The sequence below is a fragment of the Cytobacillus sp. IB215316 genome (assembly GCF_033963865.1).
GTDB lineage: Bacteria > Bacillota > Bacilli > Bacillales > SM2101 > Nanhaiella > Nanhaiella sioensis.
Genome location: NZ_JAXBMC010000011.1, coordinates 57,672 through 115,342, shown reverse-complemented (window position 1 = coordinate 115,342; position 57,671 = coordinate 57,672). Strand labels below are relative to the sequence as shown.

Sequence of the window (57,671 nt, the reverse complement as noted above, 5' to 3'; positions counted from 1 at the left end):
TATAGAAAAAGACAACTTTATCCCAGATTATAATGAGTTATTTTTAATAATTGATACGTTTGTTAGAATTACCTTTGTAATCTTTGCGGCAGTTCTTATTGCTAAATTAATTATTGATGAATACAAAAATAAAACAATTTCTGTCCTATTTACTTATCCTATTAACAGAAAAAAGTTGATATTTTCGAAGCTGATCATGATTAGCGGATTTACTTTTTTTACAATTTTGTTATCTAATATAATTATATCTACTATTTTTATTATACTTGAGTCATACAATCATTATATCTCAGATGTTATGACGACGGATTTAGTTGTAAATCATTTTAGTAGAATAGCGCTTCAAGCTCTTGCAGCTTCAGGCATTTGCTTAATTCCGCTTTATTTTGGTATGAAGAAAAAATCAGTCCCAGCAACGATTGTTTCCTCAATAATAATTATTTCAGTACTTAATTCAAATAATGGTGGCTTTTCCTTAAGTTCCATTATCATCATACCATTGGCTCTATGCGCTATAGGAGTAGGGGTTGCTTACGTATCGATAAGAAATATAGAAAATGAAGATGTTTTGTAATGGCTGTTTTCACATTGATTGTTGCTTTTATTATTAAAAAATAAATACGTATAATCCAAGCAATCGTGGTATCTTTGCTCATGTAACATGAGTTCAATGCATAAATTTATTTTAATGGTGGTTTTCCCTTAATTTCCATTTTTGTCATATCATTGGCTCTATATGCTATAGGAGTTGTGGTTGCTTATGTATCTATGAGAAATATAGAAAATGAGGATGTTTTGTAATGGCTGTTTTCGTATTGATTGTTGCTATTCGAACTAAGAAATAAATACATATAAACAAAGCATTCGTGGCATATCTTTGCTCATGTAACATGAGTTCAATGCATGGATTTAGTTGTTGCTGTCCTAAATTAGTCTCAATAGCACAAATAGACAAGGGTTCCCTGATATTAAGTGCTTAAGTTTACTTGAACGTTCAATATTAGTCTGTATTGGGTATTACCTTAGTAGGAAAGATACATCTTCTAAGCCTCAGGTCTTAGCAACAATTAGAGCTCAAGAGCGTTAATGGTAACGGGAAACTCCAGTATGATAATTATTAGCTAACTAAAAGGGGGAAATTTTCAATGAGGAAAATTACACTTGTAGGTATTGTAATCGGTACGTTATTAATTGCTGCATTTGGATTTAGTATGACAACCGCCGGAACTACTCAAAGGGAAGAAACAATTGAGGTAAAAAAAGATCAAGTGAAAGAGCTAGATGTTAATCTTTTCTTTGGAGTAGGTGATATACGTGTATCTGAAGGAACAAATGAATGGGTTGAAGGAAATATAGCATATAAAGATAAGAAATTAAAACCTGATGTATCATATGATGTGAAAAAAGATACTGGGAAGGTAGAAATTACCCAAAGCAGTAAGACTTCCTTTTTCGATTTTAATTTTCATATACCTGGTAAAGGTAGCTTTAAGAATGAATGGGATTTAAGGTTATCAGATGAGGTCCCTATAGACCTTAATGTTGATGCTGGGGTATCTGATACTGAATTAGATTTACGTGGTTTGTCGTTAAGTAATTTAGAGATTGATACTGGTGTTGGTGATATGACATTAGATTTAAGTGGTGATTGGGAAAAGAGCTTTGATGTCCGTATTAACGCTGGTATAGGGAGTACAACAATTCTACTTCCTAATGAAGTAGGAGTAAGGGTGCATTCAGAAAAGGGGATTGGTTCTGCTAATTTCAAAGGGCTGATTTCTGATGGTAACGGAACTTATGTAAATGATGCCTTTGAAAATGCTGATGTGATAATTGATATTGATACAGATGTCGGTATTGGTGAAATTACATTTGAAGTTAAATAATGTAGCGTGATATATATTGAATTAACACTTCTCTCTGAACGGTGTAAATATCGTTTAGAGAGTGATTTTGTGATTTTTACCTAGTAATCCTTAGAAGGTCCTTTTCGTAGGGATGGGAGTGTAGAGAGTGAAGAGGTTGGGATGGTGGGGGATACTTTTATTGGCAGTTGTAATTTGCAGTTATGCACTGTTACAATACGGCTTTTTGGGTGTAGAAACCTCAGGCTTTATAAGTGATAAAATTGAACAATACGGACCACAAAGTAAGATGTGGTATGTGACACTCTTTGTTCATGTTTTCGGTAGTTTATGCTCCTTGCTACTTGGTCCATTTCTTTTATCTGAAAGGTTCAGGAAAAGAAATATTAATGTTCACAAAATGATGGGCAAAGTTTATCTCCTTAGTGTTTTCATTGGTGGTATTTCAGGTTTATTGTTAGCATTTTACGCAACAGGGGGCTTGATAGCACAGGTTGGCTTTGGATTGTTAGCTGTAAGCTGGTTATTATCTGGTTTAATTGCTCTAAAAATGATTAAAGAGCAAAAAATCCTTTTACATCGCAAATGGATGATTAGAAACTATGCACTGACATTTGCAGCAGTGATGCTACGAATATGGTTACCAATATTTATACTGATCTTTGGTGAGGCTTCGTTTCATATTAGCTATCAAATAATCTCGTGGTTATGTTGGGTTCCTAATCTGATTGTTGTAGAACTAGTTATGAAGTCACAAGCCTTTCATGACAATGCTCTTAAACTTTAATTTGTGAACTTTTATTTAAGTAGCTATCGCTTAGAATATTATTTACCGGACTAGGAATAAACCGGTAAGCAATTAGCATTCGTGACATCATGATTTATAGGCAATGAGGAAACCCGTATAAAACCACATCATGCTGTTCTAATTTTATTGAAACATAGCAGCAAACTTTACGAAAAGAGCCTTTATTTTTAGCTAAAGAGCTTTTTTCATTTTTGTACGTTCACTATAAATACACATACTTTCTTTAAAGTGTCTATAAAGCAAAATACGGATAATAAATTATATACTTCTTGTTATCGTTTATCCCACCTTTCGCTGGTATTCTGAAGGGCTTTGTCCAACCCGTTTTTTAAATGTGCTGCTAAAGTGACGTTCATCTTGGTAGCCAACAAGTTTTGCTACTGCATAAACCTTCAACCCATCCTTTAACAATGGCTTAGACTTATTGATACGAAAGTTGTGTAAGTAGTCTAAGAAGTTTATCCCGAGCTCTTGCTTGAAAAGTGAACTAAGGTAAGTCGTAGATACAAAGACTTCTTTTGCGAGCCAATCCAGTGTGATATTTTCATGATATTTTTCATGAATTATTTCTAAAGCTGCTTTTACAGTTTTGTGAATAGGTACTTGGCTTTTAATTAACGAAATAATAATATTCACATTTTCTTGAACAAGATTGACTAATTCATTAAATGATTCTGCTTTTGTTATTAATTCTATTTGATATGGCTGGTTTTGAATCCATTCATTACTTTGAATGTTTTTTCGATGTAATAGTTTTCCCAGCTCTAAGATAAAAGCTGTTGCTATCATGTTAAGGTTTTTTCTCGAGGTTGTTGAATTTTGGCTAAGTTGATGCAGCCAACTATATAACTGATCATTTGCTAAGTTAAATTCTTCTTGTTCTAAGAAATGTAATATCTTTTCTTCTTGCTCAGCAATAGCCTTAGTGTGAAAAGTTGGTTCATTAAGAGTGCTTGCTGCTCTTTGAGCCAATTGTGAATAAAGGAAAGAGTCACTTGCTTCTTCATAAAATTGATATTCAATGACATTTAATGCTTCTTTGTATGACAAATGGAGAAGGTTAATGCTTGGTTGTATAGACCCCACACCTATGCTGATTGAGTATTCAATTGCTTTATTAATATGGAGCACCATGCTAGTTAAGTGTTCATTAAGACGTTGCTCATTATAAGACGTTGTTACATTGGCACACCATACAATTTCATAATTATGTTGGAAAACTTCTATATAATTATTATTATAAAAATCACTAATAAACTTATTGGTTATGTCAAGGACAGTTTGAAAATAATGATTGTCCTTTTGTTTACTAGTATTATGTGTAGTTGGATAGTGAATTTTAATTACACCGACTTGTATATTAGCATCCTGCAATGATATCCTTAGTTCCTCAATATCGTCTAAATGTTTTTTATAATTAAGATCAGCACTTTTTAGCCAACTTGAAAGCTTTTGCCATTTTAATGTAGGTAAATGTTTATCCCAAGTCTTTTTAACAACCTTTGACTCTCTTGCTGTTTCTAGCTTTTCCTTGGCTGTTAAAACTGCATTTAAGATGTCATTTGGGAGGCAGGGTTTAAGCAGGTAATCGTGAGCACCTAACCTAATACCTTCTTGTGCATAACTAAACTCATTGTAGCCGGAAAGTAGAATGGCTAAAAAATCATATCCAGTTTCTTGTGCTTTTTCAATAAGTTCTAAGCCATTCATTTGGGGCATCCGTATATCTGTTAATAAAATATCAGGTTTTGTAGCTAGGAATGTTTGATAGCCTGTCAAGCCATCTTCACAAATACCACATACCTCAATTCCGTATTGTTGCCAATTAATCATTTCTTCCATACCTTCTCGAATGGTTATTTCATCTTCAACAATTAATAGTTTAAACATATTGAATTTTCTCCTTCCTAAGTCATTTAGTTTCTCATTATTATATTTCTTTGTATTTTTATATTAGAAGAGGAAGATGAGTAATTATATGACTGTAATCATTTTAAATAAGATTTTCGTGTGTTAACCAACAAAATATATATGAAAAAATCAGTGATAAAAACTAGATTTCAACGTTTGGCCAGTATTGGTCAAGTATAATTATTTTTCTAGTGGTAGACGAAGTTCTACTCTGGTTCCTCGTCCTTTAACACTATGGAAAGTTAAGGTAGCTTGTTCATCATACAATAGTTTCAATCTCTCTTTTATATTTAAAATTGCATAGCTCCTATCTTGTTTTTCGTTAGTGCTATTAAATTGATAGGATTTTAATGAGCGATTTAGCTCTAATACTGTCTTCTCGTTCATTCCTACACCATTATCTGTTACTTCAATGAGGCATGTGTCATGATGGTGGCTAATTTGCACTTTAATGTAGCCACTTTCGTTATTAGGCTCTATACCATGAAGAATTGCATTTTCTATAAATGGTTGTATTAACAATTTGGGTATTTCAATGTCTAGTACTTCAGGGACTATGTCAATCTCATATGTTAATTTTGGTTTGAAGCGCTGTTCTTGTATGTGCAAATAATTTTTTACTAGTTCAATTTCTTGCCTAATTGTAATTGAGTCTTTTCCATCATTAAGACTTAGTCTAAAAACACTTGATAGAGCGTATGCCATATTAGCAATCTCAGGTTCCCCTTTCCTTTGAGCAGTCCAGCATATTGTATTAAGTGTGTTATATAAAAAATGGGGATTTATTTGGGCTTGTAATGTTTTTAACTCTGCTTCTCGCTGTTGGATTTTAGAGAAATATACGTCATCTATTAATTTTTTTATTCTATGAACCATATTGTCGTAGCCTTGTCCTAGTTGTCCTATTTCATCATTTCCAACAAATTTCACACTTTGCGAGAAATCTCCATTTTCTAGTTTTCTCATCGATCTTATAAGCTTCTTAAGTGGACTAGTTAGTCTAAAAGCCGCAAACCAAGAAACTATACTACCGCCGATAAAGCACAAAATGATCGCAATTACTGTAATTAATCGAATCTGATTAAGCTCAAGTAATACGGTTTTTTTTGATTGAATGATGACAACACGCCATTCGGTTAATGGAGATTGATCATGACTAATGATCCAATTGTCTGTCGAAAATTTTCTAGGCATTTCTTCTATTGTATGTTTACTAGTTTGAAAAGGGGGAATATCAAAGTAGTAACTACCAACCCAATCTTGATTTGTTGCAGTTAAAATTTGGCCATCATTATTCATTACTAGCATCTCTGTTTCTGGGTCTTCTAAAGACATATATTTTTTTCGTAAGAATTTTTCGTTAATTCCAGTTACGACGAATCCCTCAGGGTTTAAATCATAAATATTTTTAATCATTCGTACATTAAGAAGTTTAAATTGGTTATCTCCTATAAATAAGCTATTTTCAGAGTTAGCTAAATACCAAATTGAATCACCGTCTTGTTTCTTTGCTTTGTCATATATTATTGTGTGACGGAAGAACTCATATGATTCTGCACTTATCTTTCCTTGATTAATTGTCAATGGCTGCTCAAATGGATTTAGACTATTTATATCATAAACAATAAGAGAATGAATGTTTGGTCTCGTTACTAATATTTTTGATAATGATTCATTCATTTGTTGCCTTAGGTTAGTATTGGGGCTATTTGAACTCAAATAATCTTGTACGGAAGATGATAAAAAAAGGTAGTTTGTAAAATCATTCACATCTTGAGCAATGAGATCAAATTGGTCAATACTTTTTTTTAGTAGGTTATCTTGGTTTTGATCAATTTTGCTAAATACTTGCTTTGCTGCAATTTGATAAGATATGAAGCCTGTTATCGCTACAGTTGTAAGAATTAATGGTACAAACCAAACGAGTAATTTATGTCGTATTGGGAGGTTAATATACCAAAATAAAAGCTTAGATGGAATCATTCTCATCACCTTAATCAATTTTGTATACCCTATCATATCACGAAAGTAGAAACTAAATTTATAAGTACGATAGAAATTATGAAAAATGAAAACGCTATCTAAAATATGACGCATTAACATTAATTTTGAAATTTTTTATGATGAAATAGAAGATTTACTGGAGGTGATGAAACTGCATAAGGTATTAAGTAATAAATGGACTATATTTCTTCTAGTTGCTCCAGGGGTATCTATTTTCTTTTTTATGATTGGAATACCAGTATTAATGAGTATCTATTATGGGTCAACAGATTGGAGTGGAATTGGAAGTTACAGTTTTATAGGTTTAGACAATTTTAAAGAAATTTTATTTAATGATTCAGTTTTTTGGAAATCGCTATGGAATGCTGTGTTATTAGCTGGAGCAACAGTACTTATTCAACATCCGATAGCTATTCTTATTGCCATTTTTTTAACTCATTGTGGTAAATGGGAAAAGTTCTTTTCGGCAATTTTCTTTATTCCAGCTGTCATATCTATTGTTGTGACATCTAAATTATGGGTAAGCATCCTTCATCCTAACTATGGTTTGTTAAACAAAGTTTTAGATTCAGTTGGTCTGTCATTTCTAAAACAAAATTGGTTAGGTGATCCAGACATTGCAATTTGGTCAATTATCATTGTCGTTATGTGGCAAGGATTTGGATATGCCCTATTACTATACCATTCTGGGCTGCAGTCGATCCCAAACTCTGTTTTTGAAGCAGCTAGGCTTGATGGAGCAAATAATTTTCAATTATATACAAAAGTTATTATTCCGCTATTGTCACCAGTGATGAGAATAGCCATTGTAATTGCTGTTGTAACTAGTTTAAAACAAATGGAAACGGTTTTTCTAATGACAAATGGTGGACCTGGGGATAGTACAGAATTTTTAGGAAACTATCTATATAATACTGCTTTTTCCTCCTCTTTATATGGGTATGGAAATGCAATATCTGTCTTGTTTGTAATCTTTTGTTTGATTTTAACGGTCGTATTAAACAAAACCTTGAAGAAGGAAGTGGGAGAATACTAACAGGAATTATGGAGGGATTGGAATGGAGTCCAAATTACCAGTGTCTAGTAACAAAACACTGTTTTTAAATGATAAAGGTGCTAGAAAGCGATTTTCGATAAAAAAGATGCTATTATTTACTCTCATGATCATATTAGCACTCGGACAAATATTTCCATTAATTTGGTTAATAAACTTTTCATTTTTAAAAAGTGGTGATTTTTTCGGTTCTGCATTTTTAAAATGGCCAGAAACGTTTGAATGGCAGAATTATATTGATGCTTTTACTTACGGTAGTGTTCCGAGATACTTTTTTAATAGTTTGTTAATTACTATGATCACAGTGGTCGTTTCTGCTATTTTGTCTCTAATGCTTGCATATGCCTTTACACGAATGAAGTGGAAATATAAAACTACTGTTATGAATATCATTCTTCTCGGCATGATTATTCCGATCCATGCGACTTTGCTACCAAACTTTATTATATTTAATAAATTAAATATGTTAGATAATATGTTTACACTTATATTGCCGTATATTGCATTTTCTCTACCAATTAGTATGTTTATTATGACAGGATTTCTAGAAACAATTCCAAAAGAGGTAGAAGAATCAGCAGTAATGGATGGGGCTGGTGTGTTTGGTATCATTTTTAGAATTATGTTACCGATGACAAAGCCAGCGATTGCAACAATTAGTGTATTAAACTTCATTACTTGGTGGAATGAATTCATTATCGCAAATACGTTCCTCGTTTCTGATGAATTAAAAACGTTACCATTTTCAATATTAAAATTCACTGGTCAATACTCTTCTAATTATGGGGCACAGTTTGCAGTGATGACGATGATAGCAGTACCGTCTATTATCATTTATATAATTTTTAGTAAACAGATGACAAAAGGGATTACATCAGGTGCTGTAAAAGGATAGTAAAAATGAAAACATTATCTAAAAAATAATACATTACGCTATGAAAGCCTTTACATTATGATAAATGTTAGTGAAGGGGGAATACACGTGGGAAAATTGAAAGCACTTTTGACAATGTTGTTAAGTATTATGGTTATTTTAAGTCTTGCTGCATGTGGTACAGAAAACTCAACAGGTGATAATGAGGGAGGCGCCGATGATGAAGGTAAAGTCACGCTTACATTCTTTAGTGCAAACCCAGATCGTTCAGTCGGAGTTGGTAAGGTTGAGCAAGAAATTATAGATGTTTATATGGAAGAAAATCCTAATATTAAGATTGAAGTAGAAGCTTTACAGGATGAACAATATAAGAATAAGATTAAAATTTACTCTTCAACTAACAAACTACCAGATATTATGCATACTTGGGGACAGGAATCATTTATAGCTCCACTTATTGATAATGACTTATTATTAGAATTAAATCAAGAAGACTATGCAGATTATGGATTTGTTAATGGTTCTTTAGATGGTTACTCAAAAGGTGGTAAAACGTATGGTTTACCTAAAAATGCAGATTTATTCGTACTCTATTACAATAAAAAAATCTTTGCAGAAAATAATATAGAGATTCCTAAAACACAAAATGAGCTTTTAGATGTTATTGGGAAATTAAGAGCAGAAAATATAAATCCAATTTCTATTAATGGTATGGATGGCTGGTCACTACCAATTTGGTTTGAATATGTACTCCAACGTGAAACAGGCGACTTTTCAAAAATGGATAAAGCTTTAAGTCGTGAAGATAGCTTTACTTCAGAAGAATTTATTAAGGCTGCTGAATTCATGAAAACATTGGCTGATGCAGGCGGTTTTCAAGACGGATTTTTAACATCTGATTATGGTGCTGCACGCAATTTATTCGGTCAAGAACAAGCGGCTATGTATTTAATGGGTTCTTGGGAAATGGGCCTTGCAGCTGATGAGAATTTTTCAGAGAGCTTCAGAGAGAATGTTGGTGTTATGCCGTATCCTTCGACTGATAAAGGCAGTGTAAATGATGTGGCTGCTTGGTTTGGTGGTGGCTACTCTATTTCAAATAATTCTAAGAATAAGGAAGAGGCAGTGAAGTTCTTGCAATACTTCTTTAAGCAAGAAAACTGGGTGAAATCTTCATGGCAAAGTGGTGCAACAATCCCAGCTCAACAGTTTGACAGTTACTTAACAGGAGATGAAACAGAGTTACAAAATGATTTAATTGAACTGTTTAATTCTATTGAGACTTCAAGTGGAACACCAGTATTAGATAAGGGGACACCAGAATTCAAAGAAGAAATTATGCAACAACATCAACAATTACTTTCTGATCAACTTAGCCCTGAAGATTTTGTTGAGCAGTTGGACGATGCCGCTGAAAAAAATAACAATAAGTAAGGCTGTTTTCGCATTGATTGTTGCTTTTCGTTCAAAGGTATAAGAACGTAAACATATAGCATTTCGTGGCATCTTTTCTACTTAAACAATTATTGAGCACTCTTAAAACTCGTCAAATTGTCCATTATTAATAAAAATAACAACAAAGTTTATGAAAAGAGCCATAAGTAATTATGATTAAGAAGAGGCTGGGACATAAGTTGAAAACTAACTGATTATTATACATTACACAAAAATAAAACCGCATGAAATCAAGGTTTATAAATTTGATTTCGTGCGGTTTCTTCATTTTATATTGGGTTTTGTCCCAGCCTCTTTTCAATGATTGAGAATCTTTATCATGTTCAAGACTACTTCATCCAAAAAAAGAAAACGTTTTCCAAAATATCATTACTTATGTATAGCTTGCTTTTTCATTATGATTATAAAGTGGATTTCTATACTCTTTGAGAAGGATAGAAGAATGGTTTTAGGAGGGTAAGCTATGAAGAAAAAACCGCTGATTATTTCTGTTTTTATGATTATTATAGTAACGGTAGTTGGAATTATAATTGTAAAATACGATGGACAACCAGAACAAAAGGTAGTGTTTTTAGATCCAGAGGCCTTGATAGAAGATCGTGTCCAGGACTTATTATCTAAAATGACAGTTGAAGAAAAAGTTGGACAGCTGATTCAAGCTGAAGAAAAATCTGTTACGAAAGATGATGTGAAAGATTACTATTTAGGTTCAATATTGAATGGTGGTGGATCCTTCCCAGAACTAAATGTGGAAGAAAGTAGCACAAGGGAATTGTGGGAAGAAATGGTTAATTCATATCAAGATGGAGCTTTGGCAACTAGATTAGGTATACCACTTATTTATGGTGTTGATGCAGTTCATGGGCATAATAATGTAAAGGGTGCAACAATATTTCCACATAGTGTAGGCTTAGGCTCAACGAGAAATATTGATTTAATACGTGAAATAGGAATAGCAACAGCAAAGGAGATTAAGTCTTCGGGTCCTAACTGGACATTTGCACCTACTGTAGCAAGTGTTCAAGATATTCGTTGGGGAAGGTCCTATGAAGGTTTCGGTGAAAATGCCACTTTAGTTGCTGATATGGGTGTGGCTTATATCGAAGGATTTCAAGGGACTAGCATTAGCGATTTAAAACAAACCTCTAAGGTAGTTGCGACGGCAAAGCATTTTATCGGTGAAGGTTATACAGATGGTGGAAAAAACCAAGGTGATATAACGCAATATACTGAGGAAGAGATTATTGAAATGGATAAGGAAATTTACGAAAAAGCAGTAAAAGCTGGAGTTAGAACAGTTATGGCATCCTTTCATAGCATACAAGGATTAAAAATGCATGCTAATGAACGATTATTAACAGACTTTTTAAAAGATGAATTAGGCTTTGATGGATTTGTTATTTCTGATTGGTATGGAATACAACAAATTACTATGGATCATAACGGAAATCCTGTTTCTGGATTAAAAGAGCAAATCAAAGTCTCTGTTAATGCTGGTGTTGATATGTTAATGCAGCCCGAGAACTGGAGAGAGACGTTAAAATTAACATTACAATTAGTTAATGACAATGAAATTACGATGGAACGGCTTGATGATGCAGTGTCTCGTATTTTACGTGTGAAATTTGAGGCGGGCTTATTTGAAAATCCTAAAACTGATCGGTCACTTGCTGATTCGTTTGGGTCAGAAGAACATCAATCATTAGCACGTCAAGCTGTGAGCGAATCTTTAGTATTATTGAAAAATGATGAAATAAGTGGGCAACCAATTTTTAATCAATTACCTGATATGGATAAAATATTTGTAGCTGGTAAAAATGCAGATGATATTGGTAACCAATCAGGAGGATGGACGATCACTTGGCAAGGTAAATCTGGTGATATTACTGATGGAACATCTATTCTTGAAGGGATAAAAGAAGTAGCTCCTAATAAAACTGTTACGTACGATGTTAATGGTAAAGGTGCTGCGGGGCATGATGTGGCACTTGTCGTTATTGGTGAAGAACCTTACGCAGAAACTGATGGTGACACGAATGACCTTAATTTAAAGCAAGTAGACCTAGAAACGATACAAAATATTCGTACAGAAGATCCTAATATTCCAATCATTGTAATACTTGTAGCTGGTAGACCTATGATTGTGACAGAACAACTGAATGATTGGTCAGGCTTAGTTGCTGCATGGCTCCCTGGGACTGAAGGTGCAGGTGTAGCAGATGTACTGTTTGGTGATAAAGACTTTACTGGTAAGCTGCCAATTAGCTGGCCAACTCATTTAGATGCTTATGACAATCGTGACAAGTTTGATGAGTATATTTTATTTGACTACGGCTTTGGCTTAAGTAAGTCAGAGGTTACACCGTAGTTGTGTGATTAAACGAAGGAAATTAACTGGCTAAGCTACGATAAATGCTCTTACAAATGATTAAATACTAATACTCAAAAAGCACCTTACAGATGGTGCTTTTTGAGTATCATTTTACGAGTCTTTCAATGAGAATTTGAATCCATTCTGTAAAAATAGATTCAATATCTTTGTTCTCAAAGTCGTTTGAGAAAACAAGCCATTGCAATTGCTCAGGTAAAAGGTGTAGCTTTTGCCTAAGTTCTGCATTATCCATAGATTCATCATCGAGGAATATTAAACGATTGTTGTTCTCTGATGTAACGAAAACACGACCAGTGTATTCTTTACCGTTCATATATGTATAAATATGCCCTCTTGCATTAGGTCTACATCGAATATGATTTCCTTTTAATTTAAATAGTGAGTGTTCAAAGGAAGCCAATTGAGTTTTACTTATATAAAACTCCTCCAAAAAATACTTATTTTCGATATGCCTCTCACTATGTACATCAAAAACATCATAAATTAATTTAATCTCTGGATTGCTAGAGATATTTTTATTTACGTTATTATAAAATTTTTTAAAAGGCATTAATCGGTCTTTTAGTAAAAAATCAATATTGCTATGATCCAAACTACAGCCATAGCTTAGTATAAATACAGTTTCCAATGAAATTCTCCCCCTGTGCAGCTACTGATATCAACTAGTTTAAGCATATCATCGTGTTTAGAAATAGTACACAGAAGCTAAGTAAGAAAGAGGCTGGGACATAAGTGGAAAACTAACTGGTTTTTATACATTACGCAAAAATAAAACCGCACGAAATCAAGGTTTATAAATTTGATTTCGTGCGGTTTCTTCATTTTAATTGGGTTTTGTCCCAGCCTCTAATTTAAGAAGCTTTTACTTTCTTGTTCTTTGTATCTCTTTCAATCTTTCCACTTCCTACCGATAGTGCAACGATTATTCCAAGACCAATGAAGATAAGACCTGTTAAGAAGACGGTGGAAAAGGATTGTGTCCACACTGATTGAATTGTGCTAACAACTATATTACTTACATCTTCTGGCATGTCAGGTGTCATAGGTGCAAGCATGGTTTTAAGTAAGTCATCTGTTTTACCGACTAAGCTATCGAGAATACCAGAAGCAACTTGGTTAGTTTCAGTTGAAGCTGCAGCAGCTAACTTTGTTTCGATTGATTTATTCATCACCGCATTTAAAACGGTAATCCCGATTGTTCCGCCAATTGAACGGAAAAAGGTTGAGGCTGAAGTAACAGCACCTAATCGAGATTTAGGAAATTCATTTTGGACAGCAATCATGAGTGTTGGCATGACAAGCCCCATTCCAAACCCCATGACAATCATATAACCATATGCTATAGACTGATTCGATTCAACTCCCATCGTACTCATAAGATAAAAGCCAGTCATCGTAATCGCCATGCCAGCAGTTAATACTGTGCGGTAGCGAAGGCGGAGCAATAATCTTCCTCCGATAATACTTGCAACGATAAGGGAGATCATCATTGGTGTCATAGTAGACCCAGCTTCTGTTGGGCTCACACCAAAAATATATTGCATAAACATTGGGACGAACATAATTGCTCCGAACATTCCTAAACCTAATAAGAAACCTAAACCACTTGTTGTTGCAAAGACACGATTTTTAAATAACTGTAAATCTAATATTGGATCCTTGGCCTTTCTTTCAATAAATATGAAAATAATGAGTAATAATAATGAACCACCAAATATGATATAACTAGTACTTGAAGCCCATTCAAATTTATCTCCACCAAAAGTTAAACCTAGAAGTAGCAGTACAACAGATGGAATTAACGTGAAAATCCCTAAAAAGTCGATATTTACTTTTTCTTTCCTTGAAAAATCCTCTTGCTTTAAGCCGATAAAAATGAGTACAGCAGATAGTATTCCAAATGGGACATTAATGAGAAAAATCCAATGCCAGCTAATTGTATCGACGATAAATCCACCAATGAATGGCCCAATGACTGAGCTTAAGCCGAAGATAGCTCCAAAGACACCTTGCCATTTAGCACGTTGTTCGGCTGTGAAAATATCACCAACAATTGTTTGTGATAACGGCATAATCATACCGCCACCAATTCCTTGTATACCTCGATAAATAATAAGCTGCTCCATAGATGAAGCAGTGGCACAGAGTGCCGAACCTATCATGAAGATAATAACCCCTAACAAATATAAGCCTCTTCTACCGTATAAGTCGGCTAGCTTACCTACAATTGGAATAACTGTTGTCGAAGTAATTAAATAAGCTGTTGTCACCCATGCAAATATTGAAAAACCATTTAGATCATGAATAATAGTTGGCATGGCTGTTCCAACAACAGTTTGCTCGAGTGCACTAAAAAACATCCCAATGATTAAGCCAGTTAAGACTAACTTTGTATTAATACCTTGTTGTGTGCCCAATTTTCTCCCCGCCTTTGTTAAAAATATATACAATTTGTTTAATTCATCATTAGTATGCCAAAATTAAAGTATTGATGGTAATGATGATTAGAATGAATTAATATAATATAAGTTAAACACAAACGACCATTCGGTCGTCTGTGCAGGTACTTATGAATAATGAGTATGCTTTTTCATTCTTAATGTAGCTAAAATTAGAAAACGATTTATAACTTTAGCTATGTTATACTTTTCTTATAAATAATTTATTCTTATATATACCGACCATTCGGTCATAGTATATGATAATCAACTTCATAAGTCAAATATAAAGCTGTGAATACAAGCTTATTGAAATTGTATAACTATTAGGATAAGATGAAAGAAAACGACCGTTCGGTCACATAAGTATGTATTATTTTAAACTTTTTTGGGTAAGGTTCTTTTCGTAATCTTTGTCGCTATTCCAAGAAAATTTGAGCTACTATTTGGTAGTTGTAGCCATTTTCAATGCTATAGAGAAGGTAAGATGTTACGTAACACTATGTGTGTTTAAGTTTTAGTACGAAAAATAACTACAAATGCAATAACAGCCTATTTGAAATATTTAAATGAGCTCATTTGTATATTTGTGCTTAAAATGAATGTTTAATATTGTTGGGCTTCAGCACAAAGCCCTCGAAATAACCTTGGTGGCGTGAGGAGCTCAAATAAATAAATTTCCTTCGTTGAGGGTGGATAAGGTCTTCCATTTCATGATCAATAATTAGGGAGAGAATCGAATTGAAGAGTAGAAAGCAAGAAATTGTGAGTTCAGCAATGAAGCTATTTGCTAGAAAAGGCTATCATGCTACATCTATGCAAGAAATAGCGGTTCAGAGTGGAATTGCTAAAAGCTCATTATACAATTATTTCAGTTCTAAAGAAGAGTTGTTAATGACTATTTTTAAGCATTACTATGACGTTCTGTTTGAAAAAGTTTCAATGGTAGAAAGAAACTCAAAGCTAACTCCAAAAGAAATACTCATTGAGCAAATTAGTGTACAGCTCCAAGAAGCAGTTAATTATAAGGATTTTATGCGATTGCAAATGAGAGAACAAATCATTCAAGTCAATGATGACATTCGCCAATATATCTTTCGAATGCGATCGCAATTTCTAAGTTGGTACAGTATGCGTTTACGTGAAGTATATGGTAATAAAATAGAAAAACATTTATTAGATTGTGTAACGATGCTAAATGGAATTCAAAGGGAGTATACATTTAATTTACTCGTTGGCGAAGCAGAATTGGATGTCAAGAGGATGGGTGCTTTCATCGTGCGTAGACTTGATGCCATTGTTGAGAGCATAATGGATGATGAAGAGCCCTTATTGACAAACTCAATTTTTGACCATGAAATGATAGGGGAACGGACTGCAAAAGAGCATCTGAGAGATCAAATTACTCATAGCATTCATAAGATGAGAGAGCATGTACAAAAGACGTCACTTGAAGAGATGGTGAAGGAAAGATTTGTTTCGACGCTCCTTGCACTTGAAGAGGAAATGAACAAGGAAGAGCTTAAAGTGGTGTTAATTGAAAGCCTCCTATTTTTCTTGAAAAGCCAGCAAGATTCGCAAATCAATAGTGAAGTAAAAAAAATTGAAAAACTTCTTGAAATTTATTTGTAAAGGCTCTTTTCGTTAACTCTGTTGTTATTCAAAAATGGAGAGTAAGAAGAGTTTTTATGAAACCTAAATTATTGTAACAATAGAAAAGATGCTACGAACGGTAGGTTTATACGTGCTTATCTATTAGAACGAAAAGCAACAACCAATACGAAAACAACCTTATTAAAATAAGGGGTCCAACAATGTGTATGATCAATTTTGGGATTCCGTTTATATTTTATTATTTCTCGGTCAGAAGACCCCCAATACAATCCCTTGAGATCTGAAGTGGAGGGGAGTTCGAAATTTACATTTTGTAACTTATGTTAATAGTATTATAAAAAACTCCTATAAAAATAGGCGGGGGAATTATGCTAAACTTCAACAAACTATCTAAAGAAATGTATGCCGAATTAGTAAAATTGTTAACTTCTGAAACCTGGCCTTTTCATGGACATGAAATGCCGTCAGAAGATATGATTAGAGAATCTATAACAAATGGATATTACACCGAAAATGGCAATGAAACATTTTTGATAACATTGAATGATGAGACTATTGGCATGATAAGAATCTTTGATTTAGCTGATCCTACATGTCTATTTGATCTACGCCTTAAAAACCGATATAGAGGCAAGGGGTTTGGTTCAATATGTGTAAACTGGCTATCAAGATACGTTTTTAAAAACTTTGCTCATATTGTAAGAATAGAAGCACATACGCGACATGATAATTATGCGATGCGAAAAACGCTATATAATTGTGGGTACGTAAAAGAAGCATACCATAGAAATGGTTGGCCTCAAGGGGGGATATTACACGATGGTGTCGGATATACGATCATAAGAAGTGATTGGGAAAAGAACACTGTAACGTGTATTAATGATTCATTCCCTTATTGATGTCAAGAAAAAAATGTGGTTGACATTAATTGCAAATTTATGTAATGATAAAAATAATTAAAGTGGAAAGGAACGGTACTTAAACGAATGTGGAATTAATCCTATTTTTTTAGACATTATTTAAATAGTTTATTTTTAATAAATGTTGTCTAGATAGGATTAGTCTATGCATTTTTAGGTACTATTTTTATATGTGTTATAATTGGACCATTAATATGGTTGAAATTATAGCAGGAATGATGTGTTCAAAAAAATGGTGAAGAATAATTGGAGTAAATGTACCAATTTCTAATCTTTTTGAAAAATTGAGCCGTTTTTGCTGAACTTTTTAACATCATTACATACCTAAATATTACAGCTAATCCTCTCTAGAATTGTAGGGAGGATTTTTTATGCTATTGTTAGATGCGAATCAAATTGAAAAGTCTTATGGAGACCGTACGATATTAAATATTCAACAATTACAAGTGTTTAATGGTGAAAAAATAGGGGTTGTCGGTAAGAATGGGGAAGGGAAATCTACGTTATTGAAAATTTTAGTGGAACAACTTGAGCCAGATAGTGGAATTGTCAACGTATATTGTCCGATTGCTTATATACCGCAGCTTGAAGATCTCGAAGTTAGCGATATTCCTCAAAAATTGAATGGTCATTGGAGAATTCCTAAAGAAAGGAAGCAATTTTTAAGTGGGGGAGAAGAAACGAGAAAGAAAATAGCATCAGCTTTGTCTGCAAATGCTAAATTAATCATTGCTGACGAACCAACAAGTCATTTAGATGTAGAAGGAATAGAACAATTTGAAAGAGAGTTAAAAGCATTTGCTGGAAGTGTCATTATTATTTCTCATGATCAACAACTTCTTAATCAAGTTTGTACCACGATCTGGGAATTGGATAAAGGAAAGGTACATTGCTATGATGGCAACTATGAAGCATATGTTGAGCAAAAGAAACATTTGAAAGATAGACAGCAGTTTGAGTACGAGCAATATGTGAAGGAGAAACAACGTCTAGAACAAGCTGCAGTAGAAAAAAGCCAAAAGTCAAAATCATTGAAAAAAGCACCAAGCCGCATGGGTAATTCTGAAGCGAGATTGCATAAAAGAAGTGTTGGTCAAAAGAAAGCGAAATTAGATAAAGGTGTCCACGCACTTAGATCGAGAATTGATCAACTTGAGAAAAAGGAAAAACCAAAGCAAGAAGAAGATATCACCTTTGACATTAGTCAGTTTAAGAAAATTCATAGCAAAAGGGCAATTGCATTTAACGAAGTAAGTGTAAAAATGGGAAATCGTTTGTTATTTAATAACTTAAACGGTGCCATTAAACCAGGGGCAAGAGTTGCTATAATTGGAAGAAACGGTGTAGGCAAAACAACATTATTAAATATGATAGCAACAAGGCATGATGATATTTCTATTGCTAAACCTGCTTCCATAGGATATTTCCATCAAAAATTAGAAAGTCTAGATGAGCATAAAACGATCTTAGAAAATGTAAAAGAATCCAGTCATTATTCAGAGCAATTTATTAGAACCGTGTTATCGAGGCTACGATTTAAACGGGAAAATGTCCATAAAAAAGTATCCATGTTAAGTGGAGGAGAACGGGTAAAAACTGAATTAGTAAAAGTCTTTTTAGGAGATTATAATGTTCTGCTATTAGATGAACCGACCAATTACCTTGACCTTCAAACAAAAGAAGCGTTACAAATGGTGTTAACATCTTATCCAGGAACAATTTTGTTTGTAACTCATGATCGTTATTTCGTCCAAGAGTTGGCGACACATATTTTACAAATTGAGCATGACAAAGGCGTTTTGAAAGATATTGACTTATTAGAGTCAAATGATTCTGTTGAACAACAACAAGAAGAAACGAATTTGTTAGCGGTTGAAATGGAGTTAACAGAGGTGTTAAGTAGATTATCACTAATCACAAATGAAGATGAAAAACAAATGCTTGAAGCTAGGTTTTCGAATTTACTAGCACAAAAGAAGCAGTTAATGAATAAGAAATCTCGAAAATAGTCTTGACGGTTACCTTGGGGAGAGTTGAAACTAGAATAGCGAAGCTTGTAAACAGTGTGGGTTAACCAAAAAACAAGTGCTTATAAACATTTGTCATCGAATTCCAGATGAAAAGATGCCCAGATTTCTAGTAGTGAACGTATCTAATTCTTAGTAAGAAAAACAATAATTAATACAAACAGCTATTGTAAAAGAGCAATTCACAACGTGGATTGCTCTTTTATTTTGTAGGCTTTTTTCATAAACTTTGTTGCTATGGTTACCAAACTATTACCATGAAAAGTCGTTTTATATGTTAGTCTTCGTTGAACAGAAGAAAAGATGTCCCGAACGTTAGTTATTATCGAATCTAGCCCTAATTACGAAGAACAACAATTAATACGAAAATACCCTTTTAGTAAGAAGGGCATTTGGAAGCTTAGTTGTTATGCTCCTTCATTAAAATACGATTCAGAAATTTTTGTTATGCTTGTGTCACTATCTCTTAATACGAATACTAACAACTAAAATTATATAAAAATACCAAAATATGAAACTATTCTATGAATTTTCCGTATATACAATTAGTAGAATAAAAAGCTATCAGATTAAGAAAAAAACTTCTTCGTTAATGGCTTGCTAATTATCAAATAAAGCCCTATTTAAGGCTTGAAAGGATAGACCTTCATTCATCACATGGAATTTTGTAGAGACGGGGGCATATATGGAATTACAAGATCACTTTGTTAAAACAGTTCACTTATATTTTAAAGAAGAAGGAGTAGCTTGGTTACAAAGGCTACCTGAATTAATCCGTGATTGCGAGCAAAAGTGGCATTTGAAGATAAAAGAGCCTTTTACCCTTTCGATAAATTACGTTGCCGCTGCGATTATGAATGATGGGAGGGAGGTAGTAGTGAAAATTTGCATTCCGGGAGAAGGTTTTCTTGATGAGATTGAAGCGTTAACGTTATTCGGTGGAAAAGGCATGGTTCAACTAATCGATTTCGACAAAGATAAAGGAATAATGATACTGGAAAAAGTCTCACCTGGACATACTTTAGCAGAAATTGTAGATGATGCTAAAGCTTGTCGACTAGCCGCTAACGTAATCAAAAAACTATCTATACGTGCTCCAAAGGAAACTAGGATCGCATCAACACTTGGTAGAGAAGAAAAGCTTCGGAACCTGATTAAAGAACACCCAGAAGGATTTGGCCCTATTTCACAACATACACTAGAAGTAGCTTTGAAAGTTTTTACATATTTAAATCGAACGATAGAACAACACTTTCTCCTTCATGGAGATTTTCATCATTACAATGTTCTATCATTTACAGATGAAATATGGACAGCAATTGACCCTAAAGGGTTAGTCGGTGAAATCGAATATGATTTAATTCAATTTCTGCTAAATAAATTACCTGACCAAAACGCTTACGACGTAGTAGCAAAAAGAGTTGATATTCTTACGCAGGAATTGAAGCTTAATAAAGAACGCTTACTGCTGTGGGGCTACTGTCATACCGTGTTAGCTACTTCATGGACAGTTGATGATGATGGAACTTATGACGATAAATTTTATCAAGCAATTGACATATTTCACAAGCTGTATGAAGCTAATTATGGAATGGAAATAGAAGCATTAAAATATGTAAACTAAAACAAATAATGTGTTGTTTCATAAGCTGAAACTTAGTTATAGTTTATAACTATAAAGGACGGGTATCATGAAAGGTTATTGGAATAGACGTTTTAGTAAAGGAAAGATATGGGGAGAACTGCCAAGCAATACGGTAGAGACTGCTACTAAACTTTTCTTGAACAATGGTGCAAAAACTGTTTTAGTACCAGGCGCAGGCTATGGAAGAAATTCGAAAGCACTTGCGACTACTTTTAAAGTTGATGCAATAGAACTTTCACAGCAAGCTATTGCTACTGCTAAAGAACATGATAAGTCGACGTCGTATATTGAAGGGTCAGTATTCGATTTACCTATTCCTCATAAAAAATATGATGGGATTTATTGTTATAATCTATTACACTTGTTTTTGTTATCTGAAAGAATGACATTTATTCAGAAGTGTATCGATCAGTTAGCTGAAGATGGAATGATTTTTTTAACCTGCTTTTCGAACGAAGACTCTTCTTATGGTCAAGGTGTAGAGGTAGAAAAGGACACATTTGAATATAAGCCAGGAAAAGTCGCTCATTTTTTTAGTGAGGAGGACTTAGTAAACCATTTCAAACATGCTGAAGTCATTCAGACAGGCTCAATAGACGAAAAGTTAGAGTATATAGATCAAACTGAAAGAACTTACAAATTAAGATACATCATAGCCAAAAAATAGATGAAATTGCAAATGTAACCTCCCTGAATAAAAAGAAAAGTGAACATAGGGAGGTTATTTTAAGAACTCATAAATTTTTGTTATTCAGACGGTCTTTCCTCTAAATCTTGCTCTCTTGTACGACCATTGTAAAATAGTGCCTCATCTATTAATTTGTTTTCTTTCGCTGTAACCTGTTCAGCACGAAGGCGGTACACAACGGTTTTACTATTTTTAGAAGAACGATATGAAGATACGTGATGCTTTGATAGTTTATCACTAAAATAGCCTGGCACATATTTATCAAGCATGACTTGCATAGATTTGGTTGCTTCCTCAATGTCATGTACGATTTCGAGTTTACCGAAGATCATCACGCTGTAATAGCCAGTGCTTGTATGTGCTGGTACAGGATTTGTAATTGTACCCTGATCTTCTGCAATTGTGAAGCAGGCTTGTGGGTTTTCTTCAATGATACGTTGTTTTCTCCCTTCTTCAGCTCCATGAAAATATATGCAATCATTCATCCATACATAATTAAGTGGAACGACATACGGTAAATGACCATCTGCTAAACCTAAATAACCCGCTTTGATACGGTGGCAAAATTCATTAACTTTTTGTCGATTCACACTTTGTTTTTCTTCTCTTCTCATTGTATACAATTGAAGCCCCTCCTTTTATTTAGTAAAGTAATTGTATTAACAATCTGACTATTCGAAAAGGTACAGTTTTTACATTTCACTAGGGGATAGATTGGAGGAACACATGCTTGAAGTCACATTAAGCTTAGATAAGGAAAGTGAAACGCCATTATATATGCAAGTGTATCAATACTTTATAAAAGAGATAGAAACGGGTAAAATCCCACCACAAGCAAAACTTCCATCGATTCGTAGCCTTGCCGACCACTTAAGTGTCGGTAGAAATACGATAGAGTATGCGTATCAACAATTGATTACAGAAGGGTACGTAAGAAGTGAACCACGGAAAAGACTAATTGTTAACCAACTGGACAAAGACCTTCTATCTCAAATACATACTATACCTACTAAAAAAGATACCGCAGATGTTCAACAGGAAAAGCCTTTTACGTACGATTTTCGATATGGAAATGTTGACCTTGAACATATTCCTTATAAGCTGTGGAAAAGACACATGAATGAAGTGTTGGCAACTAATGATGATCAGCTCATATTTTATGGTGATAAAAAAGGTGATATACAGTTACGACAGCAGCTTGTTCATTATTTGTATCAAGCAAGAGGAATTTCTTGTACGACTGACGAGATTATTATCGGAGCTGGCATGTATCAAATGTTAAGTGTTATTAGTCAAATACTTATGAAGACAAATGATACGGTTGCCGTAGAAAACCCTTGTTATGATGGTGCACAGCGGGTTTTTGCAAATCATGGCTTTAATTTAGAAGCTATTTCACTCGAAGAGGATGGTTTAAATATAGATCAATTGGCAAAGGGAAGCGCTAAAACTGTATATGTCACACCGTCACATCAATTCCCAATGGGGATGGTTCTACCTATTCAAAAACGTCTTCGCCTCATACAATGGGCGATCCAAAATAATGGCTTTATTATTGAGGATGATTATGACAGTGAATTTCGTTATCAGGGAAATCCGATTCCTGCATTAAAAGCACTGGATCGAGATGAACGTGTCATTTATATTGGCACATTTTCTAAATCTTTTATGCCAGCCATCAGAGTGAATTATATGGTCTTACCAACAAGGTTATTACATACATATCATTCTCATTTTGTAACGTACAGCCAACCAGCTGCTGCACTTATTCAAAAAACATTAGCACATTTTTTAGCAAAGGGTCATTTTGAACGCCATATCCGGAAAATGCGTAAAGTATATGCTCAAAAGCATCGTGTATTAATTGAGGCAATCCATAACTATATGGGGAATAAAGTGAACGTACAAGGTACACATGCAGGAGTTCATGTAATTATTAGCATTCCACATCGTAATGAAACAGAGCTACATGAAAAAGCAATTTCTGCTGGAGTTAATATATATTCAGCTAAAAAATATTGGGTGGGAGAGTCAACAGCAGATACCGCTCATTTTATCCTTGGCTTTGGAGGGATGTCATCAGAAAAAATTGATGAAGGGATAAAACATTTAAGTAAAGTTTGGTTTGCAGATTAAATGCTTTTATTATGATATTAAAAACCTGGCTATTTTTGGAAAAACGGTTAGTAGTCAATGTATTTGGAGTATTTTCATTGTAAGTAAGAGCTCATGTAATATCAATAACATAAAGGTTCAAAAATGAGGGGATAGCTATTTTATTAAATATAATCGGTTTCTTTCTATTTGTTACTACTTTACTGGTATTTTTCATCTTTACTATTAAATTAATAATCTTCTTTGTTAAAAAGAAAAAATTCCCCACAAAATTATTACTTGCTACTTTGTCAGGAGTAATTTTGTTTCTTGGATTATTTGTTTATAGAAACTATTTCTTTACATTTGATAGCCTCAAGGGTGAGTCTTACTTAATTCCAGTGAGTTCTCCAACAATGAAATACACAGCAAATGCCTACTATATGCCATACGGTGGCGCAGCTGGTGGCGTGAAAATATGGGTAGATGTTACATATCATGATGAGAATGATAAAATTCAAACAGTTTATTATAGTGAAGCAAAAAGTGGTTTTTCTATGAGCTGGAATGACGAGGATATTCTATATATAAAAAATGAAAACTCAGAAGTTCCAAATTCAAGCAGAAGTATTATCTTGGAAATTGGTAAAGAGATCTATCATGAATATGGTTTAGCGTGTAAAAGTTGGTTAATGCAGGATGAATATGAGACTTGTTATCAATATGAATAGTTATCGTGATAGCGGGTGTTTACTGGATAGTATTCATTATATAGAGGGTTAAACAATATGCGAATGAGTAGTTTTAATATGAAAGGATCTTCTCGTAAACTTTGTTGTATTGTTATTAATTAGATTAGCAGGTAGTAATTTTATTCTGTTGTCTTCATTTTAATGGAGAAAAAATGTGGCTTGTCGGAAAAACAACAATCATACGAAGACAGATTATGTAAAAGAACCTGTTTTGATCAACCTTAGATCAAAACAGGTGTGGTTAACGTCGGTGTTTTTAGGAGTCTTCTCATAAACTTTGTTTGAGGTTTATTAAAAACTAGAAGAACCTTAATTGGATTGTATGTTTTAATGTTGTAAATAACTACTATCTGTGAGGTAAAAGCGTTTATTAAAAGTTGTTATTGATATATTAGTTGTTATTATCATGCTCTTCTTTTAGTTTTCTTTCTTCTTCATTTGCTTTCTCAATCTCTTCTGCAGTCATTACGTCTAATTCAATCGGTACGTATGGAGAATCTTCTAACATAGCATTAAGATCTGAAGTTAATAGTCCTTCTACACCTTCTAATTTTTTGCTGCCGACAGCAACAATTTCTCCATCTTTTTTGACTTTGTAATGACCTTGATAAAGTCCCATAAATCTGTAAGCATCATCAATAACTGGACCTTCATAGTTCTTTAAGAAGAATAAGACCTTTTCATTTTTTTTGACAAGAGGGTCCAATTCACCTACATCATTTTGTAATAGTGTAATCCTGTCTCCTTTCGATAGACTATTACCATGATCTCGGTAAATATCTTTAATCTGAATTGTAGATTCATAGAAGTTGATCCCTTTATAATCAAATGCCTTGCCTTCAGTTTTTACTTGCCCGACTATTACGATAGGTGTATTTTGGGCTAATTCATTCATATCTGCGAAAACCTCTGAAGGGTTAGCATCCACGCCTTGTTGACTAGGAGCTTTAGCAGGGTTAGAACTTTGAATAATATTGTTACAACCTACTAATGTAATTACCGTAACCAATGCAATGAGGCATTTTTTCATATTCATTCCTCCTTTTAATAAATACTTCTAATACCACTAATATCTCCATCACCAAGATCAACTTGACTAATATCTCTATTAGAGTTATTACTCATAATTTCAGTTGTACAACTAGTATGGCTTAATCCATGAGTATGACCATATTCGTGAATGGCAGTACGTTCATACTCAACAAATCCGTACCAAGAATAATTTTTATGGTAATATTCATTTAAATATATATCCTTTGGTGAACGTGCATAATAAGCAGCACCGACCCATCCGGTATCCCCATAATCATCACTTTCTATTGCAAGATTATTTCCTCTTGATACTTCATTGAAATTAAAGAAACTAAAATGTTCATTCCATTCTTCACCAGCGAGATCAATGCGATAACTGTAATCATAAGATCCATTCTGTGTGTATGTGAAATTAATGTTAATTTGTTGATTGTTATCATATTCCCATCCACTATAACGAGAAATCTTTTTATAGCAATTTGAGGAGGGGTGTTCATCTGTTGGAGCAGCATTTGTCGAACCTATAACTATTCCAAAAAGCATCAACATTGTCAAAGCTGATAGAAATAACACTCTAACTTTAGAGCTAATACGAGAAGACATAAAAATTTTCTCCCTTCTAATTAAAATGGCCAACAAACTACTAACATTGGTAACTAATTTACATTTTCACCTCACCTTCTAGCTTTTTCTGATGTATACGATCGTTATTTTATAAAAAACACTCTTTTTAATATTGAAATAGCAAAATGATATTAAATGCCTAAGTAAGTGCTTATCCACTTTATTGACATACTGTCTATTTGTAAAGATAAAGACTCATTGACAACTCATTTGGGAGGGGAATCTTTGCTCTAATGTCCAATCACTTTGTAGAATATTTCTGTAAATTGAATTGGTAACAACATAGATCATGTCTTAGTGGTATACTGCTGAAAAAACTAAATTTGTTCATTTTAAGCTGCTTTGGAATAACAATTTGTTTTCGTACGATAACTAAACATATTGTGATAGCTAAAACGGTTAGTATCAAATACCCTTGTCTTGCTTGTTATTCAAATTTAGTAACAATCGTGGCAGAGCTTACGATGATTGGTGTTATTTCTTTATAGTCGGATAAAGTTCTCCCTTTAAATTTTTCTTCGGTGTGTTCTATCAATAGTGCTTTATCTATTAATTTGGAATTAATATTTATTCTGTAAAAAATCCTCTAGAGACCTCTACGTAGTGGGAGATGTCACATCAAAATATTTCAGATAGGAGGAGGTTGGACTCGCCTTGGTTGTTGAATAATCCTCCTTTAGGTGGAAGTAATAGCCTGCTAAAGGCTGTTACTTAAACATTCGTTATCAAGTATAGTCAAAGGGTAACAGTACTTGGCAGTAAATTATAATATTCATATATTAAGAAGACTAGGGGGAGGATGCACATGATTATAAGTAGAACGCCTAGTTTTAAAGATTTAAATGGTAGACTTATCGAAGGGAGCGTCGCATCTATAGAAATGTTGCGACTTGGAAAAATTCAACAATGTGTCTTAATGAGAGGGAAGAATAAAAAGAATCCAATACTACTTTTTCTGCACGGGGGTCCAGGTACTGCCCAAATAGGTTTTGCACCGAAATTTCAAAGAGAATTAGAAGAACATTTTGTAGTAGTGAATTGGGATCAAAGAGGGACTGGTAAATCTTATGCTAGTAATATCCCAGTTTCTAGCATGAATATAGATCAGTTTTTGCTTGATCTTCATGAACTTATTGAAGAGCTACTACAGCGCTTTAAGCAAGAAAAACTCTATTTAGTTGGTCATTCATGGGGGAGTGTATTAGGGTCTCTGTTCATTTCGAAGTATCCTGAGTTAATACACGCATATATTGGTGTCGGTCAAGTAGTCAATATGGAGAGAAATGAAGAAATCTCCTATGAATATACGTTACATAAAGCAAATGAAACGAATAATAAAAAAGCGCTTGAACAGTTGATGAAAATTGGCAATCCCCCATATAAAAATCAGGTAGATTTATTTTTACAAAGAAAATGGTTACGAAAATTTGGTGGATCATTTCACAATATGTCATTAAGTAAGTTTATTCTCTCATCGATATCATTTCGTGAATATTCATTTGTCGATTTAGTAAAGTATATGGCAAATGGAGAACGTTTTTCTATTAATAATCTTTGGGATGAGTTGATGGAAGTAAATTTAATTAAACAGGCTCATACATTTAAAGTTCCAGTGTATTATTGTGTTGGGCGTTATGATTATCAGACGCCTCACGAATTAGTTGTGGATTATTTTAATATAGTTGAAGCACCCAAAAAAGAGCTTATATGGTTTGAGAATTCTGCTCATGCTCCAAATTTTGAAGAACCTAATAAGTTTTATGAAGTTTGCATGTCTGTCGCTCAATAGATTTTATTGACAAAGGTATTGAACATAATAGGGAAACCTCTATAATAATTGAGGTTTCCCTTAATTTGTTTCAATTCATTCAATTAGTATTTTCGATCACGTTAAAATATTTCGCTTCAGGGTGTGAGAAAACAATAGCCGAGACAGATGCTTCAGGTTCCATCATAAAGCCATCAGTTAAAGAAATTCCAATGTCATCTGGCTTTAATAAGCGGAAAAGCTTTCCTTGATCGTCCAAATTTGGACATGCTGGATAACCAAATGAAAAGCGTTGACCTTGATATTTGGCTGCAAAGCGCTGCTGCATTGTAAAGTCAGCTGGGTCAGGAAATCCCCATTGATCTCTCATCATTTGATGAATGCGTTCGGCAAACCCTTCTGCTAGCTCAAGAGCGAGTGCTTGAATGGCATGACTTTTTAAAAACTCGCCCTTTTCTTTTAACATATTTGCCTTTTCTCTCACATCAAAGCCAGCTGAAACGACGAAGAAACCAACATAATCCATTTCACCACTATCGACTGAACGAATATAATCAGCCAAACATAAATATGGCTTTTTACGTTGTCGAGGAAACGTAAAACGTTCTAGGATTGTTGTTTTATCATTTGGGTCGTAAATGATGACGTCATCGTCTTTTGATTGAGCAGGGAAAAATTGATAAACAGCTGCAGTTCGTAATAGGTTAGCTGTTTTTGCCTCAAGAAGTAAGTTATCAACTACTTCTTTTAAGGCAAGTGCTCGCTCATCTTGTTCAGCTATTAACTGATCTACCTTTCCTTTGAGCCCTAAATGATGTCCTAATAACATGCGCATGTTAATATATGGCTCAAGATGACCTATAGGATACCCTTTTAAGACATGCCTTTTTAAATCATTTGGCAAAGTTATTGGATTATTAGTCGCTACACTAGATTTAATTTTTTCTAATACGGCTACAGCAGTTTCTTTTTTAGTAGCTGTATTGATCTGTTTATAAGCTTCTTTCTTCGTTGCTACATCTGATAAAATCTTATTCTTTTCGTCTTCATCTTGCAGGCGGTTGACGATTGAAAGGCCATCCATCGCATCTTTCGCGTATAGGACTGGACCTTCGTATTCGGGAGCAATTTTTCGATCGGTAAATTTTCGAGATAGAGCTGCCCCACCAACTAATATAGGAATTGATATGTTTGATTGGCTCATATCTTGAGCAGTTAAGACCATTTGTTGAGCTGATTTAACGAGTAACCCTGATAAGCCGATGATATCAGGCTGTTCTTGTTGAATGGCTGATATCAGCTGTTGTGGTGTCACTTTAATTCCTAGGTCAACGACATGAAAGCCATTATTGCTTAAAATAATTTCTACAAGGTTTTTACCTATATCGTGGACATCACCTTTGACAGTTGCTAATAATACTTTCCCTTTTCCATGACCAGCTTCATCATTTGTTTCCATATAAGGCTCGAGGAAGGAAACCGAAGCTTTCATCACTTCTGCACTTTGTAATACTTCCGCTACAATCAGCTGATTGTCGTTGAAGAGACGACCGACTTCAGCCATACCTTCCATAAGAGGTCCGTTAATAATATCTAACGGTGTATCATATTTAGTTAAGGCGATTTCTAAGTCAGGAATTAAACCTTCCTTCGTACCTTCAATCACATACTCAGCGAGTCGTTCTGGCAGGGATCTATTGATGGCTGCTTTTTTCGGCTCCTTCTTCTTCCCACGATAAAAAGCTGTGAATTCAGCTAGAATGTCATCTGTTGTTTCAAATAATAAATTCTCCGCTAAAGTCACTTCTTCTTGTGGAATGGAAGCAAATCTTTCAAGCTTTTGTGTATTGACAATCGCATAATCTAAACCAGCTACTGTGCAATGATAAAGGAAAACAGCATTTAAAATTTCACGCCCTACACCAGGTAATCCAAAAGAGACGTTGCTTATGCCAAGCATTGTTAAACAATGTGGTAATTTTTCTTTAATAAGCCTAATCCCTTCAACAGTTTCCTTCGCTGATCCTATATACTGCTCATCACCTGTACCTACAGGGAAGACGAGAGGGTCAAATATAATATTTTCTGGCTTAAGTTTATATTTATTTACTAGTAGATCATAGGAACGTTGTGCGACCTCTAGCTTCCGTTCTCTCGTTACAGCCATGCCAATTTCATCAATGGTTCCAACAACAACAGCAGCCCCATATCGATGAATAAGTGGAACGACCTTTTCAAAACGTTCTTCGCCATCTTCTAGGTTAATTGAGTTAATGATCACCTTTCCTTGTGAATAAGATAGCGCTTTTTCTATTACTGCTTCATCTGTAGAATCAATAACGAGTGGTACTTTCACCTTTTTAACAACTTCTTGAATAAATTGCTCCATATCATCTAGCTCTTCGCGGTCTGGATCAGCTAGACAAATATCAACTACGTGGGCCCCACCTTTTACTTGTGCTCTACCGACTTCAGCAGCTTCTTCAAACTTACCATCAGCAATGAGGTTTTTAAATTTTCTTGAGCCGATTACATTTGTACGCTCTCCAACTAATAACGGTCGCATAGAATCATCGTATATAAGTGGTTCTATCCCAGCTACAGTGTGTTGATGATTCCCTTCTTGGACACTTCGAGGCTTAAGACCTTCTACCTCTTTTGCAATCGCTCGGATATGTTCAGGTGTTGTCCCACAGCACCCTCCAATAATGTTTAGCCAACCATTTTTAGCAAAGCCTGCTATTTTCCTTGCTAATGATTGTGGAGACTCATGATATTGACCTTCTTCATCAGGTAAACCAGCATTAGGGTAACAGCTCACAGCTGTTTGAGATAATTGTGATAATGTGCGTAGATGGTCGGTCATAAATTCAGGGCCTGTCGCACAATTTAAGCCGATGGATACTGGTTGCATGTGCTCTAAAGATAAATAAAATGCTTCAATATTTTGTCCAGCAAGCGTTGTACCCATCGGTTCTATCGTAACTGAAACCATGAGTGGTAAGGTTTTATTTGTTAATGTAAAAGCATTATTAATACCAAAAAAAGCAGCTTTTACATTAAGCATATCTTGACATGTTTCAAGTAATAAAAGGTCACAGCCACCATCAATTAAGCCTTTAGCTTGTGTTTCATACTCATTAACTAATTCAGAAAATGTCGTTCCACCTGTAACAGAAAGTGTTTTTGTTGTTGGTCCCATAGACCCAGCTACAAAGCGAGGCTTATGAGTAGTAGAGAAATCCTCGGCTGCTTTTTTGGCAATTTCAGCTGCAATTTTGTTTATATCATAGGCTTTATGTCCGAGTTGGTATTCATTTAGAACAAGGGGGGTTCCTCCAAAAGTGTTCGTTTCAATGATATCAGCCCCCGCTTCTAAATAAGATCGGTGAACCCAGTCAATGACATGAGGAGCTGTGATGTTTAAATGTTCGTTACAGCCGTCAAATTCTTCTCCTCCAAAATCTTCAGCCGTAAGGTTTGCTTCTTGAAGCATCGTCCCCATGGCTCCATCAATTATTAAGATTCGCTTGTTGATCTCTTGTTGAAAATGCTCAAAGCACATGATGAATCTTCCTTTCTCTTACTCCATCTTTTTTACGGATATAGTTTGTTAATGCTACAGTCATGTCATAGCGTAAAAATGGTGTAATTAAATAGATTCCTTTAAAATATTCCATAGCCGTATCTATTAACTCCTGTGCAATTTTCACACCTTCTGCTGAGCATATTTCTCTATCATCTCCACAGCTCTTCATACGGTGTAAGATGTCATCAGCAAGCTTAATACCAGGAACCTCATGGTGCAAAAATTGGGCATTACGATAGTTTGTTAACGGCATAATACCAAGAAAGATAGGAACTTGTAAATGCTTGGTCGCTTTATATATTTGGATTATTTGCTCTTGGCTAAACACAGGCTGACTAATAAATGAATCAGCACCGAATGCGATTTTCTTTTCAAGCCTTTTTACGGTTGGTTCTAAATGACGGACATTTGGGTTAAAGGCAGCTGAAACACCGAAGTTCGTCTGTAATTTTAATGACGTTCCTGAGATAGACTGTCCGTTATTAAATTGTTTGATCATTTGTATTAATTCAAATGATGAAACATCATATACTGAAGTAGCACCTGGAAAATTACCAACTTTAGTCGGATCACCAGTTACAGCCAATACTTGATTAATACCAAGTGTATGAATACCCATAATATGTGATTGAAGTCCTATGATGTTTCGATCACGACAAGTAATATGAACGAGAGGGCGTATATTATATTTTTCTTTTAAAATTGAAGCAACTGCAACATTACTAATTCGTGGAGTTGCTAGAGAGTTATCTGCTAAGGTAATCACATCAACCCCAGCCTGTTGAAGTGCTTGTGCACCTTTGAAAAATGTATCTGTATCCAAATGTTTCGGTGAATCAAGCTCAACAATGACTGTGCGTCTAGACTGTACCATTTCGTGTAAATGAGGTTCAGCAGCAACGGTAGGCTTACTGACTGAAATTGGTTTACGTTCCTTTACACGTTTTTCATCAATTGGAGTTAAACCATTTATTGCTTTCCTCATCGCCTCAATATGCTTTGGTGTCGTTCCACAACAACCACCTAACAATCTAACTCCTTGCTCGCGCATGCTAATAGCTGCCTCTGCAAAATATTCAGCATCAGATTCATAAATCAGTCTTCCATCAACTAAGTCTGGTAAACTTGCATTAGGGTAGGCAGAAAGGTATGCATTGTTAGGCAAAGGAACTTGCTCAAGTGACTTAATTGTATGATAAGGACCGAGTCGGCAGTTTGTTCCAATCACATTTGCTCCAAGTTGCTCGAGCTTTGAAAATGCTTCATGTAATGGGGTACCATCCTGTAGTACGCCAACTTCATGCATAGACACTTGGGCAACGACTGGTTTTGTTGTTCTTTTCCTTACTTCTTGCAGTACGGTGTATAGTTCTTCAATGTCATAATAGGTTTCCAGTAAGATTCCATCAACATTTGCTTCTAACAGTGCATCAAGCTGTTCGATAAAAGCCCCTTTAATTTCTTCAAGTTCGGCAATACTTTTCCTTACGCCACGAATTCCACCTATAGTTCCTAATATATAATGCTCGTTACTTTTCCCGATGGATCGTTTTGCTATTTGAACTGCAGCTCTATTAATTTCTTTTACTTTATTTTCAAGGTCGTATCTAGCTAATTTAACACGATTTGCTCCATACGTATTAGTTTGGATAACATTAGCTCCTGCTTGAATATATGCTTCATGTACTTGTTGGATCCGATTTGGTTGAGTGAGGTTAAGTTCCTCAAAACAATAGTCGACACCGTATGAATAGAGGAGGGTCCCCATCGCACCGTCAGCAATTAAAATGTCATTTTTTAAACGTTCTAGTAGTTTCATAGGCTCACCTTATACTCTGGCTGCTGTGTTGGAAGTTGATCTAATGCTTGTGAGAAATCTGCTATAAGATCAAGAGGATTTTCAAGACCGACAGATAGTCGCAAAAGCCCGTCAGTGATTCCTCTTTTATTTCTTTCTTGAGCAGGCATAGCTGCATGCGACATTTTTGCCGGATAAGATAAAATGGATTCAACAGCACCTAGGCTAACAGCGAATACTGGTATTTTTATATATTTTGAAAGAATACGTACACTTTCAACATTCTTTAATTTAAAAGATAATACAGCACCTGGGCTAGTAGACTGCTCTTGTTGAAGGGTATATCCTTCATGGTCAGTTAAACCTGGGTAGTAAACCTCCTCAACTTTGGGGTGTTGTTGTAAAAATTGCGCAAGCTGTAATGCGCTTTGTGAAGATTGTGTCATGCGGACGTGCAGTGTTTTTATGCCTCGTAAGACGAGCCAAGCATCTTGAACCCCAAGGACTGCACCGAATGCATTTTGAATAAAGGCAAGTTGGGTGGCTAACTGCTCATCTTTGACAACGGCTAGCCCCGCGATGACATCACTATGTCCTGATATGAACTTTGTTGCACTATGCAAAACGATATCTATACCTAAATCCAATGGTCGCTGTAAAATTGGAGTCATAAACGTATTGTCTAAAAATGTGAGACAACCTTGCTTTTTAGCTAGTGTGACAATAGCTCTAATATTAGTCACTTTAAGTAAAGGGTTTGACGGTGTCTCAATATATATTACCTTCGTATTTGTTTGAATAGAGTTTTTAACGTCCTGTAAGTTCGTCATGTCAACAAATGTGTGATCGATGCCGAATTTGGTTAGTACCTCCGTTACAACCCGAAATGTTCCACCGTACACATCCTCACTTATGAGGACGTGATCTCCTTTTGATAACAGCATAAAAGCACTTGATATGGCTGCCATACCAGAGGAAAAAGCAAAGCCTCTCACACCATTTTCTAATTCTGCTATCGTCTCTTCTAAAGCTTCACGGGTAGGATTACCAGAACGACTATAGTCATATTTTGAAAAATTCTCTAAATCATCTTGATGAAATGTTGATGCATGCTGAATTGCAACACTTACTGCTCCTGTATGAGGATCTACTTTATGCTTATTATGAAGTAGCTTAGTTTGATCAGAAAATGAATTAGACATAGGTGTTTACTCCTTCCTTAGCAGCTTTTAATGCTGATATAAGGTCATCTATGAGATCATCAGCATTCTCGATACCTATTGAAAATCTTAATAAGCGATTGCAAATTCCGTTTGCAACTCTTATTTCTTCAGGTATATCTGCATGTGTTTGTGTAGCTGGATAGGTGATGAAGCTTTCAACGCCACCAAGACTTTCAGCAAAAGTGATTAGGCGTAAGTTTTGTAAAAATGGATTAACCCACTTTTCTTCTCGAATTTTAAACGACAACATGCCACCACGCTGTGGATAATAGATTTCTACAATATCTTCATGAGTTTGCAAAAATGAAGCGATTTTTTTTGCATTTTCTTCATGCTGTTTTAGACGTAAATGAAGAGTTTTCATTCCACGGATGAGTAACCATGAATCAAAAGGTGATAATACAGCACCAATTGCGTTATGGTAATTACCGAGTTGAGCAGATAGCTCCTCTCCTTTTGAAACAATTAACCCTGCTAGCACATCATTGTGGCCCCCCAAGTATTTTGTCGCACTATGGATGACAATGTCTGCCCCTTGAGTTATAGGTTTTTGTAACAGTGGAGTATAAAATGTATTGTCCACGATTAATAATAAATCATTTTTCTTTGCAAGCTCTGCTGCAATTTTTAAATCAACCTCTTGCATAAGTGGATTTGTTGGAGTTTCTATAAATAAAGCTTTCGTATTGCTGTTTATTAACCCTTCTACAGCATTTATGTCACTAAAATCAGCATAGTGAAAAGTAAACCCATTTTTTCGAAAAGATTCTTCAAATAGCCGATATGTTCCTCCGTATAAATCATGTGTAACGATCAGTTCATCACCCTGCTCAAAGAGAGCTAATACTGTTTGAATCGCAGCCATACCTGAACTACAAGCAAAGCCTTGATCACCTTCCTCAAGTTGTGTTATTGCCTGTTCGACAATTTGTCGTGTTGGATTACCCGTTCGAATGTAATCATACCCTGTAGATTCGCCTATACCTGTGTGACGATAGGCTGTAGACAAATAGACAGGTGGATTGACCGTCCCAGTAACATTTTCACTTCTGTTTCCAATCTGGGCACATGCTGTTTCGATATTTATTCTCGTCATATAAATTCCTCCTCATTTCATTTGGTTTTCTATACTTGTTTAAAGTAGTAAAGTTTTGTGGTAGTTTTAGAACGTTAAGGACTTTTAAATCCATAAAAGAGAAATAAAAAAAGCCTTCTGATAAGAAGGCTTTGAGTTTAATCATCAGCTCTCCTTATCTTCCAAGCGAAAAGTATATACATTTCGCTTGCTGGATTTAGCACCTGACCATAAATTCGGCTGGTTGCTGAGGTTTCAAAGGGCCAGTCCCTCCACCTCTCTTGATAAGATGAATTGTTTATTTATCTTAGTTTTTAAGACTCCTACCTCTAAAAGAAGGAGCTTTCGATCACGTGGGCTATATTTACCACCTGATTTAATGATTTTAAGTTGAATGAGTTAATGTATTAAATATTGATTGCATATAAATTTACAATAGATTTGACTGTTTTGCAAGAAATTTTTAGAATTTTTTTATAAGTTAAAAAATGGTATGATCAATATATAACGTGTTCAACAAGGATAAAGAATACAGAAAATAATTAGGTAAATTGTATGCAGGTGGTGTGTTATATATGAAAACCTTTTTAATAAGGTTGACTACTTTTTCAGCTTTGTGGGGAGGGTTTCTCTATGTAGAAGTATCTCATTCAACAAGGTGGTACATATCCATTTTGGTTTGTGCTTTGTCGTTCGTCTGTTTCTTTTTCATTCCTATTGTTAAAAAAAAGCTAATATTCTATTCTCTGCTTCTTTGTATGTTGTTTGTTTCGAGTGTTTTGTTTATTCAAGACGAAAATACCTTTAGTAAATTACTATTTTTGTATATAACGATAGATGCTATTTCACTATTATCACAAAAGCATTATCAACTATTTTCAGCCGTTAGTGCCGGTTTAATGGGTATGCTGGTGATTTTTACTAATGCTATAAATGTTGAATTGGTTGTTATACTCATATTTTTTTATTATTTGAGCATTTTGTTAAATAAAAAAATGACGGAGACCAATTATAAACAAGACATGTATGAGGAGCTTTTAGGTGAATATCGAAATCTAAAACGTATTAGTTTACGAAATGAACGGGCAGCTCGATTAGAAGAAAGAACAGGAATTGCTCGTGAGATTCATGATTCTGTTGGTCATAAATTAACAGCATTGCTCATGCAAATCGAAATGCTTTCGATGAAAGAAAAACGACAGGAATATGGAATTTTGAGAGAGCTTGTTCGTGAAAGTTTAGAAGAAACGAGGCATGCGGTTAAAACACTTAAAGATGAAGAATTTGCAGGTCTGTCGTCAGTGCTTCAATTAATTAGAAAGTTAGAATCAGAGAGTCATATACTCGTGCATTTTACGACGAAGCAAGGAGCTTTATCTGTGAGCTTGTCCAATCAACAAAGTGTTACTTTATATAGAGTTATACAAGAGGCACTAACAAATGCGATGCGACATGCACAATCTCGTGAAGTATTTGTAACTATTGGTAAATCAGCAGTTGGAGATCTTTATTTTGAAGTGACGAATAAGATTTTTAAAACCGAATCTTTTACTATTGGATTTGGACTAAGTAACATGCAGAAACGTGTTGAAGAGCTAAATGGGGATATAAACTTCAATCAAACAGAGTCTCATTTTGTAGTTAAAGGATCATTTCCTGTATATGCAAAGGAGGTTATATAAATATGTATAACATTATTGTAGTAGAAGACCAAGCAATTGTTAGGCAGGGACTTGTCATGATGATTGAACAAGAAGACCAATTTCAAGTAGTGGCTCAAGCTGGAAATGGCCATGAGGCAATTGAACAATTGGAGAAGCATATGGCTGACGTTGTTGTAATGGATATAAGAATGCCCCATATGAATGGTCTTGAAGCTACTCGCCAAATTAAACAGCGATGGCCACAAGTGAAAATATTAATATTAACGACGTTTAACGATGATGAATATGCAATGCAAGCACTTAAAGATGGTGCCAATGGCTTTATGCTAAAAACAGCAGAGCCAGCGAAACTCGTTAGTGCAATACATAGTAGCTTAAATGGAGGTATGACTATACATGACGAAGTAGCTGCAAAAGTGATGCCTCGGTTGTTGACAGATAGACATCGGGAAAAAATAGACATTCCATTAACAAACCGTGAGCTTGCTGTAACAAAGTTAGTAGGCGAAGGAAAAACAAATAAGGAAATTTCTGAGGAATTGCACTTGTCGATAGGCACTGTAAAAAATCATATTACGCAAATACTACAGAAGCTTGATTTACGGGATCGGACACAACTCGCCATCTTTGCTGTGAAAAATGATATTACCTAAGAAGATAAAAATGAGAAAAGTCCGGTGATTAATTACTAGATTAATGTACCATTATGTCGGCAAGACATTGCACATGTATTCCAAAGTTCTGGTATATAGCGACCATATGATGAGCTTGAAAGAATTGAGAAGGTGTTTTCACATTTTAACAACGTTTTGAGTGCTTGGGATGGAGATGAGCTTGTGTGCATTGGATACTATTATTGTTGTTACTTATCAGATTTAGCTGTGTCAGCACCATTTTAACAAAGAGGTATTAGCAAAGAGTTAATCGCGATCACCCAACAGGTTGTGGGTGATCAAGTGGCGCTTATTTTAAATTATCTTCAAAACAAGCGATGGATTACTATCCTAACATTGTTTCTTCGAAGCTTGATAATGCATTTAGGATTGCGAGAAAACAATGATCTAACGTGATTAAAGCATAGTGCGTAGGTTGGGAGCCGAAGAGGCTCTTTTTTTCATACAGTTTGACTTCGGACAGTAACAGTAGAGAATTGGACAGTAGATACACGGGTACGGATAGTAAAAGTGTAGAATTGGATAGTAAATACAAGGGTACGGATAGTAAAAGTGGAGAATCGGATAGTAAATACATGGATACGGATAGTAAAAGTGTAGAATTGGATAGTAAATACAAGGGTACGGATAGTAAAAGTAGAGAATTGGATAGTAAATACAAGGGTACGGATAGTAAAAGTGGAGAATTGGATAGTAAATACATGGATACGGATAGTAAAAGTAGAGAATTGGATAGTAAATACAAGGGTACGGATAGTAAAAGTGTAGAATTGGATAGTAAATACAAGGGTACGGATAGAAAAAGTGTAGAATTGGATAGTAAATACAAGGGTACGGATAGTAAAAGTGTAGAATTGGATAGTAAATACAAGGGTACGGATAGAAAAAGTGTAGAATTGGATAGTAAATACAAGGGTACGGATAGTAAAAGTGTAGAATTGGATAGTAAATACAAGGGTACGGATAGAAAAAGTGTAGAATTGGATAGTAAATACATGGATACGGATAGAAAAAGTAGAGAATTGGATAGTAAATACATGACTTCGGACAGTAAAAGCAGAGAATTGGACAGAAAACGTACGAGTATGGACAGTAAGTCGTAAAATTAGCGTATTTGAATAATCATGTGACTAAGGTCATGTTTATCATTCAAATTGGTGACGTCAGACAGTGTGAAATGTCAGTGAAAGACTGTACGATATAAATAGTTAGTTAGAAAGAGGAGGCGATAATATTGTTAGAAGTTGTAGAGTTGAAGAAGAAATTCAAACAAATCGTCGCTGTGGATGGAGCAAATATGTTTTTAGAGCGAGGAGAAACAATTGGTCTGCTCGGGCCAAATGGAGCAGGCAAATCTACTGCCATTTCGATGATTTCTACACTCATAGCACCTACGAGTGGTGATGTGCGCTTAAACAATACTAGTGTGTTAAAAAATCCGCAGTCGCTTAGAGAAATACTTGGAGTTGTCCCTCAAGACATTGCGTTATATCCTGATTTGACCGCGAAAGAAAATCTTGAATTCTTTGGCAGTGTTCATAGATTAAAAGGATCAAAGCTTAAAAAACAAGTTGAAGAAGTTCTTCAAATTATTGGACTTGAAGAGAAGAAAAAGGAATTAGTAAAAAATTTTTCAGGTGGAATGAAGCGTCGTTTAAATATCGGTGTAGCCCTTTTACATGAACCAGAAATTATCATCATGGATGAACCTACGGTAGGAATTGATCCACAATCTAGAAATTATATCTTACAGACTGTTAAACATTTAAATCAAGAGAAGCAAATGACTGTTTTATATACGAGTCACTATATGGAGGAGGTCGAATTTATTTGCGATCGAATTTATATTATGGACCAAGGGAGAATTATTGCTTCTGGTACTAAAGATGAAATCAAAAATATTTTATCAAATGAAAAAACGTTAGAAATAAAAGTTGAGAGATTGAAGGATGACTTTATTTATTCACTCAAGAATCATCCTCTTATTAATAAACTATCAACCGAAAATCAATTAGTTACAATTATTGTAGCTAAGGAAGTGAATTTATTTAGCGAATTGTTTAAACTCGCTGAAGAAACGGATACGACGATCACTTCGGTTGAAGTAAAAGTACCTACATTAGAGGATGTTTTTCTTCATTTAACAGGAAGAGCATTAAGAAATTGAGGTGATGATTATGTTTTGGTATTTACTCAAAAAACAATTGTTACTATTTCTAAGAAACCGCCCGGAATTGCTGTTGTTACTTGGGATGCCGCTAATTTTAATCACGATTTTAGGTTTTGCATTAAGCGGTGTGATGGATGGTGATCATCTTGAAATCGACGCTAAAGTGGCGCTTATTGAAATTGGAAGTGAACAGGATGAGGTCGATCGTTTTATTAATGATTTAGAAGAAAAGCAATTGCCAGATGAGCAAAAAGAAGTCATTACAGCTGTTGCAAGTGAACTGTCACCAATTGACATCATAAAAAATGAAATATTTAAAAATGAGGAACTTTCATCCTTTTTATCACTTGAAGAATTTGATGAGAACGAGATTGAACAGCTAAAAAGTGATGACACATATGCTGTGATCATTGAAACACCAGAAAACTTTACGTATGACATATTGAATTCAATGTTTTTTAATGTAGATAACGTACCTGAGCTAAACTTTTATGTAAATGAAGGAAAAGATATAACATCAAAAATTGTTGAAGACGTAATCATGTTTTTTCAAAATCAGCTTTCCACATTTGTTATTTTGGGAAAACAAGGTGTGATAACAGAACAAGTATTTGCCAACCCAAGTGATATGGAGATCAACACAGAAACTGTGACAAAACGGGAGCCGGTTACTTCTCTCGGCTATTATGCAATAGGTATGAGTGTCATGTTCGTTCTGTATATCGCAACAACAATAGGGGCATATGCCCATGTTGAAAAAGAGTCGCTCGTCTTTGATCGTATCATGTTAGCAAACGTATCTAGGTGGGTCTATTTTACAAGTATATTTTGTTCGGCTGTTATACTAGCATTTCTTCAGTTATGTATATTATATGGTGTCGTCGCCCTTGTTTATCAAGTTACGTGGGATTCATTAGGAGCATTCATAGCTGTTACATTGTCAATATGTTTTACGACAGGTGGTCTTGCTGTGCTTATGACATCATTAAATTATCGCTTTAAATCAGCAGAAATATCTACCTTTTTCTCTTCAGTGGGCATTCCAGTTATCGCTTTTTTAGGTGGGAGCATGATGCCTATATCACAAATGCCTGAGTCTATGGCATTTATCTCTAAAATCACACCTAATGGAGCAGGTATGACAGCTTATTTGAAGATATTACAAGGATATTCTCTAACAGATGTAATCCCATCGTTGCTCACTTTATTTTCAATAGGAATTGTGCTTCTATTATGTTCAATTGCGAGCTTTCCTAAAAGGAGAGGTGCTTTATGATTACGATATTAAAGACAAAATTCCGGTTGTTAATGCGAAAACCATGGGCATATATTATTATGACAGCTGTTTGTATGCTCATTGCAATGTTTATAAGTAAGGGCTCTGAACAATCAATTAGTGTACCTGTTTATAGTGACTTGTCAGAGCAAGCAACGACTGAGTTTATAAATGAGCTTAAAAGCTCTGATGCTTTCAGTTTTAATTTAATGAGCAAAGAAGAACTAAATGAAACAGTGGCAGAAGGAAAAGCAGAGGCAGGAGTGATTCTTAGAGAGCGAGGTTTCGATCTCATTATTGCTGCAAACACAGAAAACCAAATGGTCATTAAGCAATATGTACAGCAAAAGTATATTAATCATATGCAAAAGCAGGCTTTAATAGTGGAAGCTGAACAACAGGAGTTCAGCACTGAGCCTATAGTAGAAGCATTTAACTCATTAGAAAATAATCAAGTTTTTACGATCAATAAAGAGTATTTTCATTCAAGTGATGCTTTCTTATATGATGCAAATGTGCAAGGATTGTTTGGAAGTGCCCTTTTCTTTGTAATATTTACGATTGCCATTAATGTATCAACTATTCTAGAAGAGAAAAAAGACGGGGTTTGGGATCGAATGATCTTGTCACCTGTTCGTAAATGGGAGATGTATGTTGGTAATCTGATGTATACATTTTTAGCAGGTTATTTCCAAGTCGTCATTGTATTTCTCGTTTTTCGGTACTTAACAAATATAGATTTTAATGGAGCGTTTTGGAAAGTACTATTGCTCCTTGTGCCTTACGTTTTTTCCATCGTAGCTTTATCAGTGATGTTAACAGGGTTTGTAAAAAATATTCAGCATTTTAATGCATTAATCCCAATTATTTCTGTAAGTATGGCGATGATTAGCGGGGCTTATTGGCCAATTGAAATCGTTACATCTGAAGTTTTATTAGCAATCTCGAAGGTTTTACCTCTTACTTATGGAATGGAGCTCTTAAAGGGAGCGGTTATATATGATTATTCAATGAGTGATTTTATCTTTCCAATAAGTATTTTATGTTTGATGGGTGTGTTGATGATGGGCGTAGGAATTAATTTTATTGAACGAAGACAAACGTAGATAAATGTTAGATGAGTTTTTATATGAAGATTTTTTAAAAGGCTCTTTACGTCCTAAGCTAGAAGATAAAGATGTCGTATTACTCAGCAGTCAATGTTTTATAGACGAAAAACTGCCCTGAATGTTACATGTATACGTGTTTAGATCTTACGAATAGCAACAATCCATACGGGAACAGCTAGAAAAAAGTGTGAATAATTCGTATTGGGAGGGCTTAATTTTGAAGGGCATATTAATTATTAATGGACACCCTAATGGTAATAGTTTCTGTTCAGCGTTAGGGAAAGCCTATAAAGATGGTGCATTAGAAGGTGATAACGAAGTTAGAGAACTATCTCTTGCTGAGTTGAAATTTAATCCAATTCTTAAAGGGTATGGTCAAACAATGGAGTTTGAGCAAGATTTACAGAGGGCTCAGGAATTCATAAAATGGTCGGATCATATCGTATTTACGTATCCAACATGGTGGGGAACGATGCCTGCATTATTAAAAGGATTTGTAGACCGGGTTTTTTCACCGGGATTTGCTTTTAAATATACTGAAGGTCCGCTTCCTGAAAAACTATTAAAAGGTAGGTCTGCGAGGTTAATTGTGACAATGGACTCACCAAAATGGTATTACAATATAGTTTATGGGAAGCCGGGACATAATGCCATGAAAAGGAGCACGCTTAAGTTTTGCGGAATTAATCCCGTTAAGATTACAACAATCGGACCTATTAGCCAATCGACAGATGACAAAAGACAAGTGTGGCTAAAAGAAATTAAACAATTAGGCATTTCGTCAGCATAATTCACTAAAATAGATTAATTGTATTTGCCCCTTTACTTATAGCCAAGAGCTTAAGGTAAAGGGGCTTAATCGTTATAGCTTCTTTTGAAAGTGTAAGTTGCTTGATGCGTTGCAATGAATAGCCATGTGCTCTGTTAAACTCGTAATGTATATAAATACTGTGATTGAATGTTTGGAAATGATTGTGCAATTATTAGCTATATTTTGTATCGTATGGCGGTAACCTCACAGAGAAATGCTCATAGCAAATATGTTAAACTAAAAGGTAGCAAACAAAGAGAGGATTTTTTGATGAGTAAGACTGTAGTATTAGCTGAAAAGCCTTCAGTAGGTAGAGATATAGCAAGAGTGTTAAAATGTCAGAAAAAGGGAAATGGATTTTTCGAAGGAGATAAATATATCGTCACATGGGCACTAGGTCATTTAGTCACATTAGCTGATCCAGAAGCATATGACGTGAAATATAAGTCATGGAAGTTAGAAGATTTACCAATGCTTCCTAACAAGGCAAAGCTCGTAGTTATTAAAAAAACGAGTAAGCAATTTAATACTGTAAAGGCACAATTAAATAGGAAAGATGTAAAGGAAGTAGTTATTGCCACAGATGCTGGCCGAGAGGGTGAGCTTGTAGCTAGGTGGATTCTTGAAAAAGTACGTTTGAATAAACCAATCAAGCGCCTTTGGATATCATCTGTTACAGATAAGGCGATTACAGAGGGCTTTCGTAAATTAAGGAATGGAAAAGATTATGAAAATCTATATGCATCTGCTGTAGCTCGCGCTGAAGCTGATTGGTATGTGGGTATTAACGCAACACGTGCATTAACGACAAAATTCAATGCACAGTTGTCTTGTGGAAGAGTGCAAACACCAACAATTGCAATAATTTCAAAAAGAGAAGAAGAAATTCGTAACTTCAAACCGAAGACATATTATGGAATTCAAGCGATGACGAAAGATCATTTGAAATTAGTATGGTTAGATAATAACACAAAGGACACTAAAACATTTTCAAAAGATAAAATAGAAAACACTCTTCTAGCAGTTAATAATAAACATGCACAAGTTGTGGATGTGAATAAAATAGCGAAAAAGAGCTATGCACCTCAGCTATATGATTTAACAGAATTACAAAGAGATGCCAATAAGCGTTTTGGATATTCTGCCAAAGAAACGCTCTCCATTATGCAAAAGCTGTACGAGCAGCATAAATTATTAACATATCCACGAACAGATTCTAGATATATATCGACGGATATTGTGGCTACATTAAAGGACAGGGTTGATGCCTGTAGCATTCAGCCATATGCGAAATTAGCAATGAAAATATTGAAACAACCAATTAAGGCGAAGAAATCTTTTGTTGATAATAGTAAGGTTTCTGATCACCATGCTATTATCCCGACTGAACAATCAGCCATGCTAAGCTCGCTTAGTGATAAAGAGAGGAAGATATATGATTTAGTGGTAAAACGTTTTTTAGCTGTACTCTTCCCTCCATTTGAATATGAACAAACAACAATAGTTACGTCTATTGCTAGTGAGCAATTTATTGCCAAAGGGAAGCGGATTATAAACCAAGGGTGGAAAGAGGTCTATGAAAACCAATTTGATGACGAAGTAAACGATGTTATTTCTGAACAAACGTTACCAAGCATCTCAAAAGGGGATGTATTGCAAATTACAGCAGTGTCGCAAACAACAGGAGAAACCAAACCTCCTGAACCGTTCACTGAAGCTAGCTTATTGTCTGCAATGGAAAACCCTAAAAAGTATATGAAAAAGAACGATAAACAATTAATAAATACAATTGGAAAAACTGGTGGGCTCGGTACGGTAGCAACAAGAGCAGATATTATAGAAAAGCTATTTAATAGCTTTTTAATAGAAAAAAGAGGGAAAAGTATCTATATTACTTCCAAAGGGAAACAACTGCTAGACTTAGTTCCTGAGGATTTAAAATCACCGGAGCTTACAGCAGAATGGGAACAAAAACTAGAGGCTATTTCAAAAGGATCTCTCCAAAAAACAGCATTTATAAATGAAATGAAACATTACGCAAAGGATGTTGTTCATAAGATAAAGAATAGTGACAAGAAATTTAAGCATGATAATGTAACTGGCAAGAAATGCCCTGATTGTGGAAAACCAATGCTAGAGGTAAACGGAAAGAAAGGAAAAATGCTTGTTTGTCAAGATCGTGAATGTGGCCATCGGAAAAATGTATCAAAAGTAACGAATGCACGGTGCCCGAATTGTCGAAAAAAACTAGAGCTACGTGGTGAAGGAGAAGGTCAAATTTTTGTCTGTAGCTGTGGACATCGAGAAAAATTATCTACATTTAATGAACGTAGAAAAAGCTCGAAAAATAAAAACGTTTCGAAACGAGAAGTATCGAACTATTTAAAGAAACAAAACAAACAAAGTGAGGAATTTAAAAATCCTGCCTTAGCTGAAGCGTTAGCGAAGCTAAAATTAAAAAAATAGTAACAAAAAACGATAGGTGCTCACATGCAGTCACCTGTCGTTTTTTTTTGAAAGGCAGTTTTCGAATGGATTGTTGTATTTCGTACTAAAATTTAAAAGCATCTTTTCTTTTGCTAAAAAGATGACAAACGTATTAAACGATATGTTGCGATTTTAAATGGTAACAAAAGTATACGTATAGTGTTTGTTGAAAAGAGAAAAAGTGTTGGGTTTTGGTGTTCTTAAAAAAGTACAAAATGTAAGAGAATAAAAGTAATAGTGAGTAAACAGTAGCAATTGTGTTCTTTATAAAGAAAAATAACCGATTTTGACAGTTTTCTTTTCTTAAAAATCATTTTATACTCAAGTTGTTGATTCGTTATAACGAATTATCAACGAACAACAAAATGGTGGAACGATTTTAGTAGAAGCTTTGTTGCAACTTCTTATGCATCTACATAAGGGTTCCAAATAAATATCATAACTTTTAAAGAAAAAGAGGAGGAAACAAAATGGGTATTAAAAAGAAATTAGGTTTAGGAATGGCATCAGCAGCACTAGGGTTATCACTAATTGGTGGAGGAACTTTTGCATACTTTAGTGACAATGTAACTGTATCCAATACATTTGCTGCAGGTACATTAGATTTATATGTAGATAAAGAGGTAGTATTTGAAGTCGGAGATATTAAACCTGGAGATTGGATGGAAAGAGAATTTAATATTAAAAATGATGGGAATTTGGACATAGAAGAAGTGTTAATGCATACGACAATATCTGGAGACACAGACCTAGCATCCCATCTAAATATAAAGATTCTTTCAAGTGATAATCAAGTAATTCTTGAAAATGTCACATTAGCAGAACTTGCGTCAAGAACAGCAGGAGATAACTCTCCAGACATTACAACTATAAGATCAAGTAAGGAAAAGTTACCAGTTGGTGATGAAGATACAATTAAAATTCACATTGAGTTCCTTGATAATGGACAAGATCAGAACCACCTGCAAGGTGCGGAAATAAGTGTTGGATTCGATCTTGAAGCAACTCAAGGACCAGGTGAAGAAAAATAATTTTTAAGTCACATCTAACAATAATCAACTAATAAAGGCAGGGGAATTCCCCTGCCTTTTGCTTTTGACCTATAATCATATGTATCTAACAAATAAAAATTGTATTATTAAGGAAAATTGAGAGAATATGAGAAAACAAGAGAAAATAATGTTCTTTATAAAGAATATTCGTATATTTAGTGGTTTATCTTCACTTTCGTATCAGCTATGATGTAAATAGTTCTTTAAAAAGAACAAAAATTACTATTTAGTGAACGGTTAGTAACCACTTTATGTTATGCATAAAGGTTTACAATAAAAAATAAAAAAGAAAATGGGGAGGAAACAAAATGGGTATTAAAAAGAAATTAGGTTTAGGAATGGCATCGGCAGCACTGGGCATATCACTAATTGGTGGAGGAACGTTTGCATATTTTAGTGATACTGCTGAAGTATCGAATACTTTTGCAGCAGGTACACTAGACTTATCGGTTGATCCGGAAACAATCATTAACGTTAATGATATTAAACCTGGGGATTGGATGAAAAGAAATTTCAAGCTGATAAACAGTGGATCTCTAGATATAAGTTCTGTAGATTTAATTACGAGCTATACGGTTACAGAGGCGGACGGTAGCCCCGCTAACAACGGAGATGAAGACTTTGGAAAACATATTAAAGTCCAATTCTTAAAAAATAAAGACAAGGTAACTGAAGTCATTGATGAAAAAACACTATACGAATTAAAAAACATGACACCAGATGCTGTTGAAAATTTGAGATGGCGTGATTGGATAGGTGAAAAAGATGGCTTAAAAGCTGGTACAAGTGATAACCTTCGTGTTAAATTTATTTTCGTAGACAATGATGAAGACCAAAATGTGTTTCAAGGGGACAAGCTGGAGTTAAAATGGAAATTTGTAGCTCACCAAACTGATGGAGAAGAAAAATAAAAATAAGATTGAAATTAAGTCAAAACAAGGGGAGTTACTTGTTCTCTTGTTTTTTAAGTAAAATAGTTCTTTATTGAGAAATTTGCAAATAAAATCATGATCTAACTTATGAAACAACAAAGTGAGAATGACAATGCATATGTATAAATTTAGCTGATCATCACGTTCTTCAATAAAAGATAATGTTCTTTAAGGTTATACATCGTTGTTACAGTGTTCTTTATTAAGAACTATCTATCGTGTTGTTTATGTGAGTGCTGTTATTAAATGTATGACAAATAAAACTACCGTTAAGGGAGGAAACAAAATGACTTTGAAAAAGAAGCTGAGCATGGGAATAGCCTCAGCAGCTTTAGGACTATCATTAGTTGGTGGAGGAACATTTGCATATTTTAGCGATTCAGTTGATACTGAGAACACATTTGCAGCTGGTACATTAAATCTCTCAATTGACCCATCTGTAATTATTGATGTAAATAATATAAAACCAGGAGATAAAATGCCTAGAAGGTTTTACTTAGTTAACGATGGCTCTTTAGACATTAGTAGGATTGACTTAAATACGAGTTACGAAGTAATTGATACAAAAAATGATAATAACGGTGAGGATTTTGCTGAACATATTAAGGTGAATTTCTTAGATAATGATGATAAAAATACCCATCCAATATTTACAACTACACTTGCTGATTTAGATAGTTCCACAATTGATTTGTTACAAGAGAACGGCTGGACTCCTGATGATGAGGAGGGATTAAAGAGTGGTGAACAAGATACTTTGTTTGTAGAATTCGAATTCGTAGATAATGGTTTTGATCAAAATATCTTCCAAGGAGACATTTTGAAATTAACATGGACGTTTGATGCACATCAAACTGAGGGAGAAGAGCGGTAAGCATAGTTTGTCTGTTCCATCTATATAAGAGGAGTTATCCAATAAGTCGATCATTCTAATAATGGATGACTCCTCTAGCATATTGAGTTTCAACCTTCTTCATATTCCTTCTATATACCTCTTTTGGACAACCTCTAAACGAACCACTTGAATGACAACTTACTTGAACAAATTAACTAAGCCAAACTATTTTATGAGAAACATCGAATTAATACATATCCATGTCTATTATCTATCCCCTCAAGTAATTATGCCATATTGCGTTCTTCATGTGATGTTGCTTCGAGGGAGGTGGCTAAATCGTCGCCTAATTTGTTAATATCACCCTCTAACGTCTGTGGTCTCAGAAACACTTCGCCATTTCCCCAAAGATAATAATATCTTAAACAAGACGATCAATTTACTTCTATATTAAATGGTAGAAGCTCCCTAGGTAATGCTATATAATGGAAGTGTAAAGAGGGTTTTATCCTAAATAGAAGGAGGGATAAAGTATGGATGTTGTATCAATCATTGCCGAAGATAAAATAAAAAGGGCATATAGCGACGGGGAGTTTAATCACCTTCCAGGTAAGGGGAAGCCCCTAGTCTTAGAGGATTTATCACATATACCAGAACACCTCCGTATGAGCTATAAGATGTTAAAGAATGCTGGAATGATGCAGGAAGCAGATGAATTAAAAAAAGAGATGATGACAATAGAACAGTTGATTGCATCAACTCAAAATGAAGACGAAAAACTCAAATTAACAAATAGGTTAAACGAAAAAATGATTCGTTTTAATCAAATGATGGAAAAAAGAACTGTGTCTTCGAACTCCTCTGCCTTTAAACAATATCAGCAACAAATTCATAACAAGCTTTGGTAAGTCATTTTATGAAGTGATTAAAGCTGAAAAATATATATAATGTTTCTGTAGAATCATATGTTTATTACTAGGACAAGTAACAGGTTACTTGTCCTTTTTGCGCTCTCGATTATTGCCTTGACGAAAACGATTTAGTAAAAAACAAACAACAAAGAAGATATAAATTATAAAATGTGAACAATTTAAGAAAACGATTCCATTGCTTTCATATCAATCCTTTTGAGGGTGTGTATATCTAAAATAATGTGACCTAATACAAAATTTCCTTACTTAAAAGGAGCGAAAACATTTCTTACAATATATGTAGAGAGAACACATCGAGTATAAGAGGTGGTGAACATATGGATGCAAAAATTGACCAAGCTTCTGAGGAAGTCATTATCACCAGTACAAAAAAAGAAAAAGTAAAAAAGGTATCCAGAACAATAATTTCACAAAAATATTTACAAGTCATGGCTCTTCTCGGAGTCGTATGGATGTTTATATTTAATTACATCCCTATGTATGGGGCAATTATAGCTTTTAAAGAGTACAGTATTATTAAATCGATTGCAGAAGCACCTTGGGTCGGCTTAATGCATTTCAAGGAATTTTTGCAAGACGAGGAATTTGTAAATGTACTTAAAAACACACTTGGAATTAGTTTGATTAAACTATTTATTGGTTTTCCATTACCAATTATTTTCGCACTATTATTAAATGAGCTAACGTCATTAAAGTTCAAAAAAGCAGTTCAAACAATTACCTATTTACCTCACTTCCTTTCGTGGGTTGTGTTAGGCGGAATTGTCACAACATGGTTAGCTGATATCGGGTTTATTAATGATATTCTACTAGGTTTAGGAATCATCGATGAGCGAGTAAGTTATTTAGCTGATCCGAAATACTTTTGGGGAATTGTTATCACATCTGATATATGGAAAGAGCTAGGTTGGTCAGCGATCATTTATTTAGCAGCAATCGCAGGTGTCTCTCCTGAGCTATACGAATCTGCGAGAATTGATGGGGCAGGTCGTTTGCAAAGAATGTGGCACGTAACTTTACCATCGATTCGTCCAACAATTACAATCTTATTTATCCTAGCTGTCAGCGGTGTGTTAAATTCAAATTTTGACCAAATCTTAATTTTACGTAATCAATTAAATGAAAGCGCTAGTAATGTAATAGACATTTACGTGTATTCAACGGGTATCCAAAATGGTCGTTTCTCCTATGCAGCAGCAATTGGGTTATTTAAAGCAGTTATCGCCTTCATATTGTTGTTAGGTGCAAACAAGATTACTAAAAAACTAGACGGAACAACGTTATTCTAGGAGGTGACTGACTTATGTTAAAGCTATTTAAATTGAATCGAAGAACAAAAAGCGAATATATCTTTGATACTTTTAACTTATTATTAATGCTGTTCATATGTTTTATCACCATTTACCCAATTTGGTATGTTATAGTAAATTCTTTAAATGACGGTGTCGATGCGATGCAAGGAGGAATTTACTGGTGGCCACGAGAATTTACGCTAGAAAACTATGCAGCAGTATTTTCTAACCAAGGTATCGTTACATCATTTGGAGTTACAATTGCCAAGACAGTCATCGGAACAATTGCACATGTGTTTTTCACGGCAATGGTAGCGTATGCTTTTTCGAGAAAAGATTTAACTGGTAGAAAGATATACATGTTTATCGGTGTTGTTACGATGTTCTTTAACGGAGGTTTAATCCCTTACTTCCTATTAATAAGAGATATTGGCTTATTTGATAATTTTCTTGTGTACATTATCCCGACATTGTTTAATTTCTTCCATCTTATTATTTTCGTCTCTTTCTTTAAACAATTACCGCCATCACTAGAGGAAGCAGCAAAAATAGATGGTGCCAATGATTTTATGATATTTATTAAAGTCATTATTCCGTTGTCAATGCCTGTTATTGCGACGATAGCATTATTCCAAGGTGTTTATCAATGGAATGACTACTTTGCAGGGGTAATATTTGTTAATAATCCTGATTTACAACCGATACAGACGTATTTATATAGGGTAGTAGCTGAATCCAGTTCTAATCAGATGCTAGCTAATGCGCCTGGAGGCATAACGACGAGAACTGTTACATCACAATCTATTAAACTAGCAACGATGGTCGTTACGACATTGCCTATCGTCCTAGTATATCCATTCCTACAAAAATACTTTGTTAAAGGAATGTTAATTGGATCAGTAAAAGGGTAATATAATTTTGTTTTGAATATCTTTTTACTTAAAAAGATATTTAAATATATTGGACTCTGAATGGTACTGAGTACTTAATAGAAAGAGGAATGGATGTTATGATAGAATAAATTGTTCCTCTTTCTTTATGAAAGTATTTAACTAACGAGTATCATAAACAGATTCTAACTTATAAAAGGAAAAGAAAGGGGTTTATTATGAAAAGAGTATTTTCTTTAAAGGGCTTATCATTATTATTAGTGTTAGCACTATTTCTTTCCATTATTGCAGGATGTGGAAGTAAGGAAACAAATGAAACCGCTTCCCAGAAAGACGAAGGAGAAAAAACGACAAGAACTGCTGATGAACCTGCATGGCAGGCTGATACATCTCCTATAGAGTTTGATTGGTATGTAAACTTCTCATGGTTTGCTCATAAATGGGGAGAAGATGCTATCTCAAAATATGTAACAGATAAAACTGGAGTATCAATTAACTTCCTTGCGCCAGCAGGTAATGAAATTGAAAAAATGAATACGATGATTGCTTCTGGAAAAATACCTGACTTTATTACAATCGGTTGGTGGGAAGATGCAGTCAAGCAAATGATTGAGGGAGAATTAGTACATCCATTAAATGAGCTAGCTGACCAATACGATCCTTACTTCTTTAAAGTAGCAGATGGTGCGAAGCTTGAATGGTATAAACAAGAAGATGGAAACGTTTACGGCTATCCGAACGCATCATCTTCACCGAAAGACTTTGAAAAATATAGTGAGTTTAAATCATCAAACCAAACGTTCTTAGTTAGAAAAGATATGTATGAAGCAATTGGTAGCCCTGACATGAGCACTCCAGAAGGATTCTTAAATGCTCTTGAAGCAGCAAAAGAGGAATTCCCTGAAGTGAACGGCGCACCATTAATTCCACTAGGACTAAATGAGTTTACAGATGTCGGTAACTCTTCATTAGAAGGTTATTTACAAAATTTCTTAGCAATTCCTTGGGAAAAAGATGGAGAAGTATATGACCGTCGAACAGATGCTGAATACTTAGCTTGGTTAAAAACATTTAGAGAAGCAAGTGACAAAGGTTTACTATCTGACGATATCTTTATTGATAAACGCCCACAAATGGAAGAAAAAATTGCACAAGGTAGATACTTTGCAATGTTATATCAACGTAGTGATATGGCTGCACAACAGCAAGCATTATATGCTCAAGACCCTAACAGCGTATATATAGCTGTAGACGGACCAGCTAACTCAAACGGTGATGAGCCAACACTTGCTGGAGACAGTATCTCTGGATGGACAATAACGTTAATTTCTAAAGAAGTAGAAGATCCTGAGAGAGCGATTGCCTTCTTGAGCTATTTAATTAGTGAAGAAGGTCAAAAAGATACTTTCCTAGGTATAGAAGATGAAACATACGAAGTTGTTGACGGAAAACCTCAGTTCACAGCTGATGTTCAAGAGTTATTAGATACTGACCGTGCTAAATTTGATTTAGAAATTGGAGCGTCACATAAATATTGGATGCTTATGGATACAAACATGACCCTTCCTTGGATGCCACCAGCTGTAGCACCTTTCAAACAAATGGAAGATTGGACAAGAGGGAAAACAGTTAGCTTTGCTGAGTTTGATGGTATGAATCCAACAGGAACCTCAGAAGAAGGTGTAGCGGCTAATAAGATTGCACAAGAGTGGGGTAAAACATTACCAAAATTAATTCTTGCAGAATCTGATAAAGAATTTGATGAGATTTTTGACGAGTTCTTAAAGAAACGTGATGATTTAGGACAAGACAAAGTTGAAGCTTACCAACAAAAAATATATGAAGAAAATAAAGCGAAAATCGAAGCTTCAAAATAATAATACAAGAGTAAAAAAGCTGCTTGCGAAGGAATTATCCTTAGTAAGCAGTTTTTTTCTTGTAGACAGAATGGTGGTGAGTGACGGTTGCCTTTCGTTATACCATTTTGTGATTAAGCTCTTTGAAAACAAAAGGCTCTTTCCGAAAATGAAATAGAAGGTAAAGATGTCGTTTACTCAACAGGCATCGTTTTATAGAAGAAAAGATGCCACAATATCTAGTTGTTTACTTGTTAATTTTTATCGTAAGAAAAACAACACTCTATATTAAAACGGCTTATTTCTAAAGCAACAATTCATGCGTAGACGACGATTTAAGAATTATTCTACGAAGCAAGATTGTCATTTTCACTCGAAACTAAGAGTCAATTGATATGTTTTATTATTAGAAGGCGAGAGCTAGCTTTATAACTTTATTCTTTGTATCTACAAATCTTTTTTAAATTTGTTTAGCTATCTCCGATTATTGTTTGCTGAAATTTTACATGCGTATAGATGGAACAAAAGGTGGTATGAGCCGAAATTGAAGGTAGATTTTCATTTCTAATGAAGTTGTCACACTTTTTTATATTAAAATCTTATATAATATAAATAACTATCATTTTATGGGATGTGTAACAAATGAAAATGTTCAGGAAAATAGCATCCTATCGGTTAAATCAGCGTTCATTATCATTACAAACAAAATTAATTATACTCTATATAGTTATTATCATGGTACCAGTTATCACATTTACGCTATATTACACTGAACAAATCTCTAATAGTGCAATTAGAGATGTAACCAAAAAGCAAGAGCATTTACTAGAATTAGAGAAAATTAATATTATGAACCACATTGAAACGATGAGAAGAACAGCGCAAATTGTCATTTCAGATCGTGATTTTCTTGATTTTATAAAAAAAAACCATGATAGTAATACGACTGATTTACTTTATTTTAAGTCGAATGTGTTTTCAAATATTATTAAGTTGCAATTTAATAACCCTAATATTAATGATATTCGTATATATACAGCTAACCCTAATATTAAGGAAATGTGGCCAATTATATTTGATGAAAGTCGTATAAATAATAAGCCGTGGTTTGAGGAAGTAATGAATCGAAATGGCATAGAGCTTTGGTGGTTCGATAATGACAACGTTGACATTCTTAATCGCTCGCTCAACATTAGTGATGCGAAAATTTCTGTTTTAAGAGAATTGGAATACCCTAAAGGTGAGCACTTAGCGATTATTGAAATAAGTATGTTGCAAGAGAATTTTTTTCCGAAAATGTTTAGTAATGTGAACGAAAACGAGTCGGCAATTGTTGTATTTGATCAAAACTTGAATTTAGTTCATAATCCTTTTAATCAGTTTATTCAAGAAAATAACTTGAATATTATTGAATTGAGAGAGAAGTTCGTTGGAACTGATAGTCAGTTAACTTCATCCTTTCAATTTACGAATAATGAAAAACGATTTCTCGCAGTGTCGACATATATGGATGAGTTAAACAGCTACATGCTAAGTATTATATCTCTTGAAAGTATATATTCTGAAACAGCTAAAACGAGAAATCTAGTATTAAGTGGTATTATCCTTTTAGTAATTATTTTGTCTATTATCACGTATAAATTAATCTCTTATTTATTGAAAAATATGTATTTGCTTATAGATTCGATGAAAAAAGTTGAAAAGGGAAATTTTGAAGTGGATGTTACAGTAGATGAACGTAGTGAATTTGGAGAGCTTGCCAACCATTTTCGTAATATGCTAGGAAAAATTAATAGTTTAATTGCAGATGCAGTTAACAAACAAGCTATTACAAAAGAAGCGGAATTAAGGTCATTAAAAACTCAAATAGATGCGCATTTTCTCTATAATACGTTAGAAAATATTAAAATGATGTCTGAAATTGAGGGGAATTACGAAGTATCTGATGCTGTCACATCATTAGGTGATATTATGCGCTATAACTTAAAATGGAAGAACGATTTTGTAAGTCTAGGTGAAGAGCTAAGCCACATACAAAACTATGTTGATATTATGAACTTACGTCTAGACAATCGTCTTACATTAACACTGACGATCCCCCAAGAATTGAAAGAACATGAAGTGTTAAAAATGTCCTTACAACCTATCGTTGAAAATTCGATCAAGCACGGAATTTCACCGATCATATATAACAAACAAGGAATCATTGATATAAGAGCTTCGGTTGAAATGAAAAATATTTATATTGAAATAACGGACAATGGGATAGGTATGACGCAAGAAGAAGTTGCTGAGTTGCATGAGAAGATAAGTTTACCTTCATCTCGCATAGAAGAAACTGAAAATGGAAGCGGTATCGGCCTTAGAAATGTACATGAAAGAATTAAAATACATTATGGAAACGAATACGGGATGTCAATTCAAAGTGTGAAAGGGCAGCAGACAAAAGTAATGATTAAAATACCGTGTTAACTCATCTGGGAGGTAACTACAATGTATAAGTTATTAATAGTAGATGACGAAAAAAATATTAGATTAGGTATTCAAGCGATGATCAAAAGGGAATTCTCTAAACTCATCGATACGATGGTTGCTGCTGACGGAGTAGAAGCATTAGAATTGATTCGTGAAAATAGCATAGATATATTGATTACAGATATAAAAATGCCTCGAATGGATGGTATTGCACTCATAAAAGAGCTTCATACGAGTGAAGATAAGCCAATCCTATTTATTTTAAGTGGCTATGATGATTTTGAATATACGAAAGCAGCGATTAAATGTAAAGTTAGAGACTATTTACTAAAACCAGTAAATCGTCAAGAATTGTTTGAAGTTTTGCAACATACAATTGATGAACTAGCTACAAATCGCTTAGCTTCACATCAACATTTAGATGATTTTCGGACGAGTCAATTAAACTACATATTATTAAATCCAAATATACAAGAGGAACAAGTCCAGCAGATTTGTACAAAAATGAACATTAATGTTTTTCCGAATGGTTTTTACGTAGGTGTGATTGAACAGGATCGTATAATAAAAGGAGAAGACTTTCTTCAACATATAAGAAACCAAATTACAACATATCGTAAAAATGATGCTGATGATATTTTTTGTTTTTTAGATAAGGATGGACATACGGTAGTTATAACGGGAAATGAGAGTATATTTACTTTTATAAAAGATCAATTTAAGAAAGAAAAATATCCTTCATTTTCTATTGGTGTAAGTGAGAAGAGAGCAGAGATTAAGCAGTTGAAGAAGTCCTATATTGAAGCTTGCTATGCTGTGAAATATCAGTTTTTATTTCCTAAAAGGCAAGTCATTTTGTATAAAGAAATAAAAGATAGGAAAGAAAATATTGCGCCACCGATTGAAGCAATTAATAAAATATCGAATATGTTAGGGACAGAGAGAGAAAAAGAAATTAAAACACTTCTTTTTGCCGTTCTTGATTACGAAAAAATATCAAAATATGATATTAGTTACATGGAAACGATAGGTAAAAAGTTGAATACGCTTGTTTTCGAGAAATCTTTTGCAAAGCTTGGGGAAGAATCTATTGAGAATTTTCAGCTCGTTCACAAAGTTGCAGATATTTACAATTTTAACGATTTCCATCAGTATTTCCATGCGATTGAAGATTTGACGATGCGTTTACATGAATATATTAAACAAGTTAAATCTGTTTATTCCGAACAAAAGTATATGGATAAGGCACTTCAATATATTGAAGATAATTTTCATAAGGATTTAAATTTGGCGGTAGTATCGAATTATATCTCTTTAAATTATTCATATTTCAGTCATGTTTTTAAAGAATACACAGGCCTTAATTTTGTAGATTATTTAAAAAAGGTACGCATTCGCCGAGCAAAATTGCTCTTGGTAGATACTGGAGAAAAGGTTTATGAAATTAGTAAACAAGTAGGCTATAAAAACCCAAAACAATTTACACGAGTTTTCCGTGAAATTGAAGGCATATCACCAAAGGAATATCGTGAAAAAATAAAATAAGTAAATTAACTTTATAATATT

General features: G+C 34.4%; 43 protein-coding genes and 1 riboswitch (1 of these 44 only partly in view). Of the genes, 32 read left to right on the top strand and 11 right to left on the bottom strand.

The features are described 5' to 3' along the window. The 3 genes from SLH48_RS16495 to SLH48_RS16485 all read left to right on the top strand — a co-directional run. Window positions 1–574, top strand: the 3' portion of a protein-coding gene (locus SLH48_RS16495; RefSeq protein WP_320259038.1) for an ABC transporter permease. The gene continues 110 nt to the left of window position 1, outside the view; 574 of the gene's 684 nt are visible here — the last part of the coding sequence; the start codon falls outside the window, past its left edge; the stop codon is at window positions 572–574. Window positions 575–1,145: 571 nt separating this feature from the next. Next, window positions 1,146–1,886 carry a toast rack family protein gene (locus SLH48_RS16490; RefSeq protein ID WP_320259037.1) on the top strand — a complete coding sequence of 247 codons (741 nt, stop codon included), beginning with the start codon at window positions 1,146–1,148 and terminating at the stop codon, window positions 1,884–1,886. A gap of 127 nt (window positions 1,887–2,013) precedes the next feature. Further along, entirely contained in the window at window positions 2,014–2,652 is a 639-nt protein-coding gene (locus SLH48_RS16485; protein WP_320259036.1) for a DUF2306 domain-containing protein, read from the top strand. 300 nt (window positions 2,653–2,952) lie between these two features. On the opposite strand, the gene SLH48_RS16480 is transcribed toward SLH48_RS16485, so the two are convergent. Together SLH48_RS16480 and SLH48_RS16475 are read right to left on the bottom strand one after the other, a co-directional pair. After that, a complete protein-coding gene (locus SLH48_RS16480) occupies window positions 2,953–4,563 on the bottom strand; it encodes a response regulator (protein ID WP_320259035.1) in 1,611 nt (536 codons plus the stop codon). Window positions 4,564–4,764: 201 nt separating this feature from the next. Beyond that, window positions 4,765–6,576: a sensor histidine kinase gene (locus SLH48_RS16475; RefSeq protein WP_320259058.1), complete on the bottom strand. Its 1,812-nt coding sequence runs from the start codon at window positions 6,574–6,576 to the stop codon at window positions 4,765–4,767. A 157-nt stretch (window positions 6,577–6,733) separates the two neighbouring features. On the opposite strand from SLH48_RS16475, the gene SLH48_RS16470 reads away from it, so the two are divergent. The 4 genes from SLH48_RS16470 (at window position 6,734) to SLH48_RS16455 (ending at window position 12,339) form a co-directional block, all read left to right on the top strand. Beyond that, window positions 6,734–7,624 carry a carbohydrate ABC transporter permease gene (locus SLH48_RS16470; RefSeq protein WP_250886479.1) on the top strand — a complete coding sequence of 297 codons (891 nt, stop codon included), beginning with the start codon at window positions 6,734–6,736 and terminating at the stop codon, window positions 7,622–7,624. Between the two features lie 22 nt (window positions 7,625–7,646). Further along, window positions 7,647–8,537 carry a carbohydrate ABC transporter permease gene (locus SLH48_RS16465; protein WP_320259034.1) on the top strand — a complete coding sequence of 297 codons (891 nt, stop codon included), beginning with the start codon at window positions 7,647–7,649 and terminating at the stop codon, window positions 8,535–8,537. An 87-nt stretch (window positions 8,538–8,624) separates the two neighbouring features. Then, on the top strand, window positions 8,625–9,950 hold the full coding sequence (locus tag SLH48_RS16460) for an ABC transporter substrate-binding protein (protein WP_320259033.1): 1,326 nt from the start codon (window positions 8,625–8,627) through the stop codon (window positions 9,948–9,950). Window positions 9,951–10,434: 484 nt separating this feature from the next. Further along, window positions 10,435–12,339 carry a glycoside hydrolase family 3 protein gene (locus SLH48_RS16455; RefSeq protein WP_320259032.1) on the top strand — a complete coding sequence of 635 codons (1,905 nt, stop codon included), beginning with the start codon at window positions 10,435–10,437 and terminating at the stop codon, window positions 12,337–12,339. A gap of 109 nt (window positions 12,340–12,448) precedes the next feature. Here SLH48_RS16455 and SLH48_RS16450 read toward each other — a convergent pair whose 3' ends face one another. Further along, on the bottom strand, window positions 12,449–12,991 hold the full coding sequence (locus SLH48_RS16450; protein WP_320259031.1) for a hypothetical protein: 543 nt from the start codon (window positions 12,989–12,991) through the stop codon (window positions 12,449–12,451). Window positions 12,992–13,214: 223 nt separating this feature from the next. After that, window positions 13,215–14,723, bottom strand: a complete 1,509-nt coding sequence (locus SLH48_RS16445; RefSeq protein ID WP_413785436.1) for an MDR family MFS transporter — start codon at window positions 14,721–14,723, stop codon at window positions 13,215–13,217. A gap of 819 nt (window positions 14,724–15,542) precedes the next feature. Between SLH48_RS16445 and SLH48_RS16440 the strand changes: the two genes are divergently transcribed. The 5 genes from SLH48_RS16440 to SLH48_RS16420 all read left to right on the top strand — a co-directional run bounded on the left by SLH48_RS16440 (window position 15,543) and on the right by SLH48_RS16420 (window position 21,674). Continuing rightward, window positions 15,543–16,433: a helix-turn-helix domain-containing protein gene (locus tag SLH48_RS16440; RefSeq protein WP_320259029.1), complete on the top strand. Its 891-nt coding sequence runs from the start codon at window positions 15,543–15,545 to the stop codon at window positions 16,431–16,433. 350 nt (window positions 16,434–16,783) lie between these two features. Further along, window positions 16,784–17,314, top strand: a complete 531-nt coding sequence (locus SLH48_RS16435) for a GNAT family protein (RefSeq protein ID WP_320259028.1) — start codon at window positions 16,784–16,786, stop codon at window positions 17,312–17,314. Window positions 17,315–17,706: 392 nt separating this feature from the next. Then, window positions 17,707–19,344, top strand: coding sequence for a ribosomal protection-like ABC-F family protein (gene abc-f / locus SLH48_RS16430; RefSeq protein ID WP_320259027.1), 1,638 nt, complete (start codon window positions 17,707–17,709; stop codon window positions 19,342–19,344). Window positions 19,345–20,047: 703 nt separating this feature from the next. Beyond that, a complete protein-coding gene (locus tag SLH48_RS16425; protein ID WP_320259026.1) occupies window positions 20,048–20,986 on the top strand; it encodes an aminoglycoside phosphotransferase family protein in 939 nt (312 codons plus the stop codon). Window positions 20,987–21,053: 67 nt separating this feature from the next. After that, entirely contained in the window at window positions 21,054–21,674 is a 621-nt protein-coding gene (locus SLH48_RS16420) for a class I SAM-dependent methyltransferase (protein WP_214480531.1), read from the top strand. Window positions 21,675–21,754: 80 nt separating this feature from the next. Here SLH48_RS16420 and SLH48_RS16415 read toward each other — a convergent pair whose 3' ends face one another. Beyond that, on the bottom strand, window positions 21,755–22,309 hold the full coding sequence (locus tag SLH48_RS16415) for a pyridoxamine 5'-phosphate oxidase family protein (protein ID WP_320259057.1): 555 nt from the start codon (window positions 22,307–22,309) through the stop codon (window positions 21,755–21,757). A 112-nt stretch (window positions 22,310–22,421) separates the two neighbouring features. On the opposite strand from SLH48_RS16415, the gene SLH48_RS16410 reads away from it, so the two are divergent. Next, the gene (locus tag SLH48_RS16410) at window positions 22,422–23,831 is read left to right on the top strand and encodes a PLP-dependent aminotransferase family protein (protein ID WP_320259025.1); all 1,410 of its coding nucleotides are present in this window, start codon (window positions 22,422–22,424) and stop codon (window positions 23,829–23,831) included. Window positions 23,832–24,097: 266 nt separating this feature from the next. Next, a complete protein-coding gene (locus SLH48_RS16405; RefSeq protein WP_320259024.1) occupies window positions 24,098–24,520 on the top strand; it encodes a DUF5412 family protein in 423 nt (140 codons plus the stop codon). 412 nt (window positions 24,521–24,932) lie between these two features. Here SLH48_RS16405 and SLH48_RS16400 read toward each other — a convergent pair whose 3' ends face one another. After that, window positions 24,933–25,571 carry a hypothetical protein gene (locus SLH48_RS16400; RefSeq protein ID WP_320259023.1) on the bottom strand — a complete coding sequence of 213 codons (639 nt, stop codon included), beginning with the start codon at window positions 25,569–25,571 and terminating at the stop codon, window positions 24,933–24,935. A 14-nt stretch (window positions 25,572–25,585) separates the two neighbouring features. Then, complete coding sequence (locus tag SLH48_RS16395) at window positions 25,586–26,176, bottom strand: matrixin family metalloprotease (protein WP_214480528.1); 591 nt, start codon at window positions 26,174–26,176, stop codon at window positions 25,586–25,588. Window positions 26,177–27,002: 826 nt separating this feature from the next. Here SLH48_RS16395 and SLH48_RS16390 point away from each other — a divergent pair. Continuing rightward, on the top strand, window positions 27,003–27,986 hold the full coding sequence (locus tag SLH48_RS16390; protein ID WP_320259022.1) for an alpha/beta hydrolase: 984 nt from the start codon (window positions 27,003–27,005) through the stop codon (window positions 27,984–27,986). A 79-nt stretch (window positions 27,987–28,065) separates the two neighbouring features. Here the strand turns inward: SLH48_RS16390 and metH are convergent, their stop codons facing one another. From metH to SLH48_RS16370, 4 genes are read right to left on the bottom strand one after another with little or no spacing between them, the layout of a single operon-like run. Next, a complete protein-coding gene (metH, locus tag SLH48_RS16385) occupies window positions 28,066–31,530 on the bottom strand; it encodes a methionine synthase (protein ID WP_320259021.1) in 3,465 nt (1,154 codons plus the stop codon). Then, window positions 31,520–33,373: a bifunctional homocysteine S-methyltransferase/methylenetetrahydrofolate reductase gene (locus SLH48_RS16380; protein WP_320259020.1), complete on the bottom strand. Its 1,854-nt coding sequence runs from the start codon at window positions 33,371–33,373 to the stop codon at window positions 31,520–31,522. The genes metH and SLH48_RS16380 overlap by 11 nt, the downstream gene beginning before the upstream one ends. Further along, window positions 33,370–34,554, bottom strand: a complete 1,185-nt coding sequence (gene metC / locus SLH48_RS16375) for a cystathionine beta-lyase (protein WP_320259019.1) — start codon at window positions 34,552–34,554, stop codon at window positions 33,370–33,372. The genes SLH48_RS16380 and metC overlap by 4 nt, the downstream gene beginning before the upstream one ends. Further along, the gene (locus SLH48_RS16370) at window positions 34,547–35,671 is read right to left on the bottom strand and encodes a methionine biosynthesis PLP-dependent protein (protein ID WP_320259018.1); all 1,125 of its coding nucleotides are present in this window, start codon (window positions 35,669–35,671) and stop codon (window positions 34,547–34,549) included. The genes metC and SLH48_RS16370 overlap by 8 nt, the downstream gene beginning before the upstream one ends. A 151-nt stretch (window positions 35,672–35,822) precedes the next feature. Next, window positions 35,823–35,941: riboswitch (SAM riboswitch) on the bottom strand. 284 nt (window positions 35,942–36,225) lie between these two features. Between SLH48_RS16370 and SLH48_RS16365 the strand changes: the two genes are divergently transcribed. The 17 genes from SLH48_RS16365 (at window position 36,226) to SLH48_RS16285 (ending at window position 57,650) form a co-directional block, all read left to right on the top strand. Then, entirely contained in the window at window positions 36,226–37,332 is a 1,107-nt protein-coding gene (locus SLH48_RS16365) for a sensor histidine kinase (RefSeq protein ID WP_320259017.1), read from the top strand. 2 nt (window positions 37,333–37,334) lie between these two features. Beyond that, window positions 37,335–37,967: a response regulator transcription factor gene (locus SLH48_RS16360; RefSeq protein ID WP_320259016.1), complete on the top strand. Its 633-nt coding sequence runs from the start codon at window positions 37,335–37,337 to the stop codon at window positions 37,965–37,967. A 497-nt stretch (window positions 37,968–38,464) separates the two neighbouring features. After that, window positions 38,465–39,091 (top strand): hypothetical protein, encoded by a 627-nt coding sequence (locus tag SLH48_RS16355; RefSeq protein WP_320259015.1) that lies wholly within the window; start codon window positions 38,465–38,467, stop codon window positions 39,089–39,091. Window positions 39,092–39,222: 131 nt separating this feature from the next. Beyond that, on the top strand, window positions 39,223–40,155 hold the full coding sequence (locus SLH48_RS16350) for an ATP-binding cassette domain-containing protein (protein WP_214480518.1): 933 nt from the start codon (window positions 39,223–39,225) through the stop codon (window positions 40,153–40,155). 10 nt (window positions 40,156–40,165) lie between these two features. Further along, window positions 40,166–41,434: an ABC transporter permease gene (locus SLH48_RS16345; protein WP_320259014.1), complete on the top strand. Its 1,269-nt coding sequence runs from the start codon at window positions 40,166–40,168 to the stop codon at window positions 41,432–41,434. Then, complete coding sequence (locus tag SLH48_RS16340; protein ID WP_214480516.1) at window positions 41,431–42,540, top strand: ABC transporter permease; 1,110 nt, start codon at window positions 41,431–41,433, stop codon at window positions 42,538–42,540. The genes SLH48_RS16345 and SLH48_RS16340 overlap by 4 nt, the downstream gene beginning before the upstream one ends. 217 nt (window positions 42,541–42,757) lie before the next feature. Further along, the gene (locus SLH48_RS16335) at window positions 42,758–43,333 is read left to right on the top strand and encodes an NAD(P)H-dependent oxidoreductase (RefSeq protein ID WP_320259056.1); all 576 of its coding nucleotides are present in this window, start codon (window positions 42,758–42,760) and stop codon (window positions 43,331–43,333) included. Between the two features lie 291 nt (window positions 43,334–43,624). Next, the gene (locus SLH48_RS16330; RefSeq protein ID WP_320259013.1) at window positions 43,625–45,820 is read left to right on the top strand and encodes a DNA topoisomerase III; all 2,196 of its coding nucleotides are present in this window, start codon (window positions 43,625–43,627) and stop codon (window positions 45,818–45,820) included. 491 nt (window positions 45,821–46,311) lie between these two features. After that, complete coding sequence (locus SLH48_RS16325) at window positions 46,312–46,872, top strand: TasA family protein (protein WP_320259012.1); 561 nt, start codon at window positions 46,312–46,314, stop codon at window positions 46,870–46,872. A gap of 329 nt (window positions 46,873–47,201) precedes the next feature. Continuing rightward, window positions 47,202–47,804, top strand: a complete 603-nt coding sequence (locus tag SLH48_RS16320; protein ID WP_320259011.1) for a CalY family protein — start codon at window positions 47,202–47,204, stop codon at window positions 47,802–47,804. Between the two features lie 307 nt (window positions 47,805–48,111). Then, window positions 48,112–48,699 carry a TasA family protein gene (locus SLH48_RS16315; RefSeq protein WP_320259010.1) on the top strand — a complete coding sequence of 196 codons (588 nt, stop codon included), beginning with the start codon at window positions 48,112–48,114 and terminating at the stop codon, window positions 48,697–48,699. A 494-nt stretch (window positions 48,700–49,193) separates the two neighbouring features. Beyond that, window positions 49,194–49,568, top strand: a complete 375-nt coding sequence (locus SLH48_RS16310; RefSeq protein ID WP_320259009.1) for a DUF1992 domain-containing protein — start codon at window positions 49,194–49,196, stop codon at window positions 49,566–49,568. A 341-nt stretch (window positions 49,569–49,909) separates the two neighbouring features. Next, window positions 49,910–50,881: an ABC transporter permease gene (locus tag SLH48_RS16305; protein WP_320259008.1), complete on the top strand. Its 972-nt coding sequence runs from the start codon at window positions 49,910–49,912 to the stop codon at window positions 50,879–50,881. 14 nt (window positions 50,882–50,895) lie between these two features. Continuing rightward, on the top strand, window positions 50,896–51,795 hold the full coding sequence (locus SLH48_RS16300) for a carbohydrate ABC transporter permease (protein ID WP_214480509.1): 900 nt from the start codon (window positions 50,896–50,898) through the stop codon (window positions 51,793–51,795). 197 nt (window positions 51,796–51,992) lie between these two features. Continuing rightward, a complete protein-coding gene (locus SLH48_RS16295; protein WP_320259007.1) occupies window positions 51,993–53,651 on the top strand; it encodes an extracellular solute-binding protein in 1,659 nt (552 codons plus the stop codon). 621 nt (window positions 53,652–54,272) lie between these two features. Further along, window positions 54,273–56,102: a sensor histidine kinase gene (locus SLH48_RS16290; RefSeq protein WP_320259006.1), complete on the top strand. Its 1,830-nt coding sequence runs from the start codon at window positions 54,273–54,275 to the stop codon at window positions 56,100–56,102. Window positions 56,103–56,123: 21 nt separating this feature from the next. Next, window positions 56,124–57,650, top strand: coding sequence for a response regulator (locus SLH48_RS16285; protein WP_320259005.1), 1,527 nt, complete (start codon window positions 56,124–56,126; stop codon window positions 57,648–57,650). Window positions 57,651–57,671 lie beyond the last annotated feature (21 nt).

Coding starts and splice junctions, on each gene's coding strand:
- SLH48_RS16490 (WP_320259037.1), top strand. CDS start 1,146: ATGAGGAAAATTACACTTGTAGGTATTGTAATCGGTACGTTATTAATT.
- SLH48_RS16480 (WP_320259035.1), bottom strand. CDS start 4,563: ATGTTTAAACTATTAATTGTTGAAGATGAAATAACCATTCGAGAAGGT.
- SLH48_RS16470 (WP_250886479.1), top strand. CDS start 6,734: ATGAAACTGCATAAGGTATTAAGTAATAAATGGACTATATTTCTTCTA.
- SLH48_RS16465 (WP_320259034.1), top strand. CDS start 7,647: ATGGAGTCCAAATTACCAGTGTCTAGTAACAAAACACTGTTTTTAAAT.
- SLH48_RS16455 (WP_320259032.1), top strand. CDS start 10,435: ATGAAGAAAAAACCGCTGATTATTTCTGTTTTTATGATTATTATAGTA.
- SLH48_RS16445 (WP_413785436.1), bottom strand. CDS start 14,723: ATGTTTTTTAGTGCACTCGAGCAAACTGTTGTTGGAACAGCCATGCCA.
- SLH48_RS16435 (WP_320259028.1), top strand. CDS start 16,784: ATGCTAAACTTCAACAAACTATCTAAAGAAATGTATGCCGAATTAGTA.
- abc-f (WP_320259027.1), top strand. CDS start 17,707: ATGCTATTGTTAGATGCGAATCAAATTGAAAAGTCTTATGGAGACCGT.
- SLH48_RS16425 (WP_320259026.1), top strand. CDS start 20,048: ATGGAATTACAAGATCACTTTGTTAAAACAGTTCACTTATATTTTAAA.
- SLH48_RS16420 (WP_214480531.1), top strand. CDS start 21,054: ATGAAAGGTTATTGGAATAGACGTTTTAGTAAAGGAAAGATATGGGGA.
- SLH48_RS16415 (WP_320259057.1), bottom strand. CDS start 22,309: ATGAGAAGAGAAGAAAAACAAAGTGTGAATCGACAAAAAGTTAATGAA.
- SLH48_RS16410 (WP_320259025.1), top strand. CDS start 22,422: ATGCTTGAAGTCACATTAAGCTTAGATAAGGAAAGTGAAACGCCATTA.
- SLH48_RS16400 (WP_320259023.1), bottom strand. CDS start 25,571: ATGAAAAAATGCCTCATTGCATTGGTTACGGTAATTACATTAGTAGGT.
- SLH48_RS16395 (WP_214480528.1), bottom strand. CDS start 26,176: ATGTCTTCTCGTATTAGCTCTAAAGTTAGAGTGTTATTTCTATCAGCT.
- SLH48_RS16390 (WP_320259022.1), top strand. CDS start 27,003: ATGATTATAAGTAGAACGCCTAGTTTTAAAGATTTAAATGGTAGACTT.
- metH (WP_320259021.1), bottom strand. CDS start 31,530: ATGTGCTTTGAGCATTTTCAACAAGAGATCAACAAGCGAATCTTAATA.
- SLH48_RS16380 (WP_320259020.1), bottom strand. CDS start 33,373: ATGAAACTACTAGAACGTTTAAAAAATGACATTTTAATTGCTGACGGT.
- metC (WP_320259019.1), bottom strand. CDS start 34,554: ATGTCTAATTCATTTTCTGATCAAACTAAGCTACTTCATAATAAGCAT.
- SLH48_RS16370 (WP_320259018.1), bottom strand. CDS start 35,671: ATGACGAGAATAAATATCGAAACAGCATGTGCCCAGATTGGAAACAGA.
- SLH48_RS16365 (WP_320259017.1), top strand. CDS start 36,226: ATGAAAACCTTTTTAATAAGGTTGACTACTTTTTCAGCTTTGTGGGGA.
- SLH48_RS16360 (WP_320259016.1), top strand. CDS start 37,335: ATGTATAACATTATTGTAGTAGAAGACCAAGCAATTGTTAGGCAGGGA.
- SLH48_RS16345 (WP_320259014.1), top strand. CDS start 40,166: ATGTTTTGGTATTTACTCAAAAAACAATTGTTACTATTTCTAAGAAAC.
- SLH48_RS16340 (WP_214480516.1), top strand. CDS start 41,431: ATGATTACGATATTAAAGACAAAATTCCGGTTGTTAATGCGAAAACCA.
- SLH48_RS16330 (WP_320259013.1), top strand. CDS start 43,625: ATGAGTAAGACTGTAGTATTAGCTGAAAAGCCTTCAGTAGGTAGAGAT.
- SLH48_RS16325 (WP_320259012.1), top strand. CDS start 46,312: ATGGGTATTAAAAAGAAATTAGGTTTAGGAATGGCATCAGCAGCACTA.
- SLH48_RS16320 (WP_320259011.1), top strand. CDS start 47,202: ATGGGTATTAAAAAGAAATTAGGTTTAGGAATGGCATCGGCAGCACTG.
- SLH48_RS16315 (WP_320259010.1), top strand. CDS start 48,112: ATGACTTTGAAAAAGAAGCTGAGCATGGGAATAGCCTCAGCAGCTTTA.
- SLH48_RS16310 (WP_320259009.1), top strand. CDS start 49,194: ATGGATGTTGTATCAATCATTGCCGAAGATAAAATAAAAAGGGCATAT.
- SLH48_RS16305 (WP_320259008.1), top strand. CDS start 49,910: ATGGATGCAAAAATTGACCAAGCTTCTGAGGAAGTCATTATCACCAGT.
- SLH48_RS16300 (WP_214480509.1), top strand. CDS start 50,896: ATGTTAAAGCTATTTAAATTGAATCGAAGAACAAAAAGCGAATATATC.
- SLH48_RS16295 (WP_320259007.1), top strand. CDS start 51,993: ATGAAAAGAGTATTTTCTTTAAAGGGCTTATCATTATTATTAGTGTTA.
- SLH48_RS16290 (WP_320259006.1), top strand. CDS start 54,273: ATGAAAATGTTCAGGAAAATAGCATCCTATCGGTTAAATCAGCGTTCA.
- SLH48_RS16285 (WP_320259005.1), top strand. CDS start 56,124: ATGTATAAGTTATTAATAGTAGATGACGAAAAAAATATTAGATTAGGT.